This window comes from Haloferax gibbonsii, assembly GCF_001190965.1.
In the GTDB taxonomy this organism is placed as follows: domain Archaea; phylum Halobacteriota; class Halobacteria; order Halobacteriales; family Haloferacaceae; genus Haloferax; species Haloferax gibbonsii.
On sequence record NZ_CP011947.1, the window covers coordinates 2,762,465 to 2,817,073 of the forward strand.

A 54,609-nucleotide genomic window follows, 5' to 3' on the forward strand; every position below is an offset into this window, starting at 1 on the left:
GGACGACTGGGAGTACTCGTAGGCGAAGTAGTGGTTCGCGCGGACGAACTCCTCGGAGAGGAACGCGTCGAGGAACGTCACGTCGTTGTGGCTCTCGCGAATCTCGCGCATCCGGTCCCAGCCGGCGGTCTTGTCCACGTCGGCGACGGCCTCCTCGACGCTGTCGTACACCTCGTCGTCGAACATGTACCGCGAGAGCTGTTCGAGTTCGGAGCGCCGAATCCGGCTGAGGAACCCGCGGTTCTGCGCCTTGACCAGCGAGTAGTGTCGCTCCGCGAGCCCCTCGTAGGTGAGGAGCTTCCACGGGTACGCTTCGAGGTCGAGCGACTCGTCGCCCGACAGCGCCCTGTCGAGGGTCTCGTGGTCGACTCTCGGGTCGTCGGGGCCGAGTTCGGACAGTTCGTCGAGGGAGTCGGCGCTGACGCCGTCGATAGCGGGGTCCGCCCGGAGGAGCGTCTGCACCTCGTCGAAGTCGACCGTCTCGTGGAAGTTGCGCCACGTGACGCCCTTCACGCGCAGGAGTTTGTCGGCGACCTCCGCGCGGTTCGTCGAGTTCTCGATGTACTCCCACAGCTCCTTGCCGAGCTTGTAGGGGTTGAGCCCGGGCGACCCGAGGACGCGCGACTGGTGGTCGGCGTAGGTGATGAACTCGTCCGTGCCCGCGAAGCGCTCGTCGCCCATCATGAGCGACTCCCAGTAGGCCGCCCAGCCCTCGTTCATCACCTTCGTCATCTTCTGGGCGGCGAAGTAGTACGCCTCCTCGCGGAGCATGTCGAGGACGTCCTTCTGCCACGGCTCCATCTCTTCGGCCTTGCCCGTCTCCTCGTCGTACCGCATCCCGTGTTCGCGGACGTACGCGAGCACGTCCTTCCGAGGGTCGGTGAGCTTCGCGGCCTCGCGTTCGGCCTCTTCGACCCCTTCGAGCCACGCCTCGTCGAACACCTCGCGGCGCACGTCGTCGGAGATGTCGAGACTGTCCAACTGGGCGCGAATGTCTCCGGGGATACGACCGTCCTCGTCGGCGGCGGCCTCGCGGATGGTCCGGTGCTGGTCGATGGTGTCTTCCAGACAGAGGACGGCGTCGATGAACTTCTCCACGTCGTCCCGGCTGATTTCGGGGTTTTCCACGTACCGTTCGATGGTCTGGGCGTGCCGTTCGAGCATCGCCGCGGCGGCGAACTGCCCCTCGTCGGAGAACAGCCCGAACCACTGGTTGTTCTTGAAGAAGTCCGAGTGCGCCTCGACGTGGGTGATGACGGCCTTCTGGTCGGCCAGCGAGTTCGACTCTTGGAGGAAGGCGTTCGCCGGGTCGTCGTTGTTGACGATTTCGAACGCCTTGCCCATGCCGAACTGGTCGGTCTTCCGCTGGCGGTCGTAGGTCATCCCCCACCGCCAGTGCGGATACCGCTCTTGGAACCCGCCGTAGGCGATGAGCTGGTTCATCTCGTCGTAGTTGACCACCCAGTAGTTCACCGGGTAGGGGTCGAGTCCGAGCTTCTTCGCGAGCGCGCCGGCCTCCCGGACGGGCTCGTCGAGTCTGGCGGCCTCGCGCTGTGCGTCTCTGCGGTGTCGTCTGAAACTCATTCTGCTGTCGCCTCCGTGCTGAGGATGGTGTAGATGGCGTCGATGACGTCGTCGGGCTCCGAGACGTACGCGACCACGACGTTACCCTGCTCGCCGAGGCTCCGTTCGACCTCTTCTGCGTGCGTGGCGTTGATGGCGGTCCCGCCGGGCTGGGTCTCCACGTAGGCGTGGAGGTTCGCGTCTATCTCCTGCATGAGCGGGACGACCCGCTCTTTGGTGTCGTTCGAGGAGTTCTCGGAGTCGCCCGCGGCGAAGACGTAGCGGTTCCACTCGCGCCACGGGTAGCGCTCGTCCAGCACCTCCTTCGCCAGCTCGTAGGCCGACGAGATGCGCGTCCCGCCGCCCGAGCGGATGCCGAAGAACTCGTCGCGTTCGACCTCCCACGCCTCCGCGTCGTGGGCGATGTAGACGAACTCGGCGTGGTCGTACTTGCCCGTGAGGTACCAGTCCAGCGGGGTGAAGGTGCGTTCGACGAGTTCGCGCTTCGTCTCCCGCATCGACCCCGACACGTCGCGGATGTTGACGACCACGACGTTCGACTGCTTCTTCTCGATGACCTCGGGGTGGCGGTAGCGCTCGTCCTCGCGGCGGAACGGAATCTCGCGGAGTCCCTCGCGTCGGATGCGCTGGATGGCCGTCGTCCGCTCGACGTTCTCCTCCATCTCCTCGAAGGAGGCCCACGTCCCGCGTTCGTCGTCCGGGATGCGGCTCCACTCGTCTTCGATCCACGCCATCGAGACGAGGATGTTCTGCTCGCGGCACCACCGGAACACCTCGCGGGCCGAGGTGCCGTCGACTTTCATCGCCTCGCGGACGAACTCCTCGTCGAAGTCCATCGCGAGCTTGCGCTTCAGGCCCTCCTTGAACAGGCGCTCGAAGTCGAGGGTGCTGTGGGGCCCGCTGCGGGTGATGTCGGTGAAGTCGCCTTCGACCTCCTCGATGACCTCCTTGCCCTTCGGTTCGAGTTCGAGGCCGAGTTCCTCGTCCAGCGCCTCGGCGAACTGCTCGGGGTCCATCTCGTAGTACTCGTGTTCGGCCCCCTCCTCGCCGGGCTCGCCGTCTTCGCCCTCGCCGTCACCGGGCTGTGGCTGGCCGAGCGGCTGGCCCACGTCGGGCGTGCCGCCTTTCCCCTGCCCGACGCCGCCCATGTCGAGGCGGTCGTACTTGAACTCCGGCAGGTCCACGACCTTGATGGGTATCTTGATGTCTTTCGAGCCGGACGCGCCGAGGTCGCCGTAGGAGATGAACTCCTTGAGGTCTTCGCGGCGTTCTTCGCCCACTTCGCGGAATCGTTCGAGGTCGTCTCTCAGTCCCATGTGTGGCTCACCTCCTTCATCACGGCACGGCTGGTCAGTTCGGCCGACGCCGCGGTGTAGCCGCGGTCGACCAACTCGTCGATGGTGCGTGCTTTCACGCGCGCCGTCTCGGTGTTCGCCGGCGGGTCGTCCCACTGGCGGGGGTCGAGGTCGGAGAACAGCCGGCGCACGTCCTCCCAGTCGTGGGTTTCGAGCACCGTCCGGATGACCGGAATCTCGGTCAGGTCCACGTCGGAGACGGTAAAGCCCTCGTCGCGGTTCTCCCACGCGTAGCGGTTGAGCGCGGTGATGACCTTCTCGTTTCGGAAGTCCTCGACCGTCTCGGATGGGTCGTTGCCCTCGTAGTCGTCCGGCGAGAAGCGCCCGAGGTGCTCGGTCTCGAACAGCTTCATGAGAAGCGGGTCGGGGTCGACCGGCCCGCGCTCGGTCTCTATCTGCCCGTCGGACGCCCACGCGTAGACGTGTTCGACGTACTCCTCGACCGTCTCGCGCTCGACGCCTTTGTCGGCGAGAAGCGCGTCGAGCACGTCCGCCTCCTGCTGGTCGAAGATGTACTCTTTGACCATGGCGATGCGGCCCTCGTACTCCGAGGACTCCGCCCGCGAGAACACGGGCGCGTCCGATAGCTCGGCGACCATCTCGTCGAGCACGTCGGTCGGCATCACCACCGACGACACGTCGAGGTCGGGGTGTCTGCGGTCGACGCGGTCGTGCAGGAGGTCGGCGATGACGTCGCGGGTGAACGTCACGGGAATCCCGTGAGTCCCCTCGGAGTCGCCGACGAACTCGAACGCCGACACCTCGCGGCGCTGGTCGCCGACCTGCAGGTAGCCGCGGTCGAACAACAGCGCCTTGTCGACGAGGTCGAACTCGATGTCCGGGTCGCGCGGCACGTCGTCGCCGTCGAGCCGGGTCACGACGCTGTAGAGCGCCGCGGCCTCGACGGCGTGGGGCGCGAGTTCGCGCGTGCGGACCTCGCCCGGCCCCTCGCGGACGTCCAGCGAGACGGCCTCGGCGACGCGGTCGGCCATCGCCTCGGGGTCGTCGGTCCAGACGCTCGTCTCGTTGGTCAGCTCGCGGCGGATGAGCTCGGCCTCCAGCGAGAGGTTCGTCAGGTAGCGGAACTCGTGTTTGTTGAGCCGGCGCTTGAGCGCCTTCAGCGGGTCGCGGCCGTTCCTGTCGGCGTACTTGTCGAGTTCGGCGTCGAGGTCCGGGTTCGAGATGATGACGAGCTGGGTGTCGATGTCCATCCCGATTCCCTTGTCCAGCTTGACGTGGCCCTCGTCGGGGACGTTCAGGAGCTTCTGGAGCAGGTCGGCGTGCTGGGTGGCGTCCTCGACGATGGTGAGGAGGCCGTTGCCCTGCGAGAGCACGCCGTCGTAGCTGAACGCCTGCGGGTTCTTGCGCCCCCGGGAGTTCAGTTCGCGGAGCATACTCGGCATCCACGACCCGACCAGTCGCTCCTTGGGCGAGCCGTCGTCCTCCGAGTGGAGGACGCCGACGCCGCGGCCGACGTCGACGACGTAGTTTTTCACCCGGAGGTGTTTCGGGTCGGTGACGGCGCTGAAGAGGTCCTGCTTGCCCGCTCTGCGGAACTCCTCTTCGAGGTAGGTGTACGCCTCCAGGCAGAACGGGTCGAGGTCCTCGTCGACGTCGACGGGGATGTGGTCGCCGTTCCTGCTGTTGAGGTCGGCGAGCAGCCGCTTGCGAACCTCCGCGGGGAACACCGAAAGCGGGTGCGACTGGACCGGGCTTTCGTACCAGTCCTCGTCGGCGGCATCGACCTCGCCGCCGTAGGATAGCCCGCGGGTGTCGTCGGCGTTGGCGACGTTCCACTCGACGGTGTAGCGCCGCCCCGCGTCGGTCTTCGAGTACTCCCGAAGCCCGTTGATGAGACAGCGTTTCAACTCCGATTTCCCCGTGGCCGTCGGGCCGTCGAACCAGACGATTTTCTCGGCTTTGCCGCGGTCGGCGGCGATGGTCCGCAGGTCGTCCACGAAGGCGTTGAGCACCTCCGTGTTGCCGAGGACCGCGTGCTCGCCGTCGTTGGCGGGGTCGTCGAAAAAGCGGTAGCGCTGTTTCTCCTCGCCCTGTTCGACCACCTGTCTGGTCCCCATCGACTCGATGGCTTCCAAGAGGTACTTCGACGCGTGGGAGGCGATAGACGGGGACTCGAACGCGGCGTCGACGTACTCGCCGAGGCTCATCGGCTCCTCGTAGGTGCCGCGGAGCGCCTCGTCCGCCTCGCGGATGTAGTCTCGCATGGTCACCCTTCGAGTTCGGTCTTCGCCACCTCCGCACCGGCGAACTCGAGCACCTCCCGTGCGCCGTCGCGCGAGTAACCCTGGTCGACGAGCGCGTCTATCCACGCGTTGCGTTCGTCGTCGTCCAGCTCGTTCGCGCTGACGAGCGCCGAGAAGTTGATGTTGTGCTTCTTGTCCTCCCAGAGCTTGCGTTCGAGGGCGCGGCGGAGGCGGTCGTTGTCCTGCGGGTTGAACGACGTCCCCTCGCGGGCGCGCCGAGAGACCCAGTTGGAGACCTCCTGTCGGAAGTCGTCCTTGCGGTCCTCGGGGATGTTGAGCTTCTCTTCGACCGCGCGGAGGAACTTCTCGTCGGGCTCTTGGTCGCGGCCCGTCAGTTCGTCTTCGACCGTCGCGTCGTCGATGTAGGCCATGACGTGGTCCATGTACTTCTCGCCCTGCCGGCGAATCTCGTCGATGTCGTAGGCGAGGGCGTGGCGCACGTCCTCGATGGCGCGCTCTTTGTACTCCTCGCGGACCATCTCGAGGTAGCGGTGGTAGCGTTCGAGGTTCTCCTCGGGAATCGACCCGTGGTTCTCGAGGTTCTCTTCGAGGTGGGTAAACGAAGACAGCGGCGAGAGGTAGCCGCGGCCGCGGTGGGTCGCGTCCATGATGGCCTCGGCGATTTCGTCGCCGATGAACCGGGCGGAGACGCCGTCCATCCCCTCGGCGATGTCGGCTTTCTTCTCGCCCTCCTCGCGGAGTTTACGCACGTCCACGTCGTCGCCGTCGTCCAACTCGCCGTTGTAGGCCTTCGCCTTCTGGACGAGCGAGATGGTGTCGGAGTCGGGTTCGACGATGCGGGTCAGAACGCCGAACAGCCCGGACATCTCTAAGGTGTGCGGCTCGACGTGGATGTCGGGCACGTCCGCGTTCCGGAGCATCTTCCGGTAGATTTCGGCCTCCTGTTCGTACTCGAGGACGTACGGGAAGTCGATGCGCTTCGTCCGGTCGTTGAACGCCTCCATCTTCTCGTCGCCCTTCTTCTCTCTGTACTCCGGCATGTTCGTCCGCCCGACGATGACCTGGTCGATGTCGATTCGGGGGTTGTTCTTCGGCTTGATGGTCTGTTCCTGCGAGGCGTGCAGGAAGTCGTAGAGGAACTCGCGCTGGAGCTTCAGCAGTTCCTCGCCGGAGAAGATGCCGCGGTTCGCGTTACAGAACGCGCCGGCGTAGTCGAACGCCCGCGGGTCGGACTCGCCGTACACCGCGAGTTTCGAGTAGTTGACGTCGCCGGTGAGTTCGGTCTCGTCTTGGTTCTTCTTGTCCTTCGGCTCGAACGTCTCGATGCACTGCCGTTTGTTCTCGGAGGCGACGAGCCGGATGACCTCGATGTGGTTCGCCACGACCTCCTCTAGGTCGTCGTCGTAGTGGGCGAGCAGTCGGTCCATGTAGAACTCCGAGGCGGGGTCAAGCGCCTGGTCGTTCCGGATGGTGTACGGCGCGTCGAGGTTCTCGTTCAACTGCTTGATGACCACGTCGCGCTGTTCCTGCGGGAGCAACACGAGCGGGTCCTGGTTCATCGGCGACTGGACCACGTCGTCGGAGGGGTCCTGGTCGCGGATGACGTCGCCGAGGTTCGTCCACCGGAAGGTGTACATCCGCCCCTCGTCGGACATCGTGTAATCCTCGAAGTAGCGCCGGGAAATCCAGTCGAAGTGGGACTTCCCGGAGCCGACGGGACCCAAGAGGAGTTTGATGCGTTTTTCGGGGCCGAGGCCGCGGGCCCCCGATTTCACCTTGTTGACGAACTCGTGAATCGACTCGTGTACTTCGCGACCGTAGAAGACGTTTTCACCGTCGTGAAGGGGGTCTTCGGAGGCCATGAGGTACTCCACGACGCCCGCGTCCTCGTCGTAACGGGTGCCGTAGAAGTCGAACATGTCCGCCACGCGCTGGTGGGCGTTGCGAGCGATCTTTGGGTGAGCGTAGACCTCTTCCAAGTACCACTCGAAGCTCTTCGCCTCGCGGAGGTCCGCGGGCACGGAGTCTTTGTAGTGCTTGCTCAGGTCTGCGAGTGTTTCAATTTCGCCGGTCATTGTTCGTGGAGCCTCGTCGGACCAGCCGTCCGGTTAGACGACCGAGGGCGACGCGCCCGCGTTCGCGGGTCGCAGACGACACACCGCGAACCACGGACCCGCGGCGCAGACCGCGGGCGGTAGGTCGAAGTGCGTCGCCGCCGCTGCGCGCTTACGACGGGTCGGCGACTGGCGACAGAATCGGCAATTTGCGGACGATGCGCGACGGCTCGCTCGGCCCGGGGACCGAGACTACCAATCAATGAGAGACGTTAACATATAACGCTTTCTCTGAAAGTAGTCAACAAATTGTCTCGAACGCCAACCAATCCAGATACGTACCACGTCCCGTGACCCTCCAACCAGCCGAAGTGTGTCGATTTAATCGGCGGTTCAGTCGACTGTCGGTGTCGTTAATCGGGTCGGTTGGGATTCATGTCGTCTCCGATGGGTCGCGTTCGAGGCCCGAACCACGCGCTTCGAGCCGGGTCGAGACGGCCGCCCCTCGGCGCGGAAGCGGGAAGGCTTAGGACGCGCGGCGGACTAGCGCACCCATGACCGACCTCCCCGACGGGTGGACCCTCTGGAACGACGAACACGAGGGTCGGCGCATCCTCGCGTTCCGCCCCGACGTGTTCAACGAGAGCGCCTTTCCCGCCGAGTGCATGCCGACCGTCTTCGTGTGGAACGGGTCGCGGGCGAACCGCCCGGGCGCGACGCAGATACGCACCGAGACGTGGCATGCAGTGCTCTATCTCGAACCGGAAATCGAGGTCGTCGTCGAGGAGTTCGACTCCCGCGAGGCGGCCGTCGAGGGCGCGACCGACATCGCCGGGCGCTTTTCGGACGGCGAGATAGACTACCGGAGCGCCTACCAAGTCCCCCGCGAGGACTACTTCGAGAAGCTCGACGAGCTGACCGGGCGGGAGCCTTAACCACCTCGCAGGAGAACCACCGCTATGACCTCCGTCACGCTTGTCGGTGCCCGCCTGACCGACCCCGGCACCGAGTTCGTCTACCACGGTGAATCGAGCGCCTGCGAGGGGTGTCCGTACCGCCAGCAGTGCCTCAACCTCACCGAGGGCGTCCGCTACCGGGTCCTCGGCGTGCGCGAGAACACGCAGGTCCTCGACTGCGCCGTCCACGACGAGGGCGTCCGCGCCGTCGAGGTCGAACCGGCACCGGTCACGGCGAACGTCCCCTCGAAGGGGGCGTACGCCGGGAGCAAGGCCAGCCTGCAGGGCCCGTGTCCGCACACCGAGTGCCCCAGCCACGAGTACTGCGTCCCCGAGGGTGCCGAGTTCGACCAGGAGTACCGCATCAGCGACGTGCTCGGCGACCCGCCGCACGACCACTGCCACCTCGACCGAAACCTGACGCTCGTCGAGTTCGAACCCGCCGACGAGTAGGGATTTTTGTGGTTCCCGGCCGCTGGCCCTGATATGACGACCGCCGTCTTCTTCGACCTCGACCTGACGCTCCTCCGCTACACCGCCGACTTCGAGACCATCTTCGACCGCGCGGTGCCGGACGCCCCGGACGGTGCCTACGACCGGTATCTCTCCGTCTTCTTCGACGCGTTCGAGGACCTCGCCGTGGACCCCTACGCGGTCGGCTTCGAGGCGATCACCGGCGAGTTCGACATCGGCGACGACCCGGAGACGCTCGTGGCGCGCTACGCGGAGGCCGAACTCGCCGCCACGACGGTCCCCGCGTCGGCCCGCGAGGCGCTCGTCCGCGTCGCCGACCGCCGACCGACGGGGATTCTCACGAACGGCGCGCCGGCGGTCCAGCGGGCGAAGCTCGAACGCCACGACCTCGCGGGCGTCGTCGACGCCGTCGTCGTCTCGAACGACCCCGCGGTCGCCTCGCGGAAGCCCGATTCGAGAATCTTCGAGGCCGCGGAGACCGCGCTCCCGGCGGACGACTACGTCTACGTCGGCGACACCTACGACGAGGACGTGGTCGGGGCGCGAGACGCCGGATGGGAGGCGTACCACGTCGGCGACGACGGTCCCGGCGACGACCCGGCGGCGGTCGAATCGGTCGCCGAGGCGGCCGCTCGAATCCTCGGCGAGGACGACGCGTAGCGCGGAGAGACGAGACGGTCTGCCGACTACGGGAGCGTGCCGACTTTGTCGCCGGCGTAGCCGAAGATGTCCGCGTAGCCGTACGCGGAGAGGAGAATGGGGTAGAAGTCGCGGTCTGCGACGAACTGCTCGGCGTCGGCGCGGGCGAACGTCTCGCCGGCGGCGACGGGTTCGAAGTTGGTCGCGTGGACCTCGTACTGGTCCGCCGGCGGCTTGGGAAGCCGTTCGAGCAGGCGGAACACGTCGATGCTGTTCTCCTCCGGAATCGCGAGTTTCAGGCGGTCGTCTTCGGTCTGCGACTCGGACTCCTCGTCGAGCTCGCCGCTCCCGTCGCTCGCAACCGCGGGGGCGGGGAGAACGTTGGTCGCGGTGAGGAACGCCCGGATGAGCCAGTAGGCGTTGTCGGCCGCCTCGTCGGACTTCTGGAGGCCGGCTTCGACCTCGATGGTGTGGGCGTGCTCGATGAGTCGGCCCTCCGCGAAGTGGTTCGTCTCGACGGCCACGTCGACCGGGAGCCGGGGGAGAATCGACCGGGAGATGGCGTCGACCGTGTCCACGATGGCGAACGGTTCGGCGTACGACTGGGTGGAGTGAAGCGAGAACGCGGTGGTGCCGCGGACCTCGCGGCCGAGGTCGTGGGCGAGGCGTCGCTCGTGGCTCTCGGCGTTTGGGTCGCCCGGAAACGCCCGGTTGAGGTCCTCGTCGAGGTAGCGCTCGTCCGCCGCCAGCGCCTCCTCGTTGGCGACGATGAGCTTCACCGGGCGCTCGACGTCGGGGTCCTCCGCGACGAACCGCTCGATGGCGCGAGCGCCGCACGGTTCGTCGCCGTGGATCGACCCGACGACAGACACTTCGGGCGTGCCGTCACCGAGTTCGTAGATTCGCATTGCCGGTTCCTAGAACTGGACGCTAATGGACCTTTAGATTCTCCCGGTTCGCGCCGCTTTCGCGGACGTGTTAGTCGGCGGGGACGGTTCGTGGCGGGCGAAGACCGCGGCCCGACGCGGTTAGTGGTCGAGTCCCTCGACGTACTCGTAGTCGGCGGGGTAGGCGGTCGCCCGGTGGCCGTCGAGTTCGATTTGCCAGCCGTGGAGCGCCGTCGGGTCGTCCAGCGCCGCCCGAAGGGTCTCGCGCACGTCGTCCACGTCGACGCCGTAGAAGTCGCTCGGAACGCCGCGGATGTACTCAAGCGCCGTCTCGAACAGCGACCGCATCCCCGCGTCGTTCTCGAAGTCGAAGTGCTTGTACGCGCCGGCGGCGACCTGCACCATCCCGTGGAGGAAGGCGCTTTCCGCGGTCCCCGCGCCGTAGTTGTACCACTCGTCTTCGAAGCAGTCGTGGCTCTCGTGGAAATCACCGGAGTTGAACAGGCGGACGCCGTGTTCGACCGCCCGGCGGAGCGTCGCGTGCTCCCACAGCCGCAGTTCGTCGTTCCACCCCGTCGGGTTGCCGAGCGGCGGGGCGACGCTCGGGTCGCGGGTGTGTTCGTCCATGTGAGTCAGGGCGACCGGGAAGCCGGTAACTCCATCGGTGGCGACACCGGGCGCTCAACTTTTTCGTGCGGGAGCGACAACACTCGGACGTGACGGACGCAATCGAGTGCACCTACTGCGGAAGCGACGTTCGGCGTCACGACCCCGTCTTCGTGGCGGAACTCGAAGCCGGCGAGCGCGTGCCGGCGGGCGCGTTCTGCAACTACGCGTGCCTCTCGTCGCACATCGACGCGGCGGGGCTGACGACCGGCGCGTCCTGCGAGTGGCGGCCGGAGTAGGCTCCGACCGGGTCGGAGTACCCGCCGGGACCCCTGACCTATTTACCGCGATTCGTCCTTTCGAGCGTATGGCACTCGCATCAGCACTCGTGGCCGGCGGGGTTATCGGGGTCCGGCACGCGCTGGAAGCCGACCACCTCGCCGCCGTCGCGACGATGGTCGAAGACGACGACCGACCGAGCATCGTCGGCGCCTCGTGGGGCGTCGGGCACTCGATTCCGATTGCCGTCGTCGGTCTCACCTTCGTCGCGCTCGGCGTCCGCCTGCCCGAGTCGGTGACGCACTTCTTCGAAGTCGTCGTCGGTGCGATTCTCGTCCTCCTCGGGGCGCGGATGCTTCTCCGGGCCGCCGGCGTCTCCGTGCCGACGCTCCGCGACCACGACCACGACAGCGGCGTCCACCGACACCTCTCGCTCGGGAACGTCGCGTTCGGGACGAAACACACGCACGTCCACGACGAGTCGTTCGGGGTCGGCGTCCTCCACGGCTTCGCCGGCAGCGGCGCGCTCGTCATCGCGATGGTCTCGACCGCGCCCGCCGTGGGGCAGGCCGTCGCGTTCCTCGCGGCGTTCAGCCTCCTGACCATCGCCACGATGGCGACCGTCTCGTACCTCTGGGGCCGCTCGATGGCGGTCGGCGGAACGCGGGTCCTCCGCGCCGCGGCCGGCGTCGTCGGCATCGCCGTCGGCGGCCTCCTCGTCGTCGAGCAGTTCGGCGGTCTCGTCTGACGTTTCGCAACGTTTTAGCGGTCCCCCTGTCGTACTTGAGTACGCGCGAGGGTAGCTAAGTCAGGAAAAAGCGGCGGACTCAAGATCCGCTCCCGTAGGGGTCCGTGGGTTCAAATCCCTCCCCTCGCACTTATCGCGAGAAACGACGTGCCGAGCGGCGAGTGCATCTCACCCCGCGGGAGAAAAGCGGGACGGCGAGGCGGCCCGCAACCCCGGTATAAACCCGGTCGCTCGACCGCGGACGCGTTCTCTTCTGTCTCCGTCGTCTCCCGGTTACGCCGCCACCACAGCGCCGCCGCCCACATTCCGAACGATTCATCATGAACAGACCGGGTTTCCGGTGAAAAGCGCCGGAAGGGGGCCGACCGAGGACGACGTTCGGCGACGAGCGTGACCACCGTTCCGTCGACCGAACTATCAGCTTCTCCGGACAGTCCAGAATCTATCAGAAACATTCATTATATTCCCGGGCCTACTGTAGTGTTGCCGGAAGCGCAAGGACGCACCGGACGACCAAACCGAATCTGTCGGACGACGTGAAAGGCGTCGACGACGGTACGCATCGCAAGACGCGGAGGAATGGAATCGACACGAACACCGAGTCTTTCGTAACAGGAAGACGAGGTCAAAGTGCCGAAGAGGAACCGAAACAGCCCCGTAAACCGCTCTGCGAGCGAGCGGCGGGAAGACCAAGTACCGGACCACGAGAAATCGGAGTTCGGGAACTCGGCGCAAGCCGAAACGGTCGTGAGGGCTGCGGAAAACGTCTTCCGTCCGGGTTCTAATTGCGGATTCTGGCTTTTCCCGTTTTCCGACCCCCGAGCGAGCCGGCCGTCTGGCGGGACGACGCAGTCCGCGACGCGTCGGGCTCGGGTCGCCATGGCGGCGACGCTACGGCCGGACCAACTGACTCATGAGCCGGAGGTACTCCGAGGCGACGAGCGGTTCGTCGGCCGCGGTGCGCTCGACGGCCGCGACGCCGTGCCGGAGTTTCTCCTTGAGCGGGCTCGGCGGAACCTTGTGGCCGAGCACGCGGGACGCCGTCTCGACGTGTTCCAGCGCGGTTTCGGCGTCGCCGGCTCTGACCGCCGCTCTGGCGTCGTCGAAGGACGCCGCGAGCGACTCGCGGACCCGCGCCGGGAGGTCGATAGCGTCTGACACGACACGAGGTAAACCGTCCATCGACATAAGCCACCGGGCCGCGTCGGCGTCGGGTCGGTGGATATAGGCGCCTCCCCGTCCTGTCACGCCCATGAACGAACTCGACGCCCGGGCGGACCGGGCACAGCGCGCGGCCCGCGACGGCGGCGCAGTCGCGCGGCGCGCCTTCAGAACCGGCATCTCCGTCGAGACGAAAGACGGAAAGACGGACGTGGTCACGCAGGCCGACAAGGACGCCCAGCGCCGCGTCGTCGAGCGAATCCGCGGGGCGTTTCCCGAGGACCCAATCGTCGGCGAGGAGGACGACGAACTCAAGTCGGTTCCCGAGTCGGGACCGGCGTGGGTCGTCGACCCCATCGACGGGACGAACAACTTCGTGCGCAACGTGCCGGTCTGGGCGACCTCGGTCGCCGCCGTCCGCGACGGCGACCCCGTCGCGGCGGCCAACTACCTGCCCGCCCTCGACGACTGCTACGCGGCCGACGACGAGGCGGCCTACCGCAACGGCGAGGAGATTTCGGTGAGCCAGCGCGACGACCCCGAGACGTGTACGGTCTGTCCGACGTTCTGGTGGGACTACGACGTCCGCGACGAGTACGCCGCGGCGGCCCGCGCCATCGTGACGCGCTTCGGCGACCTCCGTCGCTACGGGAGCATGCAGGTCGTGCTCTCGTACGTCGCCGACGGGTCGCTCGACGGCGTCATCACGAACAAGCGGGCGAACCCGTGGGACTCGGTCGCCGGCGCACACCTCATCCGGATGGCCGGAGGGACGGTCACGGACCTCGACGGCAACGAGTGGCGACACGATTCGGCGGGACTCGTCGCCTCGAACGGGCGCGTCCACGACGTCGTGCTGGAGGCGGCCCGCGAAATCGACGAGCGGTAGACGGACGAAACCCGGAACCGGACGCGCTCGCCGCGGGCGCGAGCGTGCTTCCCATCCGCAAGTGCGAAGTCACCCCCCATCAGAAAGGATAGCATGGACCTCGACGCGACGGACCGGGCGATTCTCCGGATTCTGATGGAAGACGCGCGGACCCCGTTCAGCGAAATCGCCCGCAGAATCGACATGTCGAGCGCGACGGTTCACGACCGGGTCGGTCGGATGGAAGACGCCGGCGTCATCGAGGGCTACCACGCCCACGTCGACCCGCGTCAGGTCGGGCTGGGCACCTCCGCGCTGGTCGGCTTCCGGGTCAAGCAGGGTCGCGAGAAGGAGGCGCTCCAACAGCTTCGCGACATCGAGGGCGTCCAGGAAATCGACCTCACCACCGGCGAGTGGGACGTGATGCTCCGAGTGTACGCCGAGGACACAGACGCCCTGCGCGAGCTCATGTTCGACCACATCGCCGAGCTCGACGGGTTCTCGCGGTCCCAGACGATGGTCATCCTCGGGACCGAGTACGACGACCCGGTGCTGCCGATTCGCGACCCCGACGACGAGGACTGAACCACGCCCGCCGCGGAGCGCCACCTCGCTGCGACGCGGACTCGCCACGACGCGGACTCGCCACGACGCCGACTCGCCGCGCCGAGGCGTGCGCGACGGATGCGAGAGACCGGAACCCTCAACAGGCCCGCCGTCGGGGTATCGCCTATGGCAACGGTAGCAGAGCGAATGGGTCTCGACCCCGAGCGCCTCTGGGGGCTCGGCGTCGCGGCCATCCTCGTCGCCCTCGTCGGCGGGTCGCTCGCGTTCCCTCGCGTCGTCTACGACGGCTTCATCTGGCACTACTTCTGGGGCCCCGTCCAAGCCGACGCGAACTCGGCCGTCTGTGCGATTCGGGCGAACGGCGCCACGCAGTACCTCGACACGGCGTCGGCCTGCGCCGCCGCGGCCGAACCCGTCGCGTACCCCGGCTACACCCTCGTCTCCGAGGTCGGCTACATGGTCACGCTCGTCATCGCGCTCTCGGGCGTCGTGTTCCTCCTCCGCCGCCTCGACATCGGCGAGAGCCCCCGGTTCTTCTACGCGCTCTTCCCGTTCATGCTGTTCGGCGGCGCGTTCCGCGTGGTCGAGGACGCTAACGACTCGCCCGGCGTCGCCGACGCGCTCATCAGCTACCCGCTGAACACGCTCGTCATCAGCCCGGTTATCTACGTGACCGTCTTCGCAATCACGCTCGTCGCCGTCGTCGCGAGCGTCTTCGCCGAACGGCGGGGGCTCGTCGACGACTACGTGAAACCGCTGTTCGGGGCCGGCCTCGCGGTGCTCGCGGTGGCGGTCGGTTACCTCCTGTGGGCCGGCCTCACCGGCGCGCAGGGCGCGACGTTCTACCCGCAGGTGCTCGTCGTCATCCTCGTCGGCGCGACGCTCGTCACCGCGGCGACGTGGTGGCTCGTCGAGCGCTTCGCCCCCGAGGTCAACGAGGGAACGGGATACATCGGCCTCGTCGTCATCTGGGGCCACGCCATCGACGGCGTGGCGAACGTCATCGGCCTCGACTGGATGGTCGCGCTCGGCGCGGGCAACAACCTCGTCCCGAAGCACCCGGTGAATCAAGCGGTCGTCGACTTCACGGCCTCCACGCTCCCCGAGTCGGTGCTGGCCGTCACGGGCGACGCGTGGCCGTTCCTGCTCGTCAAGCTCGTGGCCGCGACCGCCGTCGTCTGGGTGTTCGACGAGCAGATATTCGAGGACAGCCCGCGCTACGCGATTTTGCTCCTCATCGCCGTCCTCGCGGTCGGCCTCGGACCGGGGAGCCGCGACATGCTCCGCGCGACGTTCGGCGTCTAACCGCCCCGCAGTCTCCCGCGTTCCGACCCCTCGTTTTCTCCTCCGGCGGAGCTTCAAGTACCGAGCCGCGGCCAACGCCGCTATTCTGTGACTCACGCCGCGCGGCGGCCTGCGGGTGTCCGGCACACCGGCGCGCGGATACGAAGGCCCCCGCCTGCCACGCGGCCGCCCGTGCCGGCTGTCAGCTCTGACGCCCGCGACCCCCGGGACCCGCCAGCTACGGGAACGGGTGGAACTCGCGGTCCAGTCGCGGCTCGAAGCCGAGGTCTCGCGGCACCGACTCGGCGCGGTCGGCGAAGTACGGCTCGCCGATGAAAAGCGGCTGTGCGGCCGGAACGACCACGCGGACCGCCTCGAAGCCGAGTCGTTCCACGTCGCGCGGGGTGGTCCGCGCCGCGTACGCGTCGAGGTCGGCGTCCGTGACCGCCGAGACGACCGCGTCGAGTTCGGCCGCGCCTTCGGGGACCTCGTCGGGGCCGACCGAGTCCGCTGGGATAGTCGCGTCCGGCGAGACGAACGTCCGAGCCGGCTTCGGGAAGTCGGCGTAGGTCGCAATCGCGCCGCCCTGCGTCGCGGCCTGCTCCGGTCCCATGCCGCGCAGTTCGGTCCAGTTCTGGAGCGCCTCGGCCAGCGCGGAGCGAGCGGCGCGGTTCGCATCGAGGTCCGCGCCGGAGCCCATCGCGAACTTCGGCCACTCGCCGTCGCGGTGGACGGCCACCGCCACGACCGGCACGTCCACGTCCTGCGTCACGAGGAGCGCGGTCACTTCTAGGGACTCCGAGCGGGCGCGGCCCGCCAGCGTCTCGAACGTCTCGTCGGTCACGTCCAGTCCGAGCGGGTCGAACGTCGAGTACCACGCGAGCATCGTCGCGTCGCGCTCGACGACCTCGTAGAGCCCCGAGAGAATCGCCTCGGTCCCGGAGTTGCCGAGGCCGAGCCCGGTCGTAATCGACGGCTTGTGTCGTTCGGACGGCGGCGGGTAGTGGACGAACTCCGCCGGGAGCGAGACGGTCGAGCCGGTCGCGAGGTCCTCGCCTTCGACCCACTGAATCGGCTCCTCGGGGTCGGGGTCGCGAAAGGAGTCGGGTCTGACGAAGCGACTCGGCGGCACCGCGGCCGGCCGAGACGCCGCGGGCGCGACGGCGAACTCGCTGGAGCGGTAGACGCCCGCCGAGTAGCGTTCGAGCGCCTCGCCGAGCGCCTTCATGTAGGCCTCGTCCCAGCCGGCGGCGGCGCCGCCGGCGAGTTCGGCCGCCCGGGCGTCGGCGTAGACCGTCGTGTCCGCCGTCTGCGCGACGTAGTACGGCAGCGGGAACGACTCGCGCTCGCCGACCTGCGTGACGATGCCGACGCGGTCGTCCACGGCCGATTCGGCCCGCGCGAGCGCGTCGTCTAACTCCACGGCGCGGAAGTCGCGGTCGAGGGTTCGGTCCCGCTCCATCGGCGACGGCGCGGGGAGGAACGACCGCTCGGGACCGGGGACTTCGACGACGGTCCCGGCCACGTCGTCGCCCGAGAGGAGCGCGATACCGCGCCGCCCGGCCACCGCGCCGGCGAGTCGGACGGCCGCGCGGTCACCGCCGGGGCGTCCCTCCGACTCCGTGGTGGACGCGACGCGCGCCCGGAGGTCCGCGAAGTCGGCGCTGGCGGGGTCGAACGCCGAGACGGCCGCGTCAAGGTCGTCCACGGGGTGGCCGCCGACACCGCCGATTTCGACGGCGAGCCATCTCGAAGCGGCTTCGTCGGCCGCGTCGAAGGCGTCGCTGCCGGCCGCGGCGACGACGAAGCCGAGGTCGAACGAACCGAGCGAGTCGGGGGCCGTCTCCGAGACCGTCGCGTCGATGTCGGCGCACGCCGCGCGAATCGACTCGGCGGCGGGACCGCTCCCGACGAGTCCGATGTTCATGCGCGCGACGAGGGGCGGCGGCGGGAAAAAGCGAGGGGGTCGCGGTCGGCTACGCGTCGAGCAGTTTCTGGGCCTCGTCGGCCAGTTCGTCGGCGGCGGCGGCGACGAGCTCGTCCGCGCCGAGCTTCAGGCGGAGCCGCGGGCGACCGACGTCGATGGGTACTTTCTCGGTGTCGATGAGGCCGAGTTCTTCGAGCTTCGTCTTCGTCCGGGAGAACGTCGCCTTGCTGGCGATGCCCACGTCCTCGCCCCACTTCGAGATGTCGTAGAGGAGAACTTCGTTGCGGGCGGCGACGAGAAGCGAGATAGTCACCTCGTCGAGGCCGTCGCCGTCGCCGCGAGCCGACGACAGCGAAGCGAGCACGGCGTCGAAGTCGGCGAGCGTCTCTTCTCCGATGTCCTCGCCGAGGGTCTCGCGGACGCGCGAGAGCGGCGGGGTCCGGAGCTTGAATTCGGGCGCGGCTTCCCAGTGGGCCTGATGGGCCTCGAACGCCGTTTCGACGAACGCCTCGTCGTCGGTGACGAGGCCGGCGACCTTGTCACCGGCGGCGACGAGCGCGACGACCGAGTTCGGCGTGACGAACAGCGTGTTCTCGACTTCGTCGTCGGCGGTCCGCATCGAGAGCGCGCCTTCGGCGACGAGGTTCGCGGCGTTGGAGGCGACGATGAAGTCGTCGAGCACGTCCTTCAGGACGCCCTCGTCGGCGACGAGACGGATCTCCGGCAGGTCGCCGTCGATGTCGGTCGCCACGGCGACGAGCCCTTCGATGACCTCGGCGGTCGGGTTCGCGACCAACACCTCGTCTTCCGACGAGGAAAGGACGGACTTGATGATGTCTCCTACCCCCTCAGCGAGTAGATTAGAACGAATAGCCATAGCTTGAATATCGCCAGTAATATATTTAATATTAACGCAAGACGACCGGCAGAACGTATTCGAAATCAAGTTGTACCAACGCTGTATCGCGCGAATTGAGCATTTCGTTTCAGAAATTTTACCCCTATCGGCGAGCGGGTAAATCGATGGCGAACCGAGAACCCCGTGCGTCCGGGAGTTGTCGCCCGCGGCGGTCGGCCTCGGCAGTCAGTTCGGCTCGGGAACACGTCGGAGACGGTCGGTATCGCGCGTTCGTGTATCTGTTCACGGTAGCACACCACAGAATGTACACGGGCGTGCAACACAACACCGGCAGGCGTAGCCAAATGGGACACATTTATGCCGTAATTGGACCGGATACTACGTATGGACTACAGCCACGTCCGCGACGTCGACCCCGCCGTGGCAGACGCCCTCGACGGCGAGGTCGAACGCCAGCGCGACACGCTCGCGATGATCGCCTCGGAGAACCACGTCAGCGAAGCGGTCCTCGAAGCGCAGGGGAGCGCGCTGACGAACAAGTACGCCGAGGGCTATCCCGGCAAGCGCTACTACGCTGGCTGTGAGTACGCCGACGACGTGGAGAACCTCGCCGTCGAGCGCGCGAAGGAACTGTGGGGCGCAGAGCACGTCAACGTGCAGCCGCACTCCGGCACGCAGGCCAACATGGGCGTCTACCTCGCCATGCTCGAACCCGGCGACAAGATTCTCTCGCTGGACCTGACCCACGGCGGCCACCTGAGCCACGGTCACCCCGCGAACTTCACGGGCAAGCTCTACGACGTCGAACAGTACGAGGTCGACGCCGAAAGCGGCTACATCGACTACGACCAGCTCGCCGAGAAGGCCGCGGAATTCGAGCCGGACATCATCGTCTCCGGCTACTCCGCGTACCCGCGCGCCGTCGAGTGGGAGACGATTCAGGAGGTCGCAGACGACGTGGACGCGCTCCACCTCGCCGACATCGCCCACATCACGGGCCTCGTCGCCGCCGGCGTCCACCCCTCGCCGGTCGGTGTCGCCGACTTCGTCACCGGCTCGACCCACAAGACCATCCGCGCCGGTCGCGGCGGCATCATCATGTGCGACGAGGAGTACGCCTCCGACATCGACAGCGCCGTCTTCCCCGGCGGTCAGGGCGGCCCCCTCATGCACAACATCGCCGGCAAGGCGGTCGGCTTCAAAGAGGCGCTCGAACCCGCCTTCGAGGAGTACGCCCAGCAGGTCGTCGACAACGCGAAGGTCCTCGCGGAGACGTTCCAGGACCACGGTCTCAGCGTCGTCTCCGGCGGCACCGACACGCACCTCGTGCTCGTCGACCTCCGCGACTCGCATCCCGACCTCACCGGCGGCACCGCCGAGGAGGCCCTCGAATCGACGGGTATCGTGCTGAACGCGAACACCGTCCCCGGCGAGACGCGCTCGGCGTTCAACCCCAGCGGCATCCGCGCCGGCACGCCCGCGCTCACCACCCGCGGCTTCGGCGAGGAGGAGATTCGCGAAGTCGGCGAACTCATCGTGAAGGTCGTCGACGCTCCCGAGGACGACGACGTGCTCGCGGACGTCTCTGAGCGCGTGCAGGAACTCTGCGACGCGAACCCGCTGTACGAGTAAGGGTCCAGACGGAACTATCGCGGTTCCGCTCGCCCGGTTTTCAAACCCCTCTGTCGAGTAACACTATTAGCCGCGCCGCCGTATCGCCACTCGACATGGCTCCGATTCGTCGGCTCGTTCTCGACGTGTTGAAACCGCACTCGCCGTCGACGGTCGAGTTCGCCCGCGAGGTCGCCGACGCGGCCGGCGTGGCCGGCGTGAACGCGACGCTCCTCGAAACCGACCGCGAGGTCCAGAACCTCAGACTCGTCGTGGAGGGAGAGGCCGTCGACGACGACGAGGTGGAACGACGGATTCGCGACCTCGGCGGGACGGTCCACTCCGTCGACGAGGTCGTTGCGGGCGAGACGCTGGTCGAGTACCGGGACCAGCCGCAGGACCCGTCGTCGTCGTGATGTCGGCTCGCCTCGCTTCGCTCCTGCGCGACGACCGCGTCCGCGCCATCTCCCGCCGGTACTTCGTCTCGAACGGCTTCGACGGGGCGCTGACCTGCATCGGGCTCGTCATCGGCGCGTACCTCACCGGCGTCACGGAGGGGCTGACGGTCGTGAAAATCGGCGTCGGCGCGGCGGTGGGCCTGACGACCTCCGGCGTCTGGAGCGTCTGGGAGATAGAGCGCGCCGAGAAGCGAGCCGAGTTGGGCCGCATCGAAGACGCCATGCTGACCGACCTCGGCGGGACCGCGGTCGAACGCGACAAGGTCGCCGCGCGGGGAATCAACGCGGCCGCGAGCGGACTCGGCCCCTTGGTCGGCATCGTCGTCCCGCTGCTCCCGTTCCTCGCAGTCGGCGGACTGCTGTCGATGACGTGGGCGACGCTCGCCTCGGTCGGCCTCGGGACGAGTATCCTCTTTTCGTTCGGCGCGTACATGGGGTCGATATCGGACCAGCGGTGGTACGTCGCCGGCCTGCGGATGGCGCTCGCGGGCGTCGCGGTGGCCGCCGTGAACTTACTTTTCGGGTGACCGTTTGTGCCCACATTCGTGCATATTTTGGACCCATCGCGACCGAGAATACGCACGAATCCGAATCTTTGAAATGGGCGGGGCGCGCTGTCTGAGACAATGACGACCATCATCGACGGTAACGCCGTCGCCGAGGAGATTCGAGACGGGTTGGCCGACGCCATCGACGCGCTCGACGAGGCCGGCGTGAAGCCGGGGCTCGCCACCGTGCTGATGAGCGACGACCCCGCCAGCGAGACGTACGTCTCGATGAAACAGCGCGACTGCGAGGAGGTCGGTATCGAGGCGTTCGACTACGAACTCGACCCCGAGACGCCCGCCGACGAGCTGTACTCGCTCGTCGACGACCTCAACGACGACGACGAGGTCCACGGCATCCTCGTCCAGATGCCCGTCCCCGACCACGTCGACGACCGGACGGTCCTCCGCCGCATCGACCCCGCCAAGGACGTCGACGGCTTCCACCCCGAGAACGTGGGCCGCCTCGTCGCCGGCGACGCCCGCTTCAAGCCCTGTACGCCCCACGGCGTCCAGAAGCTCCTCGCCGCCACCGACGTGGAGACCGAGGGCGCCGACGTGGTCGTCGTCGGCCGCTCGGACATCGTCGGCAAGCCGATGGCGAACCTGCTCATCCAGAAGGCCGAGGGCGGCAACGCCACGGTCACGGTCTGCCACTCGCGCACGGACGACCTCGCCGCGAAGACCCGCGAGGCCGACATCGTCGTCGCCGCCGCGGGCGTCCCCGAACTCGTCACCGGCGACATGCTCTCGGAGGGCGTCGTCGTCATCGACGTGGGCGTCAACCGCGTCGACGCGGACAACGAGAAGGGCTACGAACTCGTCGGCGACGTGGAGTTCGACTCCGCGAAGGAGAAGGCCAGCGCCATCACGCCCGTCCCCGGCGGGGTCGGCCCGATGACCCGCGCGATGCTCCTCTGGAACACCGTGAAGGCCGCCGCCGAGGCCGAGGACGTCGACGTGGACCTTCCCTGAGTTCGGGACGTGAATCCCCCGTCAGACGCCGACATCGACGGCGAGTGGACGTACGACGTGGACGGCGTCATCCGGCGTCGGAACCGCCACGACCTCGACGCCGAGGCGTTCGCCAGCGCCGTCGAGCGTATCGAAGGCGGCCTCGAATGGGGCGTCGGCGCGCTCTGCGAGCGCGAGCGCGACGGTGCGGTGCTTCTCGTCCGGCAGGACGGCCAGTGGGTCCTCCCCGGCGGCGGGGTCGAAGCCGGCGAGACGAGGCGCGAGGCGCTGGTCCGCGAGGTCGCCGAGGAGACCGGCCTCGACGCCGACGCGGGCGCGCTCCGAGTCGTCACGGAGCAGTCGTTCCACCACGGTGGGGACGCCGCGAGCTTTCGATTCGCGATTTACGAGGCGACCGTCGCGGGCGACCTCACCGACGACCCCGGCCTCGAAGACGAGGCCATCGCCGACGTGGCGTGGTTCGAGACGCTCCCCGAGGACACGCTGGACCGCGGGCTGATTCGGTTTCTGCTCGGACGCTGACGCCCGTTCGACCGCGATTTTTTCTCACTCGTGGGTCGCCACGAGCAGTCGGTCGTCGTCCCGCCGAACGCAGAACCGGGTGTCGGCGTCCACGTCGAAGCTGTGTGCGTTTCGGTCGGAGATGAGCAGTTGCGAGAAGTCGTCGCCGCAGGCCGGACAGGCCACGCCATCGCGGTTCTCGACGAGCATCGTGTCGCCGTCGTCGCGGAGCAGTTTCACCCGGTGGCGCACGTCGTGGATGTCGAATCCGGCAGTCATCGTCGGCGAAGGGTCGTCGTGGAGGAAAAACGTTCGGGAGCGTCAGAACAGCGCCGCGAGCGTGTCGCGGGCCGACGCGAGCGCGTCGAGGTCGTCGTCGACGAGCGCGGTGTGTATCTCGCGGGCGGCCGCGACGAGCGCCTCGGACTCCGAAAGCGAGACGGCCCCGTCGAGCGCTTCGACGCGCTTGCGATGGTTCGAGAGGGTTTCGAGCGTCGTCCTGACCTCGGGGTTCGGGTTGTCGTCGAGCCACGTCGAGAGGTCGCGGCAGTAGGCGTCGATGGCCTCGGCGTAGGCGAGGCCGCGGGCGTCGGCCATCGAGTCGGGCACGGCGTCGGGGTCGGGGCGCTCTCCCTCGTCGGCGCGGCGGAGCAAGGTGATGACGTAGAACTGTTCGTCGTCCGTGGGGCGGTTCGACCGGGCGACCACGTCGACCGCGTGGAGCAGTTCGTGAGCCGCCAGCGGGGTGTCGTCGAGGGGGAGCAGTTCGCCCCCGCGGATGTAGCCCGTCTGCCGGATGTAGTCGCGGAGGTCGGACTTCAACGCCGGGGCGGCGTCGCGAATCGACCCGTCGCCGACGGCCGACCGGTGCGCCGAGAGGTCGAGGTCGACCTGCATGGCGGTGTGGCGTTCCCTGTCGCCGACGCCGACGCTCCGGAGGCTCCCGCACTGCGGGCACGATACGCTTCCCGTCTCGTAGTACGACCACCGGTGGTCGCACTCCTTGCACTCGCGCTCGCCGCGTATCTCCATGCGACTGGATTCGACCCGGCGGCGCAAAAGCACGGCGACCCGACGCGAGGGCATCAGGGGCGAGGCGAGTCGACGCGGCCGCGAGCGGTCGCCAGCCGAGACGACCGCCGGGCTACATACGTCCGGCGGCCCACCGTCGGCATATGCGAAGCGAATCCGAGGTCCGAGAGCAGTACGAGTTCCTGAAGGACGAACTCGACTCCGACGAGATGCGACACGAGGGGGTCAGAAAGCTCATGACCCATTATAAGCGGGCGCTCGGCTGGGTCCTGGAAGAGGAACACATGTGAGTTTCATAACATAAATCTTCGAGTAGAGCGGAACCGCATCGTTTCCGGAATTCGGCGCGTGCGTGCCACTCAGACGGACAGTTAGCCGAATTGTCAATGTTTGGCACGCGTCGTTATCTTTAAGTGAAACCGAACAGTAGCCGATAGTGACGCTTCGCTTTGGAGGGCCGAAGCGTCAGCGGGGACCAATTCAGGGCGGCATGCCGTGCCGGAGATTTCCGGCACGGCTTGCTTTCCTTCTGCGCGAAGCTACGACCCGAGAGCGACTGTTCCATTCGTGCCGCGTTCGAGTCACATCCGAGCTCCGGCTCCGGCTTCCGGTCCCGGCCCCGGCCGTTCTCGGTGGCCATCCGAGTCGTCAACTCGGTCTCATCACACGAGCTACGTGTTCGACCCGCCGCCAGTCGCTCCGAGAGCGGTGACGCCGCCATCTCGCCTCGGATTTCCGTTTTGGATAGTCGTGTGGTTGTTCATTGATAACACTTAACAATCTACTCGCTTACTGCGCCCGAGCCGTCCAGTTGTGGACATATCCGGACATCGAAACGGCAACTTCGGGAAATTAGTAATTTGGACTACATGATTGCTGACGGAGTATCTCGGAGACTAGCGGGTTTTCGAGGGAGAATCGTCGGTCGAGGCCGATATGCTTATCTGAATTAGACAGTAACATACGAGTCGAATTTACCGATGTACGACCTGACAGGATTCCAGCGAGACCTGCTGTACGTCATCGCGGGTCTCGAAGAGCCGCACGGACTCGCCATCAAAGAAGAACTCGAAGCCTACTACGAAAAGGAGATTCACCACGGGCGGCTCTACCCCAACCTCGACACGCTCGTCGAGAAGGGGCTGGTCGACAAGGGCCAGCGCGACCGCCGGACCAACTACTACACGCTCACCCGCCGCGGTCGCCGCGAGATAAAGGCCCGCGACGAGTGGGAAGCGGAGTACGTCCCCGAAGACTTCGAAGCGTGAGCGGGCGACTCGGACTACCCGTCCACGCCGGCGTCGGACGGCGACCGTGAGTCACGACTCGATTTCTCGTCTCGGTCGGTAAACGTCTCTAGCTCGTCCGATTCGCTCACTTCCGGCCGGTCGGTCGCGGCTGTTTCTCGCGGTTCGTCGTCCGCCTCGTCGGCCGTCAACTCCTCGACCGGCGGGCCGTCGACCAGATGTCCGGGGTCGACCATGTACGGCCGAATCGGCTTTCCCGCCAGGAGCTCCGGTAGAACGAGCCGGACGAAGTTCACGAACAGCACGAGTATCATCGGCATGAGGAAGATGCCGTACCAGCCGAACAGGAGCGGGCCGAACGTGTAGGCGAGCATCACGGCCCCGACGTGGAGGCTCCGTCCGGAGACGTACGGCCGGAGCACGAGGTCGGGAATCGTGTCCACGATGACGAACGAGACGGCGGCGAAAAGCAGGACGAACCAGAACCCGGGCGGGTTGGCAATCGTCGCTTCGAGAGCCATGTAGGCAGCGACGGGGACGTAGACGAGCTTCATCCCGACGACGGGAATGAGGCTCGCGACGCCGGCGAGCAGGCCGATAAGCGCCGGTGCGGGGATGTTGACGCCCACGGGCGCGATAACGTTCAAAAGCGAGTACGCGATGACCCCGATGGTGCCCGTGAGGATGGCGTTCAGGATGTTGCCGAAGAAGATGTTGTTGAAATCGCGGTCCACGCCGCGCATGTAGGCTTCGAGGATACCGTGGTCGTCGGCGAACATCGACTGGCCCCACCGGCGGAGTCGGTGGCCGTCGCGGAGGAGATAGAACGCGAACGCGATCATGACGAACAGGTGAATCGCGCCGATACCGAGGAACGCGAAGGTGTTGGCGGCGACGCTCAGCGAATCGAACACCGAGCTGATCGCTTCGGGAGTCAACACCGACCGGAAGTCGTACTCCAACAGCGCCTGCGGGCTGGCGATTCCCTCCAGCAGCGTGGGGTCGATGCCGTAGGCTTCGAGGTCGATGGGCACCTCGTCGGAGGAGAGTTGGTCGGCGTATTTCAGGAACTCGCGGAGGGCGATGGTCGCGGCGTAGACGACGAGTCCGAGCGCGGGGAGCGCGAGGGCGAAAAGCGCCACAGCCGCCGCGAGGCTTGGGGGCTTCACCCGCCTCCGAATCCGCCGGTAGATGGGTCGCGTGGCGTAGTAGATGAAGAGACCGAAGACGAACGTCCCGATAAAAGAGTAGACGACGTAGGCGAGCGCGCCCGCGAGGACCAACGCGAGCGACCACCACATCGCGCGGGAACGCTGGATGTCGGGGAGAGCCATACCCAACACGGACGCGGAGGCGTCAAAAGCCTATCGCGGGAGCGACAGGTCACGACGCCACACCGTCACGTTCGGCCGTCGAAGGCGTCCTCTCGCGCGGCGAAACCGACCGACTGGACCGCGCCCCGGCCGATATTGCATCATTAATAACGAATATCTTAACACACGTGTCTCCGTACCGAGCCGCATGGACCGAGAGACGGCGGTGCCACGCGTCGATTCGATGCCCGGCGAGAAAGCGCGCCAGTGGGTCGAGTACCACCACGAGCACGCCGCGCCGAGCACGTACGTCTACGACTTCGTCTGGGACATCACGGCGGAGTCCGAGGGGCCCTTCTGCACCGACGTCGACGGCAACGTCCTCCTCGACTTCACGAGCCACGTCGCGGCCGCCCCGCTCGGCTACAACAACCCGAAGGTCATGGACCGCATGGCCGAGTTCGACCTCGTCGACCCGACGAAAATCGCCGGCCAGGACTTCTACGTCAGCGACGGCTCCGCGCCCGGCGAGGAGCGTCTTCCCGGCCCCGCGGCGCTCATGGACAAACTGACCGACCTCACGAGCCACTACGGGATGGACACGGTGTTCCTGTCGAACTCCGGGGCCGAGGCGGTCGAGAACGCCATCAAAATCGCCTACGACCACGCCGACGGCGCGAAGTACGGCGTCACCTTCGAGGGCGCGTTCCACGGCCGCACCCTCGGCGCGCTCTCGCTCAACCGCTCGAAGTCCGTCTACCGGCGCAAGTTCCCCGAGATTTCGGGCGTCCTCGACGTGCCGTTCTGCGACGACCGGACCTGCTCGCCCGAGACGTGTTCCTGCGGCTTCTTCCCCGACGGCGACTCCGCCGTCTCCAAACTCCGGCAGAAGCTCCACCCGAAGAAGGGCCACATCGACGCCGACGAGGTCTCCTACGTCATCGTCGAACCGATTCAGGGCGAGGGCGGCTACCGCTTCCCGTCGGACGCCTTCGCAGAAGAGCTCGCCGCCGTCGTCGACGACTACGACCTGACGCTCATCGCCGACGAGATTCAGACCGGCGTCGGCCGAACCGGCGAGCTGTGGGGCTCCGACCACTACCCCATCGAGCCCGACATCATCACCGGCGCGAAGGGCCTCCGCGTCGGCGCGACCATCTCGAACGACGAGATATTCCCCGACGAGACCTCGCGGCTCTCCTCGACGTGGGGTGCGGGCGACATCGTCTCCTCGATGCAGGGCGTGTTCACCCTCGAAGCCATCGAGGAGTACGACCTGCTCGACAACGCCGTCGCCCGCGGCCGACAGTTCATCGAGCGGCTGCGCGACGACGCGCCCGAAACCGTCGTCGACGTGCGCGGCAAGGGCCTGCTGCTCGCCGTCGAGTTCGACACCAAAGAACGCCGCGACGCCGTGCAGGAAGCCGCCCTCAAGCGCGGCCTCCTCACCCTCTCGTGCGGCTACAAGGTGCTTCGAATCCTCCCGCCGCTCGACGTGACGGACCGCGAAATCGACCTCGGCGCGACGATGCTGCTGGATGCCATCGAGGACGTGTCGTAACGCGGCCGGTCAGGTCGCGTCGCGGTTGACGACGGGTTCGACCACGTTCCCGAGTTCGCGCATCATCCCGGCACCGACGAGGTAGTACACCGCCGATTCGACGCGCTCTTTCCACGCGGGACCGTCACCCATTTCGAGACTCACGTCGCCGGCGCGGATAATGCTCGCCGCCTCGTTCGCGACGACGCCCGCGAGCGGGGAATCGTACTCGTCGCGGACGCGCCGGAACACCCGCATCGCACGGCGTTTCGCTCGGAACGACCGGCCGGAGTCGTAGTCGGTGTCGCCGGGTTCCACGTCGAGGGCGTCGAGCACGATGTCGTGCGCCCGTCGGGCGAGCAGGGCGCGACCGGTGTCGACAAACAGCTTCGCGGTCAACCCGCGCTCGTAGTCTCCGACGTAGTTGAAGCTGTCGTCGAAACACAGCGTGAACAGCTCCCAGCGAGCGACCCCGTAGGGCGTGTTCCTGTCGAGGCTGGGTTCCTCATCGAGCCTCGTCCGCATCTCACCGCGTGACGGGTACTGTTCGATGTCCGTCCGGAACCTCTCGGTGGCGTCCGCGAGCCGGTCCCGATACGCGGTCGCGTCGTCGCCGAGGTTCGTGCGGTACTGCTCGCGGTAGTAGCGTGCGGTCCGAATGCGCTGTTGTGTCTGTAACTGCGACCCCCACTCGCCGGCGAAGTCGTGCGCCGAGTAGTCGGCCCTCTCGTCGCTGCCGTTCGAGTCGCCCCAACCGACGGTCAGTCGCGTGAACGAGAGGAGTCGCTCGATTGAGTAGAGATACGCGAGGTCGCGGCCGGGGGCAGAAACGCGGTACTCGGAGACTGACGCGGCGAGATCGTCAATCGCCTGTTCCAGTTCGCGGCCGCGCTCGACGAGGACCTCGGGGTCGTCGTCTCCGAGCGCGATGGTCGCGTACCCGACCGTCTCACCGGCGTACTGAAGCCCGGTAGTTGCAGACCTGAGCCGGTCGCGGGCGTCCCGTTCCTCTTTCGCGGAATCGAGGTGGCCGCCCCCCGGGGTCGTACGGAGGTGAAACCACGTGTCTTCGTCAACCGAATCGCGGTCGACCCGCGAGCGCAACTCCTCAGCCCGTTCGACGACGGATTCGAGGTTCGCCACCGCCGCGTCGGCGTGGTCGTCGCTCACCGGCGGCTGCCAGACGTAGTTACTCGGTGGATTGGGATACAGCGTCGTCAGCCAGTCGGTAATCGGGTCGGGGAGCCACGTCGGCCTGAACCAGGCGATTCCGCCGACCGCGCCCGCGCCGCCGACGAGGCCGAGCAGTTGGCGACGCGAGAGCGAGGAGGGTTCGTCGGACGGAGAGTCGTCTGTGGGAGGGGCGTCGTCGGGGGACACACGCCGGAGTTCCGAACCGGCCCGTGTAAACGTGTCGGCGGGCTGTTGGCTCGGCGCGAGCGCGGCCTACGTCCAGCGGTCGAGGCCGGTCTGCGTGACCGACTCCTCGATGCGCTCGAAGCCGCGGTGGACCTCGTCGGGGTCGACCTCCCACGTCTCGGTGACGAACTCGCGGGCGGCGGCCACGTCCGGGTCGATGTCCGTGTCGTAGTCGTAGTCGTCGGTGACCGGCGGGTCGAGGAAGAACTCGCGCACTCGGTCGGCGTTGGGGATGCTGTCGCCGCGGGCTTCGAGGACCGACCAGAGGTCGCCGTGTTCCTTGACGACTTTCACGGCGGTCTTCGGGCCGATTCCCGTGATGCCCTCGTTGAAGTCGGTCCCGCAGAGCATGGCGATGTCCACGAGTTGCTCGTAGGTGATGTCGTGCTTGTCGAGCGTCGCGTCGAGGTCCATCAGCTCGGGGTCGCCCTTGCTCGTGAGCTGTCGGAGCGTGTAGGGCGCGCCGAACAGGAGGGTGTCGTAGTCCTCGCTGCCCACGTAGTCGGCGTCGCCCTTGCGGGCCATGTAGGACGCCTGCGCCTCGCCCTCGGCGGGCGCTTCGACCACGGGCACGTCGAGCAGCGAGAGGAGTTCGCGGCTGGTGTCCTGAATCGTCTCGGTGAGTCGCTGGGTGCGCGCTTCCATCCGGGCGGCCTCGGCCGCGTCGCCGGCCTCGCGGGCCGCTTCGAGCCGTTCTTCGGCCTTCTCGCGCTGTTCGCGGCGCTTTGCCACCTCGTCGTCTTTCATCTCCGTGACGCCGCCGTCGAAGACGAAGACGGGCGTCAGGTCGTGTTCGAAGAACTTGGGGAGCCCCTGGACGATGCCGACGAGGTTGGCGACCTCTTTCCCCTCGCTCGTCGTGTACTTCTCCGAGCTCGTCCACTTGACCGTCGTCGTGAGATACCGGTACAGCCAGTTGTGGGCGTCGACGGCGACGACGCTCCCGGCCACCTCGTCGAACGACACCTCGGAGAGCGCGGCGAGCGTCCGCAGGTCTGCGTTTCCCATTTGCTCGGCCTTCGGGGGCCGAGGGTTTCAATCGTCCGAGTGAACGCCGCCGACTCCGGGAGGCTCCGCCCCCTCGCGCGCCGCGAGAAACGACCGCTCCGGGTCGCCGAGGTCGCGGGCGCGGTAGCGGTCGAGGCCGGACTGGTACGTCTCGCGTGAGACCGCGACGGGCGCGTCGGCGGGGCGCTCCAGCACCAACTCGGCGACGCCCGTCTCGCGGCCCGTAAAGCCGAACCCGGCCTTGTGGCACGCCTCGTAGGCGAAGGGGTTGTTCGCGGCGATGCGGACCGTCTCGTAGCCGCGGTCCGCGGCGGCTTCGCAGGTCCGGCGGAGGAGGTCGGGACCGAGTCCGTCGCCCCGGCGGTCCCGCCGGACCGTGACGTACCGGAGCCAGAGCGTCGTCGGGTCCGTTCGGTCCTCGTTGAACGCGACGGCGGCGACCACGTCCTCGGCCAGCGGCGGCAGAGAATCGGGGCCGCCGGTCGGCGCGGGCCGGTCGTCGTCGAGCGCCGGCAGGGGCGCGTCGGGGTCGCGGAACACCGTCTTGCCCGTCCCCGCGGTGACGAACTTCCCCGCGTAGGCGAACCGCCGGTAGTCGAGGCGGAGTCGCGGCCCGTCTTCGGGCCACCCGAGCAGGTCGAACTCCATGGCCGAGATGGGATCGCCGCGCGCAAGAACCTTCCCCGGCGGAGCCGTGGAGTCGGGCATGCACGGCGCTGGCGACGTTCGGTTCTTCGACCGCTTCGCACCCGTTTACGACCTCGTGATGCCGCCCGCCGACCCCGGCGCGCTCGGGACCGCGCTCGACCGCGCCGACCGCCCCGTCGAGCGCGTCGTCGACATCGGCGGCGGCTCCGGGCGGGCGACCCTCGCGCTCGACGTTCCCGAGCGCATCGTCCTCGACCGCTCGGCCGGGATGCTCCGTCGGGCGCGCGAGCGAGGCCTCGACTGCGTCCGCGGCGACGCCCGAGGGCTTCCCTTCGCCGACGACTCCCTCGACGCCGTGACCGTCGTGGACGCCTTCCACCACATGCCGAACCAGCGGGGGGTCGCCGAGGAGGTCTTCCGCGTGCTCGCGCCCGGCGGGGTGTTCGCCGTCAACGAGTTCGACCCCGAGACGCTCCTCGGGCGGGGGCTCGTCGCCGCCGAGCGCGTCGTCGGCTTCGGCTCGGCGTTCGCCGCGCCCGACGAGCTCGTGCGCTTTCTCGAACGCGTCGGGTTCGAGGCCGACGTGGTCGAACGGGGCTTCGAGTACACGGTGGTCGGAAAAAAGCGGGAAAGCCATTAGGGGGGCGACGAATCCTCGCCTATGGCAACCTCGACTTCGTTCTTAGAGGAGCGACTCGATGCCGGGGCGTTACCCATCGCGGTGGGCGACGTGCTCGCCATCTTCCTCCTCGTCACCGTCGGCGTGGTTCAGCACAACGGGGTGTCGTACCTCTCGGCCGACCCGGTCGGCTGGGTACTCACCTCGGTCCCGTTCCTCATCGGATGGCTCGTCACCGCCCCGCTGTTGGGCGCGTACTCGCCGGGCGCGGCCGAGTCGGCGAAGTCGGCCGTCCCGCTCGGCATTCGCTCGTGGCTCGCGGCGACCGTCATCGGCATGGCGATTCGCTGGACGCCGCTTTTCGAAGGCGGCGTCGAACTCACGTTCGTCGCGGTCATGCTGGTGCTCGGCTCCGTCGCGCTCGGCGTCTGGCGGACGATTTACTTCCGACTCGTCTGAGACGCGGAGACCGGACCGAACCCGTCCGTCAAAAACTGTTTTTTCGGCCGATCGACCGCCCTCAGGCGGGCGTCGGCCGCCGTCGCAACAACGTCACGCCGAGGAGCGTCGCGGCCGTCGCGAACCCGGCGAGGACCAAGAACAGCGCCGTCGAGTCGGCGACGGTGAGGATGTAGCCGGCGACGGCACCGCCGAGCGCGCCGACGCCGAACACGCCGAGGTAAGTAAACCCGTACGAGAGCCCGCGGAGCCCGGCGGGCGTGTACTCCGCGACGGTCGCCTGATAGAACGGCTGGACCATGAACAGGAAGAAGCCGAGGAGCGCACAGACTGCGAGGAGCGGGCCGACGCCGAGACTCGCCACGGGGAGGAAGGCGACGGCGATGACGGCGAGCGCGCCGAAGCCGGCGACGATACCGCGTTCGGTCCTGATGCGGTCGGTGAGCTTCCCGCCGACGTACTGCCCGAAGACGCCGACCGTCAGGAGACCGGCGTAGACGAACAGTTCCACGTCGAGCGTCGGCGCGCCACCGGCCGACCCGGACGCGAGGGCGGCGGGGAGGAGTTCGGAGACGGGTATCGGCTCGATGCCGATGACCGAGCCGAGGAGGTCCGGGAGGAACGTCGTGACGCCGCGGTAGTAGAGCCCCGAGAACATCACGAGCGCGAAGACGAGCGCGAACCCGCCGGCGAACAGGTGCTTCGACTGCGAGACCAGTTCCGCGAACGAGGAGACGCCCGCGCCGGCTTTGTCGTCGCCGCCGGTGTCGCTCCCGTCGCCGCCGTCGGTCGCGGCGACCGCGGCCTGCTCTTCGAAGTTGGCGCGGGTAGCGAGCGCGGCGGCCACGAGCGCCGGGAGCGCGAGCACGCCGGCGACGAGGTGCCAGTCGAAGAACAACAGGAGGAGCGCGGTGAGGAAGGGCCCGAAACCGATGCCGAGGTTCCCGGCGATGCCGTGGTAGGCGAAGCCGGTCCCGCGTTCCTCGACGCCGGTGCTGATGAGCCGGAGCCCGGCGGGGTGGTAGACGCTGGCCGCCGCGCCCCAGACGACGAGCGCGAGGGCGACGACGACGAGGTTCGGCGACAGCGCGAGCAGGACGAACGACCCGGCCATGCCGAGGAGACAGGCGACGATGAGGCGCTTGGAACCGACGCGGTCGACGAGGATGCCGCCGGGGAGCGCCCCGAGGCCGAACAGCGCGAATCCGAGGCCGGTCATCACGCCCAGCGAGGCGGTCGTGACGGGAATCGTCGCGAGGCCGAGATCGATGCTCGCGAACTCCCCGAGCCAGATGGCCACGAAGATGGGGATGGACAGTTCGTACGTGTGGACCATCCCGTGGGCGAGCATCACCAACGCGACGATTGAGCGGTCGTTACGGTTCACGTCTCCGGCCACGGCACCGACTCCCATAATCGTGTGGAGTTCCGGCAGACGACGCGAGCGCCGGCCCGACTGTTCGGGCGAGAGGCACAATCCACAGTATCGAATTCGTGATGTTCTTCTGGGGCTACAACCCCTCCGTCGTCTTGCGATTATCTCGCTATAAGTTATGAGGAAGGTATCCGAATGCCACAAAAACAGTATCAGTCATCTATGGGAAAGAATTATACCACTTACGTCCGTAGTATGTTATATATTATGACCGGATATTACGACTACATTCTTGGGCTCATCCCGCTCACACTCCTCGGCATCACCGGCACGCTTACCGTCGCCGGGTTGCAGTTGACCACGGCAGTGCCGATGGCCGCGGGCATGGCCGCGCTCCTCACCGGCCACGCGCTCTTCGTGAACGGGCCCTCGTCGCCGTCCCCCGCCCGCCTCGACGAACACGCCGGTCCCAACGCCGCTGACGCGCCCTCTCCTTCGGTCCTCGACGCAGACTAACCCCCAACCCGCGCCCGTCCGGTCGGTTCGCCGGCCCGCAGGGTTTTGACCGCAGGTCCCGTTTTTCCGACCATGACAGCGACCTTGTTCCTCACGAGCGACGAGGTTAGCGGACTGGCGACCCCTGCCGAGTACGTCGATGCCGTCCGCGAGGGCTACAGACAGCGCGGCGAGGGCGCGCCGGCCGAGCCGCGGACGAAACTGTTCAACCGCGAGCCGCCGGGCATGCTCACCTCCTACGCGGCCGTGCTCCCCGAGACGGGCGCGATGGGCGGCTACATGTACTCCGCCGGCTTCGGCGCGGAGGACGCGTGGTTCATGACGCCGCTTTTCGACGCCGAGAGCGGCGAGCCGCTGGCGCTCCTCGACGGCGCGAGCATGAATCCCTTCAAGACCGGGGCGGCGGGCGGAGTCGCCATCGACGCCCTCGCCCGCGACGACGCCTCGACGCTCGCGCTCATCGGGAGCGGCGCGCAGGCCCGCGGACAGCTCCGGGCCGCCGCGACCGTCCGCGACCTCGACACCGTCTGGGTCTACTCGCCGACGAAGGAGAGCCGCGAGTCGTTCGCGGGCGAGATGGACCGCACGCTCGACGCCAGCGTCGCCGCCGTCGCCTCCAGCGCCGCGGCCGTCGAGGGAGCCGACATCGTCGTCACCGCCACGACCGCCGCGGAGCCGGTGTTCGACGGCGACCTGCTCGAACCCGGCACGCACGTCACCGCGATGGGTCAGTACCACCCCGAAAAGCGCGAACTCGACGAGACGACCATCGAGCGCGCGACGTACGTCCCCGACCTCCGCGAGCGCGCCACGATGGACGCCGGGTCGTTCCTCGCCGCCGTCGAGGCCGGCGTCGTCGACGAGGACCACATCCACGCCGAACTCGGCGAGGTCGTCGCGGGCGTCGCCGCCGGGCGCGAGGACGACGAGGAGATAACCGTCTTCGACAGCGGCGGCACGGGCATCGAGACGGTCGCCGCGGCGCACATGCTCTACGAGAAGGCGCGCGAGGAGGGGCTCGGAACGACCATCGACTTCTCGCCGGCGAGCGAGTCGCTGACTGGCGAGTAGAACGGACGGGCGGAGTTTCGATAGACGAGCGGAGTCTCACCGAGACGGTCGCCGCGCAGTCGTGACAAAAAGCGACCGTCACCGGCGTTCGTTCTCGCTCAGAACGTCGTCGGCCACGGACGGGGGAACGCCTCGGGAAGTTCGGTGTTTCCGGGTGCATCTGCGACGCGTTCCGGAACGATCGGACACAGGACGACGACGCCGGGTTTCGATATCGTGACCAGCCCAGCGTCTGCCGCCGCCCGAATGTCTTCGACGTCGTCGAACAGCGCCTCCGGATAGTGGTCCGAGACGTACGGCGAGGCGACGATGTCGGCCACCGTCTTCCCTGCGGCCGTATTGACGAGGTTTGCGTTCCAGTGGGGTGAGTACCCGGACTCCCCGGGGATGAACTCGACGACCTGTGCCTGCAACGTCCTGTCGCCGCCGATGAGGTAGATGTCGTTTTCTCCGCGTTCCGTCACTCCCTCCTCCACCCCGTGAGCGACGTAGTATATCTCTTCTTCTTCGTACCACCCGTTTGCGACCGAGACTCCCGCTACGGCGGTTCCAGTCGCGCCGACGCCGAGGGCGAGTCCGCCCACGAGCAGTCCGGACGCCCGGAGGAACCGGCGACGGGTCGGGCCGTCTCGGTGTTCTGTGTTCGTCATAGTCGTTCTCCTTCGAAATCGACGAGTCGGGCGAGACCGCGCCCGGCCCGACGATTCGAGTGAACGAGGGACGAGAAAGCAGATAGTGGTTTTTCGATATCTCACACCACTCTGTGCCGGGTTTCTTCCAAATTCGGAGTGAATGTCGCCTCACTGTCGATATCGAATCACAGCGTCAGTCGTGCGGTCTGTTCGACGGCGGCGACGACCGACGGCAGCATCGCCAACGCCCCGACGGCGAACACGGGGACGACGATGCCCGCCCAGAACCACCCGGTGTGGACCTGTGCTGCGGCACCGAGGAGCGCCGCACCGCCGACGACGAGGCTGTAGTACGCCGAGCGAATCGGGAGCGTCGGTAGGTGGCCGGGCCGCGGCCACGACCCGGTTCCGACGTAGCCGCCGCGGAAGGTGCCGACGGCGACGGCGCTCACCGCGAGGGCGGTGAGACCGGACAGCGACACCGCGGCTCTCGGGGTCGCGAAAAGCAGGAGCCAGAGCGTCGGAATCGCCAGTACCGACACCTCCCACGCGGCGAAAAACACCTGGTCGAGCCAGCGGTCGACCCGCCTCGTCGCCTCCGAGAGCCCCCTCCGCATCACGACTAGACGTTGGTTTCCGGCGGCTAAACGGTTTCTCCGGCGGTGGCGGCGAAGGCGGGCTACTGGAGTCGGTACCGGAGGACCGCGGCGATGCCGCCGAGGTTCTTCAACTGCTCGCCGGGCTGGAACTCCGCGGAGAACACGGTGACCTCGCCGCCCTTCTGTTCGACCGAGTCGATGATGTCGTTCACGTCCACGTCCCAGTCGCCGTCGCCCTGTCGCTCGGCGCGGAGCCGAGAGTCGAGGAGAAGCAGATGTTCGACCGCGCCGAAGTCGGCGGCCTCGGCGACCTGTTCGACCCCGTAGGCCGCCTTCGCGCCCGTCGAGATGTTCTCCATCAGTTCGTCGATGAGGTTGGCCTCCTCGGCGATGCGGGTCTGTTTCTGCACGTCGTCGACCGCGCCGCGCTTGAGCACCTCGTGGACGCCGCGGTCGCCGACGCCGGCGGTGTCGACGGTCGTGACGATTGTCTCTGCGACCTCGGGGAAGTTGTTCTCGAAGTAGTCCATCGCGTCGTTCTTCGTGAAGCCCGGGCCGGCGAGGATGATGGCGTCCACGTCGAGGTGCGACAGCGCGGACCCGAGTTCGTCGAACAGTTCGGACCGCGGGCGGGCGTACTCGCCTTTCCCCGTCGGCTTCGTGAGCGAGGCGTACTCGTCGGTGCCGTACTGGGCGACGGTGTGGATGTAGGCCGCGCCCTCCTCGACGGTCGCGATGGCGACGTCGGGGTTCTCGGCGGCCTGTTCGGCCGTCTCGATGCGGTCTATCTGGTCGGCCTTGAAGTGCTTCTCGATGGTTATCTCGGCGCGCTCCTCGACGTTGAGCGTGTGGTGGTGGCCGAGTTGGTCCTCGCGGGAACAGGAGACGATGACGCCGCCGACGCGGAGGCGGTTGGCGAAGCGCGCGAACTCCACGTCGTCGACCTCGATGGTGACGTTGAGGTGCTCGCGCTCGCCGCCGGTGTCCCGCATCTGCTCGTCGTCGCGCTGGATGCGGCGGGTGGTGTCGCCGGAGACGAGGTCACCCGGTTCGAGGACGTACGAGAGGTGCCAGAGGTCGTCGACGTTCTCGGGGACGAGCGTGATTCGCTCGCGCCCCTCCTCGCCGCGACCGCGGCTCGAAATGCGCATACACGTCCGGTCGTCGGGGAACGGAAAAGAGTCCTGCTATCGCGGTCACCCGGCGCGAGTCGGCGTCGCGGATGCCAGCGCGGTCGCCGCCTACCGCCCTGCGCCGCTTACCATCCGGTCGACTGCGTCGACTGTTGGCCCTTGCCGGTGGCGTCGGCGAAGCCGCGCGCCCACAGGTAGTACGTCATCACCTGCGCGTAAAACAGGATGAAGAACCCGACGACGATGACGAAGAGAAGACCGCCGATGAATCCGAGCGCAGCCGCGACGACGAGCGCGAGCAACCACGCGACGGCGTACTCGCCGGTGAGCGCGCCCGAGAGAATCGTGCGCACGTCGAAGCCGGCACCGAGGTTCCCCTCGATGGCGAAGTTCGCCCCGGCGGCCGGTGCGAGGTAGGCCGCGAGGAGGCTGAGCGCGAACACGAGGAGCCCGAGGACGACCGAGACGATGCCGAGTCCGACGCCGCCCGCGGAGGACGCCGCAGCGCTCCCCGTCGCCGCCTCGGAGACGGTGAAGGTGCCGATGCCGATGATGACCGAGAGGAGCATCGCCGGGATAACCGCCACCAACGCCCAGACGAACGTCACCACGAACAGTTTCAGGCCGTCGACGAACAGGCCGCCCCAGTCGGTGAACGAGGGAGCGGCCCGCTCGCCGTTCGCGGCCGCCTGCATCGCCCTGACGAAGTAGCCCTGCAGGATAATCGCCGGGAGTACCAGAACCGAAAGCAGCGAGAGAACCCCGCCGATAATCGTCGTCGCAACCCAGTCGTCGCTTCGCTTGAGAAACCACAGCGCGTCGGAGAGCATACCGTTGGGGTGTCGCGCCGCTAGCGGCTTAGATATTCCGTCGAAAATTCGGGTTTTCGCTGACAGTTCAGACGGCGGGCTGTTCGCCCGGCGTCTCGCCTTCGTCCATCATCTCGATGTCGTGGAGTTCGCCCCACGTCTTGCCGATGATGTAGTAGGCGGCGACGGCCGCGTAGAACGTCACGAACGCCCCGACGACGAAGCCGAGAAGCGGGATGACGTTGAGGACGCCGACCACGATGGACGACGCGAACAGCACCGCGAAGGCCGTGAGCCACGCGGTGGCGTACTTGCCCGAGGTCAGGATGGGCCGGAGCGTGCCGAAGTCGAACGCCGCGCCCATGCGGTCGGTCTCGGCGTAGTTCGACAGCGCCGCCGGGATGAGGTACGCGGCGAGCAGGCCGAGGACGAACGCGAGCAGGAGGCCCACGAGCGCCACGATGCCGCCCAGCGCGCCCGCGGCGTCGGAGCCGCCGGCCGCCGCGCCGACGATGCCGGCGAAGCCGAACACGCCCGCGATGATGGCCGGGACGAGCGCGTAGACGAACGCGATAGCGAAGCCTTTCACGCCGTCTATCGCCATGTCGCCCCAGTCGTCGAACACCGGGGGAACCTCGTCGCCCTTCATGGTCGCGCGAACGACCCGAAGGAGATAGCCGATGACGAGGAACGTCGGGACGATGAGGAAGCTCAACAGGCCGAGGACGCCGCCGATGAGGACCGTCTTTACCCAGTCCTCGCCGTTTCGAAGGTAATTGAGTGATTCTGAAAGCATTGGGATTCACCGAGCGCCACCACCCACCCACCCACCGGCCGTTCGGCCGAATGTGAGATTCGCGGGTTGACACGCGCGCTCGAAGCAACATTACGACGAGAAAGTATATAATCTTGTACCCGACGCGACCGAATAATTGAATATTAAGCCGTCTAGCGTCTGATTACCGAGGGACGGCGTCGACGTTCACTCGTCGACGATGTCGCTGCCGCCCGGCGGGAGGAACTCCTGAATCTGGTCGGGTGATGCGATTTTTCTGACGAACGACTTGTCGGCGAAGCGCTCGCGGAGCCGGCGATAACACAGTTTCGCGGCGTCGTTCTGGGCGTACTGCCCCGGCGTGAGCGTCAGCGTCGTCTCCGCGCGCGCCTCGATTGCCGACGGCGGACCGCCGATGACGCGCGTCTCGTCCTCGCACTGGATGCCGACCGCGACTTTCGCGGCCACGTCCTCGAAGTACTCGCGGTCGCCGCGGATGACGAAACTCCCCTTTTCGATGTACTCGCCCGACTCGGGCGTCTTCGACACCTGCGAGGGCTCGACCATGTAGGCGTCGTCGGCGAAGCGGCCCTCCTTCCAGATGGAGGAGTACGAGACGGCGAACTGCGCGGCCTCGCGGAGCGTCTCGTCGGAGAAGTCGACCGCCTGCGCGGGCTCGCTCGGCCCCGTCGCCTTCAGGAGCGTGACCGGCCCGCCGTGGGCCTGCGTGTGGAAAAAGCGGTCGTGCTTGCTCATGTACTTCTTCACCAGCTCCTCGTTTTGGTCGGCGTTGCGGCCGCCGACGACGAGGTAGCCGCTCGAAGTGTGGAACCAGCGGAACCGCTCGAACCAGTGTTCCGTGGACTTGACGGGGACCGAATCGAGCGCGAGCCAGTCGGTCTCCTCCGGCTCTTCGTCCTCGTCTTCCTCGTCGTCCTCGTCGTCGTCGGCCTCCCACTCGTCGCGGCGCTTCTTCACGGCCGCGAGCTCCTCGCGGGTGTCCTCGATGGCGGCCAGCGCGCCCTCCTTTTTCTCCTCGATGCGCTTGGCCTCGGTGTAGAGGCGGTCGGCGTTCTTCTCGACGCCCATCGACACCTCGAGGGTGACGGTCGCGTCGTCGAGTTCGATGGTGACCGTGCCGTTCGCGCCGTCGACGTTCGTGACGGCCTCGGCCTCGGGGATGCCCTGTTCGGCACCCTCCTCAAGCCTCGCGGCGATGTCGTCCCACGGGACGCCCTCCTCGCGCGCGCCGCGGACGGTCGACAGCACGTCGTCGACGAGGTCGTAGTTGGCGTACAGCAGTTCGGCGCGCTCGCGCTCGTCTTCGGCCTGCTGTTCGAAGCCCTCTATCGCGCCCTCCTGCTGGTCGATGATGCGCTGCTGTTTGGCGATTTCCTCCTCGAAATCCGGCCGGTTCGACGTGGCTTCCTGCTCGTCGGCGGTCAAATCGAGCCGGAAAAAGTACTCGTCGAGCGCGTCGTTGAACGTGTCGTAGGCCTCCTCGTCGAGTCCGGCGTTCTGGTGTTCGCGCAGCGGGAAGGGCGTCACGTCCACGACCTCGCCGTCGTCGCCGAGGTAGAGCCGCGGGTCGAACTCCCCGGAGCGCACCTGTTGGCGGAGGTCGACGATGGCGTCGTAGACGGCGTCGTAGTCCTCGGCGGTCGCGTCGGCGATATCGAGCGTCTTCTCGACGCCGGCGCGGGTACACAGCTCTTCGGCGTAGAGGCCGCCGAGGTTCAACTGAGTGGCGAGCGTCCGCACCACGTCGGTGTCGGACTGCTCCATGTTCCGGCCGAGGGCGTCGCGGCTGACGGTGAGGGGGTCGAGCCGCGAGGCGGGGTACTCGTACTGCGACCCCGGCGCGACCGTCCGCGACTTGAGCCGCACCGTCTCCAGACTGCGGACGACTTCGCCCGTCTCGTCGAGCACCGCGATGTTGCCCTGTCCGAACAGTTCGACGACGATTTTCGTGTTCTCGTCGCCGCGCTCGAACGTGAACGTGAGGATGCGGTCGAACTCGTACTGCTCGACGCCCGCGAAGTCGGCCCCGTTGAGCCGGTTTCTGAGCATCATCGCGAAGTTCGGCGGCCGACCGGGGGCGTCCGGAACGTGCTCCTGTGCGGCGAGGTGCGCGCGCTTTATCTCGCCCACCTCGAGGAGGAGTTCGAGCCGACCGCGGTCGAAGTCCCGCATCTTGAGGCGAAGCAGGTCGTCGCCGTAGAGGTACGCCTTGTCGACCTTCGCGCCCTCGTACCGGTTCAACTCGGTGACGAGGGCCGCGAGGTCGACGCTCGTGAGTTCCCGCTTCGGGTCCATGGACTCGCTTTTTGGCGGCGAACGAAAAGGGGTGTCGTTTCCGCGGGTGCGACGGCCGCCCGAATCGGGGATAAGATACTTATCAACCAGTCGGAATGTATTCGGTGAATGCGCCCCCGTACCCTCGCTCTCGCCGCCCTCGCCCTCCTCGTCGCGCTGGCCGCGCTCCCCGTCGGGAGCGTCCCCGCCGAGGCGCGACCGCCGCCCGAAGCCGTCTGCGGCGTCTGCGGCGAGGCGTTCGAGGAGACGGCCGACGCCGCGGGCGTCCCGCTCACCGTCGAATCGAGCGCGCTCCGGGTCCGCGTCGACGACGACGGCGTCGGGACGTGGACCGCCCGCGTCGAACTCGACGACGAGTCGGCCGCGACGTTCCGCGAGAACCCCGACCGACTCGACCGCGTCGTCAGCCGGACCTTCGAAGAACACCGCGTGTTCACCGACGACCGCAGACGCCTCGAAACCCGGATGGACGGCGACACCGCGGTCGTGACCTTCGAGGAGCCCGGGATGGCGTACCGCGGCTACGGCGACGTGCTAGTCGTGGACTACTTCCACGTCGACGGGGTCAGAGGCACCGTCTACGTCGATGCCGACCGATTCGCCGTGAGCGGTCCCGAGGGGTCGGCGCTCCTCACCGCGCCCCCCGGGACTCGGACCACCGAGACGGCCGCCGTCTGGAGCGCCGACGGCGGGGACCCGTCCAGCGTCGGAAGCCAGACGTACCTCACGTTCGGCCCCGACGCGGGACTCGCGACCACGGCCGCGGCCTACACCAGTCTCGCCGCCGACTCGGGACCCGGTATCCTCACGAACCTCGCGTGGGTCGCGTTCGTCCCGACGCTCGTGCTCACCGTCGGCGTCCTCCTCATCCGGCACTTCGACCGCCGGTTCGACGGCGACCGGGGGGCGCGGCGGTTCGGCCCCGTCGTCGCGGGACTCGGCGTCCTGTGGGGCCTCTGTCTCCTCGCCGTCCGGGCGTTCTCCGGGAGCGTCGCCGCGATGGCGTGGCTCCTCGCACTCCAACTCGTCGCGCTCGGCGTCGTCTCGGCGGTCCGCCCCAAAGCGCTCGGATTCCGTCGTCTCGTCGCCGCGACCGTCGGGCCGCAGGTCGCGCTCGCGGTCGCCACCGCGATTGCGATGCCGGGGCCGAACCCGTGGTTCTCGGTCAGCGCGCTCGCGTTAGAGGCCGCCGTCGTGCTGTTTCTTCCCCTCGGCTACGCGGCCCGACGTGACGGAAGCACGCGCCCGCTGTCGCTCGCCATCGTCGCCGCGCCCGTGGTCTTCGCGCTGCCACTGGTTCCCTTCGGTGGCTACGGCGTCCTCTTTCTCGGGATTCTGCTCGTCGTTTGGGTGCTGGTGACACTCGCAACCGGGTCGCTCGTCTACCGACTCGGCTGGGCGCTCGGCGGCGAGTCCGAACGGGGTCAGACCGACGACAGAGCGCGAACGGCGGCGTAGCGCCCGAGGAAGCCGAGCGCGAATCCGACGGCCGCGAGGAGTCCGCCGGCGACGAGACCGGTCGCGACTCCCTGCCAGAGTCCCATGCTCGGCGTCGTCAACTCGGCCGCGCCGAGCGCCGCGAAGAAGCCGAGTACCGGGCCGGCGCCGAGCGGGAGCGCCCCGAAGACGCCGTCGCCGCGGAGCGCACCGACCGCGCCGCCACCGAGGCCGAGCGCGACCACGGGCCACAGCCGGAGCCCGAACGGGTACGAAAGCGGACCGACCGCGTCCGGCGGGAGGTGCGTGGCGAAGACGAGCGCGAAGAGGGCGACGCCGCCCAGTTGATGCTGTCGAACGGGGGCGTCCTCGCGTCCGAGGAAGAACCTGTCGAGCGTACTCACGGACGGTAGTCAGTGGAACGACACGATAAAACCCGCTCCGCAATCGTCAGGTGGCCGCCCGCGGAACTGCTCCCATGAGCGAAACCGAGGTCCGCGTCGCGGTCACCGAGGGCGAGCGCGACGACGCCTTCGCCGTCCGAAAGGCCGTCTTCGTGGACGAACAGGGCGTCGACGAGGAACTAGAGTGGGACGAACACGACGACCCGGACGCCGAGGCGGTCCACTTCGTCGCCTACCGCGGCGGCGGCCCGGTGGGCGCGGCCCGCCTGCGCGAGTACGAACCCGGCGTCGGCAAGGTCGAGCGCGTCGCCGTCCTCGAATCGGCCCGCGGCGAGGGCTGGGGGCGACGGCTCATGGACGCGCTCGAAGCCGAGGCGAGCGAGCGCGGGTTCGACTCGCTTCTGCTCCACGGCCAGACGACCGCGGAGGGGTTCTACCACGGCCTCGACTACGAGACGACGAGCGACGAGTTCGACGAGGCCGGCATCCCGCACGTCGAGATGCGAAAATCGCTGTAGCCGGGACGCCTACTCCTTCGAGACCGACTTCTCCACCGGCCGACTGCGACGGGCCTCTCGGAGCTGGAAGCCGTCGGACTCCTCGCGGGCGAGCAGTTCGCGCTGCGGGTAGGGTATCTTGATTCCCTCGCGGTCGAACGCGAGTTTCACGCTCCGAAGCACCTCGGCTTTCGCCTGCGCCCGACGCGGGGCCGAGGGGTTCGTAATCCAAAAGCGGAGTTGGAGCCCGATTGACGAGTCGCCGAACGTCGTCGGCATCACCTGCGGTTTCGGCACCTCCTCGACGAACTGGAGGTCGGTGAGCGCTTCCGCCGCTACCGACTCGGCGTGTTCGATGTCGGCCTCGTAGTCGATGCCCACGTCGAGGCGGAGTCGGAGGCGATTGCGCTTCGTCCGGTTGGTTATCTTCGCGTTCGTCACGCGGTCGTTGGGGAAGACGACCGTCTCGCCGTCGGCGTTGCTCAGTCGGGTGTTGATGATGGTGATGTCGGTGACGATGCCCTCGGCGTCGTCTATCTCCACCCAGTCGCCGAGTTCGAACGGCCGGGAGAACATCAGCACGAAGCCCGCGATGAGCGACCCGAGGGTCTGTCTCGCGGCCATCCCGACCACGATACCGAGGAAGCCCGCGCCGACGAGCAGGCCGCCGATTCGGACCTGCCAGACGGTGAGCGCCGCCATCCCGACCGCGAGGAGGACGACCAGTTGGAGGACGCGGAAGACGATGCCCTGCTGGTGGGCGTTGATGTTGTCCGAGGCGGTCGCGTACGACTCCAATCGCTCTTCGAGGACGTTCGTTCCGACGAGCGCGCCGGCGAACAGCGCGACCGTAGCCCCGAGTTTGACGGCGTTCGGAACCGCGACGGCGAGCACCTCGGCGAAATCCGCGGCGAGGCCCGTAAAGCCCCAGAGGAGCAACAGTGACAGCGCCGCGCCGACGAAGACCGCGAGTTGGAGCGTCCGGACGACGACCGTCGCGGGAAACAGCCACGCCGCGTCGGTGACGGCGTCGGGAACCCGCGGGTGGTCCAACACTCGCGTTCGGAACTCGGCGGTCGCCCGCGAGACGAGTCGCGGCGCGAGGAACACCGCGATTCCGAGCGCGAGCGCCACGAGCGCCGCCGAGATGCCGAGCCGTTCTTCGGTCGAAACGAACTGTGCGAGCGCCGAGCGGAGGTCCTGAAGCCACGTCGTCGCCTGCCCCTGAACCGCCGCACCCCCCTGTGGTGCCATTCTATCGACTGCGGTCGGCCGAAAAGTAAAAACGTGGCGGAGCGACAATCAGCGGTGAGAATCGGTCGATAAGGGTGTTTTCGTCGGCTACAGCCGCTTCGACACGTACGGACCGTCCTGGTGGTAGCCGAGTTTCTCCTTGTAGTACTGCCGGACGCCGATGCCCGAGATGACCGAAATCTTGTCGTAGCCGGCGTCGCGGGACAGTTCTTCGGCGTGCGCGAGGAGCTTCTTCCCGTAGCCCTTGTGCTGCCAGTCGCCGTCGGCACCGATGCCCGCCTCGGAGCCGTAGACGTGGAGTTCACGGACGAGCGCCGCGTCCTGCAGTTCGCGGCGGACCGGGTTGCCGGGGAACCGGAGGCGACAGAACCCGACGAGCAGGTCCTCGACGGGGTCCTCGAACGAGATGAAGTGCTCCGTGCCGCCGGCGACCTCGTAGGTCATCACGTCGAGTTCGATGCGCTCTGGGTCCGGGTCGGCCTCGTTCATGCCGACCTCGCGGGCGCGGATGTCCCGCTGGACGATACCTCGTTCCTCGGCGCGCTGGGCGGCCAGTTGTCGGAGGTTCGACTTCCAGACGCCGGCGTCGATGAAGTCCGCGGGGATGTCCCGCTGGACGCGCTGGAGGCGGGTGTACTTCGGAATCATGCCCATGACCTCCGCGACGATGTCGGCGGCCTCCTCGTTGTTCAGCGGTTCGTACTCGTCGCGCCGCCACATGTCGTAGGTGATGGTGTCGCGGACGATGAGCGTCGGGTAGATTTTGAGGTAATCGGGGCGCCAGTCGCTGTTTTCGAACAGCTGACGGAAGTCCTCCAGACACATCTCCTTGGTCATGCCCGGCTGGCCGGGCATCATGTGGAAGCCGACCTTGAACGCCGAGTCGCGGAGCCGGCGGTTGGCGTCGATAGAGGCCTGCACGCCGTGGCCGCGGTGCATCTCGCGGTTGATGCGCTCGTAGGTCGTCTGGACGCCGACTTCGACCTTCGTCGCGCCCAAATCGAGCATCCGGTCTATCTGCTCGGGGTCGCACCAATCCGGCTTCGTCTCGAAGGTCGTCCCGATGTTGCGGATGTCGTTCGTCTCGTTCTCGGCGATGACGTCCTCGATGTACTTGAACTCGACATCCTCGGGGTCGGGCTTGAACGACCGGTCTTCCGCCGGTTCGGGCTCCTTGTCGAGGTCGTAGTCGTTCATCGCTTCGAGCGCCCGCTTGACGAACCACTCCTGGTAGTCGTGGCTCCGGGCGGTCATCGTCCCGCCCATCAAGATGAGTTCGACCTTGTCCACGGGATGGCCGATGTGTCGAAGCTGTTCGAGTCGGAGCGTGACCTGCCCGTAGGGGTCGTAGTCGTTCTGGACGCCGCGGGCGGCCGCGGGCTCGTGGCCCGTGTACGACTGCGACGAGGAGAACTCGCTGGCGGGCCCGCCGGGACAGTAGAGACACTTCCCGTGGGGGCACATGTGCGGCGAGGTCATGATGGCGACCGGCGAGACGCCGGAGGCGGTCCGGACGGGCTTTCGCTGGACGACCTCTTTGACCTCCTCGCGGCGGTCTTCCGGGGCGTACTGCAGAATCTCGACGTTCTTCGGAACCTTCGGCGAGGAGTGTTCCGAACAGGCGTCGAGCTTTGCCGATTCGAGGCCGTCGCGGTCGACGTCGCCCGCGAGGATGCGCTCGACGAGCGCCTCGCAGGTCCGTTCGAACGCCTCGGACTCCGTCTCGGTCTCGGCGCTCACGGACACACCTCCCGTTCGGCGACGCGGTGGCGGTTCATGGGCGCGAATCGGGTCGTTTCGTGGATAAGCGTGTCGCTCGGGAGGCTGGAATACAGCCCTCCGTCGAACCGCGCGAGGAGGAGTCTGGATTGCGGCTTAGAACTGCTCGGCGGCGGCGTCGAGGACGGCTTCGAGCGCCTCGTCGCGCGCGCCGGTCAGGAACTCGATGCGACCTTCGCGGATGCCCGCGGCGGCGAGGCCGGCGGCGGGCGCTTTCTCGGCGGCCGACTCGACGACCGCGCGGAGGTCGAGGTCGCCCGTCGAGCGCAGGTAGAGTTCGTCCATGCCGAGCGCGACGGTCACGAAGGCGTCACCCTCGCGGGTGCGGCGGTGGAGTTCGTCCACGAGCAGGCCCGTCGGCGGGAAGTCGAAGCGGTGACTGTAGGCGTCCGAGTCGAGGACGGCCACGGAGATTGCGCCGACGTCGCGGCGTTCGAGGTTCGCCTGCGCCGTCTCGATTTCGTCTTCGAGCTTGATGCGGAACTGCTCGGAGACGTGGCCGGCGAGGCCCTCGTCGGCGTCGAACAGCAGGTCGGCGATGAGTTCGCGCTTGTCCTGATAGGACTGGTAGTAGGCTTCCAGCGCGACGGCCTCGCGGAGTTCGCGGACGCGGTCGGCGTCGAAGCCGTGGGACTCGGCGAGGTCGAGGTACTGCTGCGGGCAGTTCTCCCAGTAGCTGACGGCGGGGAGGTGCGACACGTCGTCGCGGATGTCCTCGTTGACGGCGACCGAGAGCGTGGAGGCGAGCGCGCCGACCGAGAGGTCGCGGGCGTCGGCTCCCTCGCGGGCGGGGTTGACGAGCACGTCGACTTCCTCGGCGACCTCGTCGTCAGCGGGCGCGGCGTCGACGACGACGCGCTCGGAGCCGTAGACGCCGAGCAGGCCGAGGCCGTCGAGGGACTCGGCGGTCGAGCCGGCACCGAGGAGAAGCACGAGCGGGAGCTTCTCGTCGTGGCGGTCGCGGTCTTCGAGCATCCGCGTCACGTCGTTCGTGGCGGCGTCCATGCCGTAGACGGCCTCCTCGAGCGGGCGACGGGTGAAGTAGTGGTACTCGGCGTCGTCGCGGGGGTGCTCCTCGCGGATGAGCGGGAGCACGGCGCGCTCGACGGCGGCGCCGGCGACGTAGCCGTCGGCGGTGGCCGTGTGGCGGACGACGATGGGTCGCGATTCGAGGACGGCGCGGCGGATGGCCTCCGCGGCGTCGAGCAGCGACTTGCCGACGGCGGCGACCGGCTCGTGGGCCGCGAGGGGCGCGACGGCGTCCGGTCGGGCCTCGTCCGAGAGGGCGTCCGCGAGGCGCTGGGCCACGGTATCGGCCTCGTCGCCGTCGAGAACCGTCAGCTCCTCGGTCTCTATCTGCAGTTCGCCGCGGCGGCGCTCGACCTCGCCGTCGATGCGGACGTAGTCGCCCACTTCGACTTCGGGGTACGCGCGGACGCCGGCCTCGACGAAGGCCGCGCAGTCGGCGATGGCCGTCTCGTCGCGGAGTTCGAACACCGTCGGGCCGCCGGTCTGGCGGACGCTGGCGATTTCGCCCTCGACGCGAATCACGTCGCCGACGCGGTCGTCGATGCTGGCGAGGGTCACGCGCTCCGCCTCGTCGGCGTCGGCGTCAGCCTCGGTCTCGGCTTCCTGCTCGGCGTCGGTGTCGTCCTGCTCGGGCGCCGACTCGGACTCGGGTTCGCTTTCGGGTTCCGCTTCGACGTCCTGCTCGGACTCGCCGTTGACGGCGATGTCGTCGACGACGTCCCCGGCGGTCGGCGCGCGGTCCTCGTCTCCGGCGTCGGACTCGGACTCGGACTCGGACTCGGACGCGGCGTCCTGTTCGGACTCGGGCTCGGCTTCGACCGTCTCGGACGACGTGCTCGCGCCGACGGGCTTCGTCGTCTTGCCCGTCTTCGGGCGCGTCTTGACGGTCGCTGGACCGCTGCTCTCGGCTTCCTTCTCGACGGGCTGGCCGTCGGCGTCGCCGTCGGGGTCGTGGATGCGAGCGCCGCGGAACTCCGAGTCGGACTGGCGAATCGACCAGCCGAGGTCGATGTTGCCGTTGTCGCGGACGTTCTTCACCTGGACGAACACCTCGTCGCCCGGCTCCCATTCGAGGGATTCGAGGCGGCGGTCGAGTTCGCTGCGGTGCAGTAATCCGGTCACGTTCGAAGCGAGGTCGACGAAGACACCGAAGTCGGCGTACCCGTCGACGGTGCCTCTGTAAAATCGGCCGGGGACGAGCTGGTGGGGGCTATTGCCCCGGAATTCGAACCAGACGTCCTCCTCGTGCGTAATCCAATCCATTGCGTTGAGCAAACAACCCCTAACTAAAACGATTGTCGAAAAACGCTCAGGGGAGATTTGCGCGTGTGCGGGCGAAAAAACGGCGCTCCGTCGGTCGAAACGCGGGAATTCGAGGCGCGGTTCGGCTCAGACGAGCGCGAGCGCCGCGGCGAGTTCCGAGACGGCGCGGAAGCCGCCGAAGGCGTAGCCGAAGACCACGCCGGCGGGGACGGCCGCGGCGAGCGCCGCCTTCGGAACCGTCGTCTGATGGACCTCGCTGATGCCGACGACGAGGAGCACCGCGCCGTAGGCGGCGCACAGCGCGCGGACGCCGGGAATCGGGAGGCTGGCGAAAGCGCACGGCGCGGCGGCGTAGGCGATGACCTGCACCGTCTCGCTCACCCCCGCGCGGCGGGACAAAAGCGGGATGAGAAGCGCCGTCTGGATGGCCGCCGTCAGGTGGAGGAGCGCCGGCGCGACGAACAGCGCGACGACGAGCAGGGCGACGAGCGCCGAGACGAGCGGGCCGCCCTCGATGGCCGGAATCGTCGCCGGCGCGAAGGCGAACCCGAGGCCCTGATAGACGAGCGCCACCGCGATGGCGAACACGAGGCCGGGCGCTTGGTCGCCGGGAGCGACGCCGTCCCGGAAGAACTGGCGGGGGCGGACGACCACGGCGACCCACGCGCGGAGGATGCCGGTCGGTCCGCGGTCGCGGCCCTCGCGTGGGGTTTCGACCCAAGTAGTCACGCTAGCCTCTAGTCCCGCCGGAGGGTATGACAGTTCCGGCACCGCGCCTCGTAGGACTCCTCCGCGCCGACGAGGATGGTGGGGTCGTCAACGTGCGCGGGCTCGCCGTCGATGAGTCGCTGGTTCCGTGTAGCCGGCTCGCCGCAGACGGTGCAGATGGCCTGGAGCTTGTCGACGTACTCGGCGAGCGCCATCAGTTGGGGAACCGGGTCGAACGGTTCGGCGCGGAACGTCTGGTCGGTCCCGGAGACGACGACGCGCTTGCCGTCGGCGGCCAGCGCCTCGCACACGTCGACCAGCTCGGCGGAAAAGAAGTTCGCCTCGTCGATTGCGACCACGTCCTCGCCGTTGAGTTCCTCGGCGATTTGCCAGACGCCCTCGCCCTCGGAGGGGACGACGCTCGCCTCCCACGAACGACCGGCGTGAGAGCCGACCGTCGTCTCGCCGTAGCGGTCGTCGAGCTGGGGCTTGAACACCGAAATCTCCTGTCCCGCGATTTCGGCCCGGCGGAGGCGTCGGAGGAGCTCCTCCGTCTTCCCCGAGAACATAGAGCCGGAGATGACCTCTATCCATCCGCTCTGCGTGATGGCGTGCATATCCTGACTGGGGGACGAGGAGGGTCAAAACGATTGTTCATCTGCCGCGACGGTCGGGAGTCGAGACGGGTCGGTCCACCGAACCCGCGCCGCGTTCGAAACGGCGCGTGGCGACTTCTCAGTCGTCCGCGCCGACGTTCTCGCCGCTTTCGAACGTCGGTGGCTCGGGCTCGATGTTGGCGTAGACGACCGCGTCGCGGCCGAGTCGCTCGACCCGCTCGCGCAGGTCCTCGCTCGCGAGGTCGTCGCCGTCGAACGACGAGGAGACGCGGGGGATGGCGACCTGATGGGGGAGCACCCACGAGTTCAGCGACCGGCAGACCGACCGGAGGTGTTCGAGGGCCGTCACGGGAAACGACCCGCCGGCGACGGCGAGGAGGCCTACGGTCTTCTCGCCGAACTCGTCGAAGCCGCAGTAGTCGAGGGCGTTCTTGAGGACGCCGGAATACGAGCCGTGGTAGACCGGCGTGCCGAGGATGACCGCGTCCGCGCCGTCGACGACGCGGACGAGTTCGGCCGAATCGCCCTGCTCGTCGTAATCGGCGTCGAGCGGCGGGAGGTCGTACTCGCGGAGGTCCACGAGTTCCGTCGTACCGCCGGCGGCCGACGCGCCGGCGAGGGCGTGTTCGAGCGCCAATCGGGTGTAGCTGCGGTCGCGGAGACTGCCGCAGATGGCGACCACGTGTGGCTGCGTCATACCCTGTATCTCCGAGAGCGCCGTGAAAATCTCGTCGGCCGCAGTCGAGCGTGTCGGACGGGCACAACACACAGGAGCCCGGACCGCGAAAACCAACCGTGAACGTCGTCTTCCACGTCTCCAGCGCCGACCTCGGCGACTGGCGACACGCCATCCGCAACGTCCGAAACCTGCTCGACGACGAGACGGTCGAGACGGGCGAGGTCACGCTCCTCGCCAACGGCGACGCGGCGCTCCTCTTCCTCGCCGACTCGCCCGTCCGCGACCGCCTCGACCCGCTGTTCGAGGCCGGCGTTCGCTGTTGCGCCTGTCGGAACTCGCTCGACGGCCGCGGGTTCGACGCCGACCGACTGGCCGACGGCGTCGAGGTCGTTCCCTCGGGCGTCGGCGAGCTCGTGGCGCGACAGGCGGCGGGCGACGCCTACCTGAAGGTGCCGTAGGAATCGGCGCGCGTCACCTCGAACCGACGAACTCCCGGAGCACCGTCGCCTCGGCCTTTCGGAGTAGCTCGCCGGCCGTGCTCGTCGAGCAGTCGAGCGCGTCAGCCACGTCCGCGACCGACCCCTCGCGAGGGATTTCGTAGTAGCCGGCCGACACCGCGGTCTCCAGCGCGGCCCGCTGTCGGTCGGTGAGCTGCGAGGGGGACCGCCGCCGGTCGAAGGGCTTCACGCGCTCGACCGTGAGGTCGCCGAGCGCCGCGATGTCGTCGTAAAACGCGCTAAGCGCCGACACCTCGCCGACAGCCTCGAACCGGACGGAGCCGGTGGCGTGGAACACCACCGGCGGGAGGAATATCACTCGAGCGTCGGCGACGACCCCGAGAAGCGGGTCCGCGAACTCGTAGTCGCGCTGGTGGAGGAAGCCGTAGGTCCCCTCCGCTCCCTCGACGAAGTGCGCCCGAACGAGCGAATCGACGCCCGAAACGAGCGCGTCGGCCGCGTCTCGGTCGCCGTCGAACCAGAACAGCGTCGTCGCGTCGGCCGTCGGACTCCACATCAACAGCTCCGCCCGGTCGACCGGCGAGTCGCGCATCATCCCGCGCTGGAGCGGGTGGACCAGCCGGTCCGGGTAGTCGACCGAGAACTGGGCGTGTTTCATTCCGTTCGACCGACCGTTTTTCGGTCCGGTATATCAAACGCGGTGGTGCGATTCGGCGGCGGCGGTCGGCCCCGGCGGGCCGTCCGAAGCGTCCGAGTCGAGCGATCCCGCGGCGCGGCGCTGCTCGTCCAGCACGCCGGGGGCACTCCGGAGGAGCGTCCGGAGGTGGTCTGCGCCGCACACCTCTCGAAGCCGAGCCGCGGGAACCTCCGATTCGAGGCGTCTAGCGCCGGCTATCGGGACGTTCGTGTCGGCGTCGCCGTGCCACAGAGACACGCCGGCCTCGATGTCGGCAAAGGGAATCCCCCACGGCGCGGCCGCGGCCCGGAAGTCGTCGAGGACGCCCCGCCGCGAGCGACTGACCGCCGCCACGAAGTCGTCTCGGACCAGCGCGGCGACCCCGTCTGGAACCGCTCCGGTCGCGTCGTCGGCCGTGTACTGCGCGGCGACGAGCGAGGGGTCGAGCCTCCCGGCGAGCCACGCCTGCCCGCGGAAGAGATAGTTGAGGACCGCCGGCGCGTTCGTCGCCAGCCACGACAGGAGCCGTTGCGTTCGGGGCGTCTCCTCGCTCGCTTCCGGTGGAACCGCCCCCGCGACGACGCTCACGTGCCGAACCCTGTCCGGCCGCGCCGCCGCGACAGCCAGCGCGTCGCGGCTCCCGCCGGAGAACGCGACCAACCCCGCCGACTGCGCGCCGATGTCGTCGAGAAGCGCGTCGAAGAACTCCGCAGGTGCAGGTGTCGCGGGTCGCTGGCTCGGGCCGTCCGATTCTTCGGGTGTCGGGCGCGGCGACGAACAGCCGTAGCCGGGTCTATCGGGCGCGAGGACTCTGATTCCGCGTTCCTCGGCCGACGCGTCGAACAGTGCCCCGAGCAGATGCGACCCCGGCGCGCCGTGGAGAAACACGACCGGGATGCCGTCGGAATCGCCGTACTCGGCGTATGCGAGTCGCCTCCCACCCTCCAGCGCGAGGGTCTTCGATTCGGCGGATTCGGCGACTTCGCGAGGGTCGAACGACGACGCGTCGCGTGTTGGCATCGAGTGTACGTAGTCGGAACCGAGGGGTGCGACTGGTGCCGGACTAGTGCGGTGGGATAAATACGAGCGGCGAGACGACCGCGACGAGACAACCGTGGCGAGCGCCATCGACGGAGCGCGGGCTACTTCGCCAGCGAGACGCGGACGCCGTCGTCGCCCTCCGCGACGTCGACGAGGCCGTCGGATTCGAGGTCGTCGACGAGGCCGCGGAGCCACTCCGCGCCCGTGTCGCCGCCGTAATCGACGCGGACCCGCGGCCCCAACTCCGAGAGACCGAGTTCGTCGTACTCGCCGAGCACCCTGACGACTCGACCGCGGAACTGCCGCCTGCTCCCTTCGAAACTCGGCTGTGTCGGCACGTCGGGCGCGGTGAAGTCGCCCGTCTCGTAGGCGTGACAGAACCGCCGCCACGGACAGCCGGACTCGTCACACGTCGGCGTCTTCCCGCAGGCGACCCCGCCGAGTTCCATGATGGCGTTGTTCCAGACGCGGGACTCGCCGTCGGGCATGAGTTCCGAGGCGGCGGCCTCGAAGGCCGCGTCGTCGTCGGGGACCGCGAAGGCGCGGTGGAGGACCCGCTTGACGTTGGTATCGACCACCGCGTCGCCGTTGTTGAACGCGAAGGAGGCGACCGCGTTGGCGGTGTAGGGGCCGACGCCCATCAACTCCGAGAGGCCGTCGGGCGTCCGTGGGAACTCGCCGCCGTGGTCTTCTTCGACCTGCCGGGCGGCCTCGTGGAGGTACTTCGCGCGGTTGTTGTAGCCCAGTCGGTGGTTCGTCCAGAAGCCCACCACGTCGGCGCGGTCGGCCGCCGCGAGGTCGGCCGTCGTCGGCCACTCGTCGAGGAACGCCTCCCACGCCTCGACCACGCGGCCGAGTTGGGTCTGCTGGCTCATCACCTCGGAGACGAGAATCTCGTAGGGGTCGTCGGTGCGCCGCCACGGGAAGTCCCGGTGGTCGGCCTCGTACCACTCGGTGAGCGCGGACTGGACTGCTTCGCGGTCGAGGTCGGCGGGGAGTTCGGACGGCGCGTCGCTCATCGCCCCGGCTTGGGACGGCCCGCGTTTAGCCGTGGCGATGCCGAACGGTTATCAGACGACCGCGTTTATCAGGTCCACTTCGTACGTGGTTCCCTCGTACTCGACGAGCGGGGCACCGTAGCCGGTCGCTCTATTCTCCGATATCTCGTCGAGCCGGTCTTTGAGCGCGGCGAAGTCGTCGGAGAGCGGTTCGCACTCGTCTACCTCGCCGTCGATTGCGCGCTCGAACACCGCGCGTTCGGCGTCCGAAAGGTCGTCGAGCGGAACGACGAGTTCCCCGTGAACGAACGCGACGAACGCCGCCCTGTCTTCGCCGACTTGTTCGAGCGTGTATCTGTTGGTCTCTTCTGTGACGGTTCGCGTCTCTCCGACGGTGACCTCGAACGGTCGCCCATCGTACCGTATCCAGACGGTCCCGGCGTCGACGAGTCGGGACTCGGAACCGTCCGGATAGACGTACGCGTATCCGCCGACCGAGAATCCTCGCGGACCGTCGCCGTTCTCGAAATTCTCGCTCGGATACGCGGCGAGGAACGCCTCGCGGTCGGCCTTCGGGAGTTCGTCGAAGTCGAAGACCGTCGCCCCGGTCGTCGGCGACTCGTTTCGGTCGTATTCGATTCCGACTTCGCGGGCGGTGCGTTCTCGCGTCTCGATTCGCTCGCGTTCGACGCGGT

Annotated in this window: 56 protein-coding genes and 1 tRNA gene (2 of these 57 only partly in view); 24 read left to right on the forward strand and 33 right to left on the reverse strand. The window is 67.7% G+C overall.

Annotation, left to right across the window (positions count from 1 at the left end):
- The 4 genes in view from ABY42_RS14080 to ABY42_RS14095 are tightly spaced (each overlapping or abutting the next) and all read right to left on the reverse strand, a layout consistent with a single transcriptional unit that may run on beyond the window.
- Nucleotides 1-1,584, reverse strand: partial view of a SpoVR family protein gene (locus tag ABY42_RS14080; RefSeq protein WP_050459795.1) — the 5' portion only. It extends 426 nt beyond the left edge of the window; the window shows 1,584 of its 2,010 coding nt (coding positions 1-1,584); it begins with the start codon at nucleotides 1,582-1,584; its stop codon lies off the left edge, out of view.
- On the reverse strand, nucleotides 1,581-2,900 hold the full coding sequence (locus ABY42_RS14085) for a YeaH/YhbH family protein (protein ID WP_004974438.1): 1,320 nt from the start codon (nucleotides 2,898-2,900) through the stop codon (nucleotides 1,581-1,583). The genes ABY42_RS14080 and ABY42_RS14085 overlap by 4 nt, the downstream gene beginning before the upstream one ends.
- Nucleotides 2,891-5,170 carry a PrkA family serine protein kinase gene (locus tag ABY42_RS14090; RefSeq protein WP_004974435.1) on the reverse strand — a complete coding sequence of 760 codons (2,280 nt, stop codon included), beginning with the start codon at nucleotides 5,168-5,170 and terminating at the stop codon, nucleotides 2,891-2,893. The genes ABY42_RS14085 and ABY42_RS14090 overlap by 10 nt, the downstream gene beginning before the upstream one ends.
- Nucleotides 5,167-7,239 carry a PrkA family serine protein kinase gene (locus tag ABY42_RS14095; RefSeq protein ID WP_004974434.1) on the reverse strand — a complete coding sequence of 691 codons (2,073 nt, stop codon included), beginning with the start codon at nucleotides 7,237-7,239 and terminating at the stop codon, nucleotides 5,167-5,169. The genes ABY42_RS14090 and ABY42_RS14095 overlap by 4 nt, the downstream gene beginning before the upstream one ends.
- A 533-nt stretch (nucleotides 7,240-7,772) precedes the next feature.
- On the opposite strand from ABY42_RS14095, the gene ABY42_RS14100 reads away from it, so the two are divergent.
- From ABY42_RS14100 to ABY42_RS14110, 3 genes are read left to right on the forward strand one after another with little or no spacing between them, the layout of a single operon-like run.
- Nucleotides 7,773-8,153 (forward strand): DUF5820 family protein, encoded by a 381-nt coding sequence (locus tag ABY42_RS14100; RefSeq protein ID WP_004974432.1) that lies wholly within the window; start codon nucleotides 7,773-7,775, stop codon nucleotides 8,151-8,153.
- A 24-nt stretch (nucleotides 8,154-8,177) separates the two neighbouring features.
- Nucleotides 8,178-8,627 (forward strand): UPF0179 family protein, encoded by a 450-nt coding sequence (locus ABY42_RS14105; RefSeq protein ID WP_004974429.1) that lies wholly within the window; start codon nucleotides 8,178-8,180, stop codon nucleotides 8,625-8,627.
- Between the two features lie 33 nt (nucleotides 8,628-8,660).
- On the forward strand, nucleotides 8,661-9,308 hold the full coding sequence (locus ABY42_RS14110) for an HAD family hydrolase (RefSeq protein WP_050459796.1): 648 nt from the start codon (nucleotides 8,661-8,663) through the stop codon (nucleotides 9,306-9,308).
- A gap of 26 nt (nucleotides 9,309-9,334) precedes the next feature.
- On the opposite strand, the gene ABY42_RS14115 is transcribed toward ABY42_RS14110, so the two are convergent.
- Both ABY42_RS14115 and ABY42_RS14120 read right to left on the reverse strand, forming a co-directional pair.
- Nucleotides 9,335-10,195, reverse strand: a complete 861-nt coding sequence (locus ABY42_RS14115) for a M14 family metallopeptidase (RefSeq protein ID WP_004974426.1) — start codon at nucleotides 10,193-10,195, stop codon at nucleotides 9,335-9,337.
- 120 nt (nucleotides 10,196-10,315) lie between these two features.
- Entirely contained in the window at nucleotides 10,316-10,801 is a 486-nt protein-coding gene (locus ABY42_RS14120) for a DUF309 domain-containing protein (protein WP_004974424.1), read from the reverse strand.
- Between the two features lie 89 nt (nucleotides 10,802-10,890).
- Here ABY42_RS14120 and ABY42_RS14125 point away from each other — a divergent pair, with 89 nt between their 5' ends.
- The 3 genes from ABY42_RS14125 to ABY42_RS14135 all read left to right on the forward strand — a co-directional run bounded on the left by ABY42_RS14125 (nucleotide 10,891) and on the right by ABY42_RS14135 (nucleotide 11,936).
- Nucleotides 10,891-11,079, forward strand: a complete 189-nt coding sequence (locus ABY42_RS14125; RefSeq protein WP_049905042.1) for a hypothetical protein — start codon at nucleotides 10,891-10,893, stop codon at nucleotides 11,077-11,079.
- A gap of 68 nt (nucleotides 11,080-11,147) precedes the next feature.
- On the forward strand, nucleotides 11,148-11,807 hold the full coding sequence (locus tag ABY42_RS14130; protein WP_050459797.1) for an urease accessory protein UreH domain-containing protein: 660 nt from the start codon (nucleotides 11,148-11,150) through the stop codon (nucleotides 11,805-11,807).
- A 45-nt stretch (nucleotides 11,808-11,852) separates the two neighbouring features.
- Nucleotides 11,853-11,936 (forward strand) — tRNA-Leu (locus tag ABY42_RS14135).
- A 762-nt stretch (nucleotides 11,937-12,698) separates the two neighbouring features.
- Here ABY42_RS14135 and ABY42_RS14140 read toward each other — a convergent pair.
- Nucleotides 12,699-12,968 (reverse strand): hypothetical protein, encoded by a 270-nt coding sequence (locus ABY42_RS14140; RefSeq protein WP_050459798.1) that lies wholly within the window; start codon nucleotides 12,966-12,968, stop codon nucleotides 12,699-12,701.
- A 91-nt stretch (nucleotides 12,969-13,059) separates the two neighbouring features.
- On the opposite strand from ABY42_RS14140, the gene ABY42_RS14145 reads away from it, so the two are divergent.
- The 3 genes from ABY42_RS14145 (at nucleotide 13,060) to ABY42_RS14155 (ending at nucleotide 15,708) form a co-directional block, all read left to right on the forward strand.
- Nucleotides 13,060-13,857, forward strand: coding sequence for an inositol monophosphatase family protein (locus tag ABY42_RS14145; protein WP_050459799.1), 798 nt, complete (start codon nucleotides 13,060-13,062; stop codon nucleotides 13,855-13,857).
- 93 nt (nucleotides 13,858-13,950) lie between these two features.
- Nucleotides 13,951-14,421, forward strand: a complete 471-nt coding sequence (locus ABY42_RS14150) for an Lrp/AsnC family transcriptional regulator (RefSeq protein ID WP_004974414.1) — start codon at nucleotides 13,951-13,953, stop codon at nucleotides 14,419-14,421.
- Nucleotides 14,422-14,589: 168 nt separating this feature from the next.
- Entirely contained in the window at nucleotides 14,590-15,708 is a 1,119-nt protein-coding gene (locus ABY42_RS14155; RefSeq protein WP_004974411.1) for a DUF63 family protein, read from the forward strand.
- A gap of 217 nt (nucleotides 15,709-15,925) precedes the next feature.
- On the opposite strand, the gene ABY42_RS14160 is transcribed toward ABY42_RS14155, so the two are convergent.
- Together ABY42_RS14160 and tbsP are read right to left on the reverse strand one after the other, a co-directional pair.
- A complete protein-coding gene (locus ABY42_RS14160) occupies nucleotides 15,926-17,614 on the reverse strand; it encodes a YcaO-like family protein (RefSeq protein ID WP_050459800.1) in 1,689 nt (562 codons plus the stop codon).
- Between the two features lie 49 nt (nucleotides 17,615-17,663).
- Complete coding sequence (gene tbsP, locus ABY42_RS14165; protein ID WP_050459801.1) at nucleotides 17,664-18,491, reverse strand: transcriptional regulator TbsP; 828 nt, start codon at nucleotides 18,489-18,491, stop codon at nucleotides 17,664-17,666.
- Nucleotides 18,492-18,857: 366 nt separating this feature from the next.
- On the opposite strand from tbsP, the gene glyA reads away from it, so the two are divergent.
- The 5 genes from glyA (at nucleotide 18,858) to ABY42_RS14190 (ending at nucleotide 22,584) form a co-directional block, all read left to right on the forward strand.
- On the forward strand, nucleotides 18,858-20,105 hold the full coding sequence (gene glyA / locus ABY42_RS14170; protein ID WP_004974406.1) for a serine hydroxymethyltransferase: 1,248 nt from the start codon (nucleotides 18,858-18,860) through the stop codon (nucleotides 20,103-20,105).
- Between the two features lie 95 nt (nucleotides 20,106-20,200).
- The gene (locus ABY42_RS14175; RefSeq protein ID WP_004974404.1) at nucleotides 20,201-20,500 is read left to right on the forward strand and encodes a DUF211 domain-containing protein; all 300 of its coding nucleotides are present in this window, start codon (nucleotides 20,201-20,203) and stop codon (nucleotides 20,498-20,500) included.
- A complete protein-coding gene (locus ABY42_RS14180; protein WP_050459802.1) occupies nucleotides 20,500-21,069 on the forward strand; it encodes a VIT1/CCC1 transporter family protein in 570 nt (189 codons plus the stop codon). The genes ABY42_RS14175 and ABY42_RS14180 overlap by 1 nt, the downstream gene beginning before the upstream one ends.
- Before the next feature lie 99 nt (nucleotides 21,070-21,168).
- Nucleotides 21,169-22,062, forward strand: a complete 894-nt coding sequence (gene folD, locus ABY42_RS14185) for a bifunctional methylenetetrahydrofolate dehydrogenase/methenyltetrahydrofolate cyclohydrolase FolD (protein ID WP_050459803.1) — start codon at nucleotides 21,169-21,171, stop codon at nucleotides 22,060-22,062.
- A 9-nt stretch (nucleotides 22,063-22,071) separates the two neighbouring features.
- Nucleotides 22,072-22,584 carry an NUDIX hydrolase gene (locus ABY42_RS14190; protein WP_050459804.1) on the forward strand — a complete coding sequence of 171 codons (513 nt, stop codon included), beginning with the start codon at nucleotides 22,072-22,074 and terminating at the stop codon, nucleotides 22,582-22,584.
- 24 nt (nucleotides 22,585-22,608) lie between these two features.
- Here the strand turns inward: ABY42_RS14190 and ABY42_RS14195 are convergent, their stop codons facing one another.
- On the reverse strand, nucleotides 22,609-22,842 hold the full coding sequence (locus tag ABY42_RS14195; protein WP_004974397.1) for a DUF7385 family protein: 234 nt from the start codon (nucleotides 22,840-22,842) through the stop codon (nucleotides 22,609-22,611).
- A 42-nt stretch (nucleotides 22,843-22,884) separates the two neighbouring features.
- The gene (locus ABY42_RS14200; protein WP_050459805.1) at nucleotides 22,885-23,595 is read right to left on the reverse strand and encodes a DUF7117 family protein; all 711 of its coding nucleotides are present in this window, start codon (nucleotides 23,593-23,595) and stop codon (nucleotides 22,885-22,887) included.
- Between the two features lie 143 nt (nucleotides 23,596-23,738).
- On the opposite strand from ABY42_RS14200, the gene ABY42_RS19890 reads away from it, so the two are divergent.
- Nucleotides 23,739-23,885: a hypothetical protein gene (locus ABY42_RS19890; protein WP_004974390.1), complete on the forward strand. Its 147-nt coding sequence runs from the start codon at nucleotides 23,739-23,741 to the stop codon at nucleotides 23,883-23,885.
- A 690-nt stretch (nucleotides 23,886-24,575) separates the two neighbouring features.
- Entirely contained in the window at nucleotides 24,576-24,863 is a 288-nt protein-coding gene (locus ABY42_RS14205) for a PadR family transcriptional regulator (RefSeq protein ID WP_004044685.1), read from the forward strand.
- 14 nt (nucleotides 24,864-24,877) lie between these two features.
- On the opposite strand, the gene ABY42_RS14210 is transcribed toward ABY42_RS14205, so the two are convergent.
- Entirely contained in the window at nucleotides 24,878-26,143 is a 1,266-nt protein-coding gene (locus ABY42_RS14210) for an AI-2E family transporter (RefSeq protein WP_050459948.1), read from the reverse strand.
- A 220-nt stretch (nucleotides 26,144-26,363) separates the two neighbouring features.
- Between ABY42_RS14210 and ABY42_RS14215 the strand changes: the two genes are divergently transcribed.
- Complete coding sequence (locus ABY42_RS14215; protein ID WP_050459806.1) at nucleotides 26,364-27,716, forward strand: class-III pyridoxal-phosphate-dependent aminotransferase; 1,353 nt, start codon at nucleotides 26,364-26,366, stop codon at nucleotides 27,714-27,716.
- 9 nt (nucleotides 27,717-27,725) lie between these two features.
- Here ABY42_RS14215 and ABY42_RS14220 read toward each other — a convergent pair whose 3' ends face one another.
- The 3 genes from ABY42_RS14220 to ABY42_RS14230 form a co-directional block, all read right to left on the reverse strand.
- A complete protein-coding gene (locus ABY42_RS14220; protein ID WP_050459807.1) occupies nucleotides 27,726-29,075 on the reverse strand; it encodes a hypothetical protein in 1,350 nt (449 codons plus the stop codon).
- Nucleotides 29,076-29,141: 66 nt separating this feature from the next.
- On the reverse strand, nucleotides 29,142-30,122 hold the full coding sequence (gene fen / locus ABY42_RS14225; protein WP_050459808.1) for a flap endonuclease-1: 981 nt from the start codon (nucleotides 30,120-30,122) through the stop codon (nucleotides 29,142-29,144).
- Nucleotides 30,123-30,149: 27 nt separating this feature from the next.
- Nucleotides 30,150-30,770 carry a GNAT family N-acetyltransferase gene (locus tag ABY42_RS14230; protein WP_050459809.1) on the reverse strand — a complete coding sequence of 207 codons (621 nt, stop codon included), beginning with the start codon at nucleotides 30,768-30,770 and terminating at the stop codon, nucleotides 30,150-30,152.
- Between the two features lie 58 nt (nucleotides 30,771-30,828).
- Here ABY42_RS14230 and ABY42_RS14235 point away from each other — a divergent pair, with 58 nt between their 5' ends.
- Together ABY42_RS14235 and ABY42_RS14240 are read left to right on the forward strand one after the other, a co-directional pair.
- Nucleotides 30,829-31,410, forward strand: coding sequence for a class I SAM-dependent methyltransferase (locus ABY42_RS14235; RefSeq protein ID WP_050459949.1), 582 nt, complete (start codon nucleotides 30,829-30,831; stop codon nucleotides 31,408-31,410).
- A gap of 21 nt (nucleotides 31,411-31,431) precedes the next feature.
- Nucleotides 31,432-31,848 carry a DUF3054 domain-containing protein gene (locus ABY42_RS14240; protein WP_004974375.1) on the forward strand — a complete coding sequence of 139 codons (417 nt, stop codon included), beginning with the start codon at nucleotides 31,432-31,434 and terminating at the stop codon, nucleotides 31,846-31,848.
- Nucleotides 31,849-31,909: 61 nt separating this feature from the next.
- On the opposite strand, the gene ABY42_RS14245 is transcribed toward ABY42_RS14240, so the two are convergent.
- Complete coding sequence (locus tag ABY42_RS14245) at nucleotides 31,910-33,262, reverse strand: MFS transporter (RefSeq protein ID WP_050459810.1); 1,353 nt, start codon at nucleotides 33,260-33,262, stop codon at nucleotides 31,910-31,912.
- A 228-nt stretch (nucleotides 33,263-33,490) separates the two neighbouring features.
- Here ABY42_RS14245 and ABY42_RS14250 point away from each other — a divergent pair, with 228 nt between their 5' ends.
- Together ABY42_RS14250 and ABY42_RS14255 are read left to right on the forward strand one after the other, a co-directional pair.
- A complete protein-coding gene (locus tag ABY42_RS14250; RefSeq protein WP_049905039.1) occupies nucleotides 33,491-33,739 on the forward strand; it encodes a hypothetical protein in 249 nt (82 codons plus the stop codon).
- Between the two features lie 72 nt (nucleotides 33,740-33,811).
- Nucleotides 33,812-34,810, forward strand: a complete 999-nt coding sequence (locus ABY42_RS14255; protein WP_050459811.1) for an ornithine cyclodeaminase family protein — start codon at nucleotides 33,812-33,814, stop codon at nucleotides 34,808-34,810.
- Between the two features lie 98 nt (nucleotides 34,811-34,908).
- On the opposite strand, the gene ABY42_RS14260 is transcribed toward ABY42_RS14255, so the two are convergent.
- From ABY42_RS14260 to rqcH, 6 genes are all read right to left on the reverse strand, one after another.
- Nucleotides 34,909-35,460 carry a hypothetical protein gene (locus ABY42_RS14260; protein WP_050459812.1) on the reverse strand — a complete coding sequence of 184 codons (552 nt, stop codon included), beginning with the start codon at nucleotides 35,458-35,460 and terminating at the stop codon, nucleotides 34,909-34,911.
- A 167-nt stretch (nucleotides 35,461-35,627) separates the two neighbouring features.
- Complete coding sequence (locus tag ABY42_RS14265) at nucleotides 35,628-36,059, reverse strand: hypothetical protein (RefSeq protein WP_004974364.1); 432 nt, start codon at nucleotides 36,057-36,059, stop codon at nucleotides 35,628-35,630.
- Between the two features lie 62 nt (nucleotides 36,060-36,121).
- Nucleotides 36,122-37,192, reverse strand: coding sequence for an mRNA surveillance protein pelota (locus ABY42_RS14270; RefSeq protein WP_004974363.1), 1,071 nt, complete (start codon nucleotides 37,190-37,192; stop codon nucleotides 36,122-36,124).
- 107 nt (nucleotides 37,193-37,299) lie between these two features.
- On the reverse strand, nucleotides 37,300-38,004 hold the full coding sequence (locus ABY42_RS14275) for a DUF4013 domain-containing protein (protein ID WP_050459813.1): 705 nt from the start codon (nucleotides 38,002-38,004) through the stop codon (nucleotides 37,300-37,302).
- 67 nt (nucleotides 38,005-38,071) lie between these two features.
- Nucleotides 38,072-38,779, reverse strand: a complete 708-nt coding sequence (locus tag ABY42_RS14280) for a DUF4013 domain-containing protein (protein ID WP_050459814.1) — start codon at nucleotides 38,777-38,779, stop codon at nucleotides 38,072-38,074.
- Nucleotides 38,780-38,965: 186 nt separating this feature from the next.
- Nucleotides 38,966-41,074, reverse strand: coding sequence for a ribosome rescue protein RqcH (rqcH, locus tag ABY42_RS14285; RefSeq protein WP_004974359.1), 2,109 nt, complete (start codon nucleotides 41,072-41,074; stop codon nucleotides 38,966-38,968).
- Between the two features lie 108 nt (nucleotides 41,075-41,182).
- Between rqcH and ABY42_RS14290 the strand changes: the two genes are divergently transcribed.
- Nucleotides 41,183-42,532, forward strand: a complete 1,350-nt coding sequence (locus ABY42_RS14290) for a hypothetical protein (protein ID WP_050459815.1) — start codon at nucleotides 41,183-41,185, stop codon at nucleotides 42,530-42,532.
- Here the strand turns inward: ABY42_RS14290 and ABY42_RS14295 are convergent.
- A complete protein-coding gene (locus tag ABY42_RS14295) occupies nucleotides 42,499-42,915 on the reverse strand; it encodes a hypothetical protein (RefSeq protein ID WP_050459816.1) in 417 nt (138 codons plus the stop codon). The two genes, ABY42_RS14290 and ABY42_RS14295, sit on opposite strands and share 34 nt — an antisense overlap.
- 74 nt (nucleotides 42,916-42,989) lie before the next feature.
- On the opposite strand from ABY42_RS14295, the gene ABY42_RS14300 reads away from it, so the two are divergent.
- Nucleotides 42,990-43,433, forward strand: a complete 444-nt coding sequence (locus ABY42_RS14300) for a GNAT family N-acetyltransferase (RefSeq protein WP_050459817.1) — start codon at nucleotides 42,990-42,992, stop codon at nucleotides 43,431-43,433.
- A 9-nt stretch (nucleotides 43,434-43,442) separates the two neighbouring features.
- Here the strand turns inward: ABY42_RS14300 and ABY42_RS14305 are convergent, their stop codons facing one another.
- The 6 genes from ABY42_RS14305 to ABY42_RS14330 form a co-directional block, all read right to left on the reverse strand.
- Nucleotides 43,443-44,666 carry a mechanosensitive ion channel family protein gene (locus ABY42_RS14305; protein WP_050459818.1) on the reverse strand — a complete coding sequence of 408 codons (1,224 nt, stop codon included), beginning with the start codon at nucleotides 44,664-44,666 and terminating at the stop codon, nucleotides 43,443-43,445.
- A gap of 87 nt (nucleotides 44,667-44,753) precedes the next feature.
- Nucleotides 44,754-46,412, reverse strand: a complete 1,659-nt coding sequence (locus ABY42_RS14310) for a tRNA uridine(34) 5-carboxymethylaminomethyl modification radical SAM/GNAT enzyme Elp3 (protein ID WP_004974351.1) — start codon at nucleotides 46,410-46,412, stop codon at nucleotides 44,754-44,756.
- A gap of 129 nt (nucleotides 46,413-46,541) precedes the next feature.
- Nucleotides 46,542-48,737 carry a DHH family phosphoesterase gene (locus tag ABY42_RS14315; RefSeq protein WP_050459819.1) on the reverse strand — a complete coding sequence of 732 codons (2,196 nt, stop codon included), beginning with the start codon at nucleotides 48,735-48,737 and terminating at the stop codon, nucleotides 46,542-46,544.
- Nucleotides 48,738-48,863: 126 nt separating this feature from the next.
- The gene (locus tag ABY42_RS14320) at nucleotides 48,864-49,391 is read right to left on the reverse strand and encodes a YIP1 family protein (RefSeq protein WP_081605193.1); all 528 of its coding nucleotides are present in this window, start codon (nucleotides 49,389-49,391) and stop codon (nucleotides 48,864-48,866) included.
- A gap of 83 nt (nucleotides 49,392-49,474) precedes the next feature.
- Nucleotides 49,475-50,062: a thymidine kinase gene (locus ABY42_RS14325; protein ID WP_007273309.1), complete on the reverse strand. Its 588-nt coding sequence runs from the start codon at nucleotides 50,060-50,062 to the stop codon at nucleotides 49,475-49,477.
- A 118-nt stretch (nucleotides 50,063-50,180) separates the two neighbouring features.
- Complete coding sequence (locus tag ABY42_RS14330) at nucleotides 50,181-50,759, reverse strand: NADPH-dependent FMN reductase (protein ID WP_004974340.1); 579 nt, start codon at nucleotides 50,757-50,759, stop codon at nucleotides 50,181-50,183.
- A 98-nt stretch (nucleotides 50,760-50,857) separates the two neighbouring features.
- Here ABY42_RS14330 and ABY42_RS14335 point away from each other — a divergent pair, with 98 nt between their 5' ends.
- Entirely contained in the window at nucleotides 50,858-51,199 is a 342-nt protein-coding gene (locus tag ABY42_RS14335; protein WP_004974337.1) for a DsrE family protein, read from the forward strand.
- Nucleotides 51,200-51,212: 13 nt separating this feature from the next.
- On the opposite strand, the gene ABY42_RS14340 is transcribed toward ABY42_RS14335, so the two are convergent.
- The 4 genes from ABY42_RS14340 to ABY42_RS14355 all read right to left on the reverse strand — a co-directional run.
- Entirely contained in the window at nucleotides 51,213-51,857 is a 645-nt protein-coding gene (locus ABY42_RS14340) for a helix-turn-helix domain-containing protein (protein WP_004974336.1), read from the reverse strand.
- A gap of 33 nt (nucleotides 51,858-51,890) precedes the next feature.
- The gene (locus tag ABY42_RS14345) at nucleotides 51,891-52,895 is read right to left on the reverse strand and encodes an alpha/beta fold hydrolase (RefSeq protein ID WP_050459820.1); all 1,005 of its coding nucleotides are present in this window, start codon (nucleotides 52,893-52,895) and stop codon (nucleotides 51,891-51,893) included.
- 122 nt (nucleotides 52,896-53,017) lie between these two features.
- Nucleotides 53,018-53,935, reverse strand: coding sequence for an HhH-GPD family protein (locus ABY42_RS14350; RefSeq protein WP_050459821.1), 918 nt, complete (start codon nucleotides 53,933-53,935; stop codon nucleotides 53,018-53,020).
- A gap of 51 nt (nucleotides 53,936-53,986) precedes the next feature.
- A protein-coding gene (locus tag ABY42_RS14355; protein WP_050459822.1) for a hypothetical protein crosses the window boundary here: on the reverse strand, nucleotides 53,987-54,609 show its 3' portion. Its footprint extends 298 nt past the window's final position; only the last 623 of its 921 coding nucleotides appear in the window; the start codon falls outside the window, past its right edge — the gene reads right to left on this strand; its stop codon occupies nucleotides 53,987-53,989.

Coding starts and splice junctions, on each gene's coding strand:
- ABY42_RS14085 (WP_004974438.1), bottom strand. CDS start 2,900: ATGGGACTGAGAGACGACCTCGAACGATTCCGCGAAGTGGGCGAAGAA.
- ABY42_RS14095 (WP_004974434.1), bottom strand. CDS start 7,239: ATGACCGGCGAAATTGAAACACTCGCAGACCTGAGCAAGCACTACAAA.
- ABY42_RS14100 (WP_004974432.1), top strand. CDS start 7,773: ATGACCGACCTCCCCGACGGGTGGACCCTCTGGAACGACGAACACGAG.
- ABY42_RS14105 (WP_004974429.1), top strand. CDS start 8,178: ATGACCTCCGTCACGCTTGTCGGTGCCCGCCTGACCGACCCCGGCACC.
- ABY42_RS14110 (WP_050459796.1), top strand. CDS start 8,661: ATGACGACCGCCGTCTTCTTCGACCTCGACCTGACGCTCCTCCGCTAC.
- ABY42_RS14115 (WP_004974426.1), bottom strand. CDS start 10,195: ATGCGAATCTACGAACTCGGTGACGGCACGCCCGAAGTGTCTGTCGTC.
- ABY42_RS14120 (WP_004974424.1), bottom strand. CDS start 10,801: ATGGACGAACACACCCGCGACCCGAGCGTCGCCCCGCCGCTCGGCAAC.
- ABY42_RS14130 (WP_050459797.1), top strand. CDS start 11,148: ATGGCACTCGCATCAGCACTCGTGGCCGGCGGGGTTATCGGGGTCCGG.
- ABY42_RS14145 (WP_050459799.1), top strand. CDS start 13,060: ATGAACGAACTCGACGCCCGGGCGGACCGGGCACAGCGCGCGGCCCGC.
- ABY42_RS14150 (WP_004974414.1), top strand. CDS start 13,951: ATGGACCTCGACGCGACGGACCGGGCGATTCTCCGGATTCTGATGGAA.
- ABY42_RS14155 (WP_004974411.1), top strand. CDS start 14,590: ATGGGTCTCGACCCCGAGCGCCTCTGGGGGCTCGGCGTCGCGGCCATC.
- ABY42_RS14160 (WP_050459800.1), bottom strand. CDS start 17,614: ATGAACATCGGACTCGTCGGGAGCGGTCCCGCCGCCGAGTCGATTCGC.
- tbsP (WP_050459801.1), bottom strand. CDS start 18,491: ATGGCTATTCGTTCTAATCTACTCGCTGAGGGGGTAGGAGACATCATC.
- glyA (WP_004974406.1), top strand. CDS start 18,858: ATGGACTACAGCCACGTCCGCGACGTCGACCCCGCCGTGGCAGACGCC.
- ABY42_RS14175 (WP_004974404.1), top strand. CDS start 20,201: ATGGCTCCGATTCGTCGGCTCGTTCTCGACGTGTTGAAACCGCACTCG.
- ABY42_RS14180 (WP_050459802.1), top strand. CDS start 20,500: ATGTCGGCTCGCCTCGCTTCGCTCCTGCGCGACGACCGCGTCCGCGCC.
- folD (WP_050459803.1), top strand. CDS start 21,169: ATGACGACCATCATCGACGGTAACGCCGTCGCCGAGGAGATTCGAGAC.
- ABY42_RS14195 (WP_004974397.1), bottom strand. CDS start 22,842: ATGACTGCCGGATTCGACATCCACGACGTGCGCCACCGGGTGAAACTG.
- ABY42_RS14200 (WP_050459805.1), bottom strand. CDS start 23,595: ATGGAGATACGCGGCGAGCGCGAGTGCAAGGAGTGCGACCACCGGTGG.
- ABY42_RS19890 (WP_004974390.1), top strand. CDS start 23,739: ATGCGAAGCGAATCCGAGGTCCGAGAGCAGTACGAGTTCCTGAAGGAC.
- ABY42_RS14205 (WP_004044685.1), top strand. CDS start 24,576: ATGTACGACCTGACAGGATTCCAGCGAGACCTGCTGTACGTCATCGCG.
- ABY42_RS14210 (WP_050459948.1), bottom strand. CDS start 26,143: ATGTGGTGGTCGCTCGCGTTGGTCCTCGCGGGCGCGCTCGCCTACGTC.
- ABY42_RS14215 (WP_050459806.1), top strand. CDS start 26,364: ATGGACCGAGAGACGGCGGTGCCACGCGTCGATTCGATGCCCGGCGAG.
- fen (WP_050459808.1), bottom strand. CDS start 30,122: ATGGGAAACGCAGACCTGCGGACGCTCGCCGCGCTCTCCGAGGTGTCG.
- ABY42_RS14230 (WP_050459809.1), bottom strand. CDS start 30,770: ATGGAGTTCGACCTGCTCGGGTGGCCCGAAGACGGGCCGCGACTCCGC.
- ABY42_RS14235 (WP_050459949.1), top strand. CDS start 30,829: ATGCACGGCGCTGGCGACGTTCGGTTCTTCGACCGCTTCGCACCCGTT.
- ABY42_RS14240 (WP_004974375.1), top strand. CDS start 31,432: ATGGCAACCTCGACTTCGTTCTTAGAGGAGCGACTCGATGCCGGGGCG.
- ABY42_RS14245 (WP_050459810.1), bottom strand. CDS start 33,262: ATGGGAGTCGGTGCCGTGGCCGGAGACGTGAACCGTAACGACCGCTCA.
- ABY42_RS14250 (WP_049905039.1), top strand. CDS start 33,491: ATGACCGGATATTACGACTACATTCTTGGGCTCATCCCGCTCACACTC.
- ABY42_RS14255 (WP_050459811.1), top strand. CDS start 33,812: ATGACAGCGACCTTGTTCCTCACGAGCGACGAGGTTAGCGGACTGGCG.
- ABY42_RS14260 (WP_050459812.1), bottom strand. CDS start 35,460: ATGACGAACACAGAACACCGAGACGGCCCGACCCGTCGCCGGTTCCTC.
- ABY42_RS14265 (WP_004974364.1), bottom strand. CDS start 36,059: ATGCGGAGGGGGCTCTCGGAGGCGACGAGGCGGGTCGACCGCTGGCTC.
- ABY42_RS14270 (WP_004974363.1), bottom strand. CDS start 37,192: ATGCGCATTTCGAGCCGCGGTCGCGGCGAGGAGGGGCGCGAGCGAATC.
- ABY42_RS14275 (WP_050459813.1), bottom strand. CDS start 38,004: ATGCTCTCCGACGCGCTGTGGTTTCTCAAGCGAAGCGACGACTGGGTT.
- ABY42_RS14280 (WP_050459814.1), bottom strand. CDS start 38,779: ATGCTTTCAGAATCACTCAATTACCTTCGAAACGGCGAGGACTGGGTA.
- rqcH (WP_004974359.1), bottom strand. CDS start 41,074: ATGGACCCGAAGCGGGAACTCACGAGCGTCGACCTCGCGGCCCTCGTC.
- ABY42_RS14290 (WP_050459815.1), top strand. CDS start 41,183: ATGCGCCCCCGTACCCTCGCTCTCGCCGCCCTCGCCCTCCTCGTCGCG.
- ABY42_RS14300 (WP_050459817.1), top strand. CDS start 42,990: ATGAGCGAAACCGAGGTCCGCGTCGCGGTCACCGAGGGCGAGCGCGAC.
- ABY42_RS14305 (WP_050459818.1), bottom strand. CDS start 44,666: ATGGCACCACAGGGGGGTGCGGCGGTTCAGGGGCAGGCGACGACGTGG.
- ABY42_RS14315 (WP_050459819.1), bottom strand. CDS start 48,737: ATGGATTGGATTACGCACGAGGAGGACGTCTGGTTCGAATTCCGGGGC.
- ABY42_RS14325 (WP_007273309.1), bottom strand. CDS start 50,062: ATGCACGCCATCACGCAGAGCGGATGGATAGAGGTCATCTCCGGCTCT.
- ABY42_RS14330 (WP_004974340.1), bottom strand. CDS start 50,759: ATGACGCAGCCACACGTGGTCGCCATCTGCGGCAGTCTCCGCGACCGC.
- ABY42_RS14340 (WP_004974336.1), bottom strand. CDS start 51,857: ATGAAACACGCCCAGTTCTCGGTCGACTACCCGGACCGGCTGGTCCAC.
- ABY42_RS14345 (WP_050459820.1), bottom strand. CDS start 52,895: ATGCCAACACGCGACGCGTCGTCGTTCGACCCTCGCGAAGTCGCCGAA.
- ABY42_RS14350 (WP_050459821.1), bottom strand. CDS start 53,935: ATGAGCGACGCGCCGTCCGAACTCCCCGCCGACCTCGACCGCGAAGCA.